The organism is Roseinatronobacter domitianus (assembly GCF_023336755.1).
Lineage (GTDB): Bacteria > Pseudomonadota > Alphaproteobacteria > Rhodobacterales > Rhodobacteraceae > Roseinatronobacter > Roseinatronobacter domitianus.
In genome coordinates, this window is record NZ_JALZWP010000016.1 from 1 (window position 1) to 57,671 (window position 57,671).

The 57,671-nt window shown below is 61.2% G+C and carries 46 protein-coding genes (1 of these 46 running past the window's edge); 17 read left to right on the forward strand and 29 right to left on the reverse strand.

The features are described 5' to 3' along the window. Window positions 1–150 precede the first annotated feature (150 nt). Together M3N55_RS13545 and M3N55_RS13550 are read right to left on the reverse strand one after the other, a co-directional pair. On the reverse strand, window positions 151–924 hold the full coding sequence (locus tag M3N55_RS13545) for an SMODS domain-containing nucleotidyltransferase (protein WP_249059980.1): 774 nt from the start codon (window positions 922–924) through the stop codon (window positions 151–153). Between the two features lie 108 nt (window positions 925–1,032). Next, window positions 1,033–4,677 carry a vitamin B12-dependent ribonucleotide reductase gene (locus M3N55_RS13550; RefSeq protein WP_249059982.1) on the reverse strand — a complete coding sequence of 1,215 codons (3,645 nt, stop codon included), beginning with the start codon at window positions 4,675–4,677 and terminating at the stop codon, window positions 1,033–1,035. Window positions 4,678–5,118: 441 nt separating this feature from the next. On the opposite strand from M3N55_RS13550, the gene M3N55_RS13555 reads away from it, so the two are divergent. Together M3N55_RS13555 and M3N55_RS13560 are read left to right on the forward strand one after the other, a co-directional pair. Beyond that, a complete protein-coding gene (locus tag M3N55_RS13555) occupies window positions 5,119–6,120 on the forward strand; it encodes a ligase-associated DNA damage response exonuclease (protein WP_249059984.1) in 1,002 nt (333 codons plus the stop codon). Continuing rightward, a complete protein-coding gene (locus M3N55_RS13560) occupies window positions 6,120–7,682 on the forward strand; it encodes a cisplatin damage response ATP-dependent DNA ligase (protein ID WP_249060061.1) in 1,563 nt (520 codons plus the stop codon). Before M3N55_RS13555 ends, M3N55_RS13560 begins: the two co-directional genes overlap by 1 nt. Window positions 7,683–7,722: 40 nt before the next feature. Here M3N55_RS13560 and pdeM read toward each other — a convergent pair whose 3' ends face one another. Both pdeM and M3N55_RS13570 read right to left on the reverse strand, forming a co-directional pair. Next, a complete protein-coding gene (gene pdeM, locus M3N55_RS13565) occupies window positions 7,723–8,415 on the reverse strand; it encodes a ligase-associated DNA damage response endonuclease PdeM (protein WP_249059986.1) in 693 nt (230 codons plus the stop codon). Beyond that, on the reverse strand, window positions 8,412–10,832 hold the full coding sequence (locus tag M3N55_RS13570) for a ligase-associated DNA damage response DEXH box helicase (protein WP_249059987.1): 2,421 nt from the start codon (window positions 10,830–10,832) through the stop codon (window positions 8,412–8,414). Before M3N55_RS13570 ends, pdeM begins: the two co-directional genes overlap by 4 nt. Before the next feature lie 124 nt (window positions 10,833–10,956). On the opposite strand from M3N55_RS13570, the gene M3N55_RS13575 reads away from it, so the two are divergent. The 5 genes from M3N55_RS13575 to M3N55_RS13595 all read left to right on the forward strand — a co-directional run bounded on the left by M3N55_RS13575 (window position 10,957) and on the right by M3N55_RS13595 (window position 15,582). Further along, entirely contained in the window at window positions 10,957–11,907 is a 951-nt protein-coding gene (locus tag M3N55_RS13575) for a tripartite tricarboxylate transporter substrate binding protein (RefSeq protein ID WP_249059989.1), read from the forward strand. A 64-nt stretch (window positions 11,908–11,971) separates the two neighbouring features. Further along, window positions 11,972–13,471 carry a tripartite tricarboxylate transporter permease gene (locus tag M3N55_RS13580; RefSeq protein WP_249059991.1) on the forward strand — a complete coding sequence of 500 codons (1,500 nt, stop codon included), beginning with the start codon at window positions 11,972–11,974 and terminating at the stop codon, window positions 13,469–13,471. A gap of 3 nt (window positions 13,472–13,474) precedes the next feature. Continuing rightward, complete coding sequence (locus tag M3N55_RS13585) at window positions 13,475–13,927, forward strand: tripartite tricarboxylate transporter TctB family protein (RefSeq protein ID WP_249059992.1); 453 nt, start codon at window positions 13,475–13,477, stop codon at window positions 13,925–13,927. A 20-nt stretch (window positions 13,928–13,947) separates the two neighbouring features. Then, complete coding sequence (locus tag M3N55_RS13590) at window positions 13,948–14,871, forward strand: hydroxyacid dehydrogenase (protein ID WP_249059993.1); 924 nt, start codon at window positions 13,948–13,950, stop codon at window positions 14,869–14,871. A gap of 66 nt (window positions 14,872–14,937) precedes the next feature. After that, complete coding sequence (locus M3N55_RS13595) at window positions 14,938–15,582, forward strand: hypothetical protein (protein WP_249059994.1); 645 nt, start codon at window positions 14,938–14,940, stop codon at window positions 15,580–15,582. Window positions 15,583–15,615: 33 nt separating this feature from the next. Here the strand turns inward: M3N55_RS13595 and M3N55_RS13600 are convergent, their stop codons facing one another. Then, window positions 15,616–16,026, reverse strand: coding sequence for a PaaI family thioesterase (locus tag M3N55_RS13600; RefSeq protein ID WP_428982666.1), 411 nt, complete (start codon window positions 16,024–16,026; stop codon window positions 15,616–15,618). Window positions 16,027–16,099: 73 nt separating this feature from the next. Here M3N55_RS13600 and M3N55_RS13605 point away from each other — a divergent pair, with 73 nt between their 5' ends. From M3N55_RS13605 to M3N55_RS13615, 3 genes are all read left to right on the forward strand, one after another. Then, window positions 16,100–16,888, forward strand: a complete 789-nt coding sequence (locus tag M3N55_RS13605; protein ID WP_249059996.1) for an enoyl-CoA hydratase — start codon at window positions 16,100–16,102, stop codon at window positions 16,886–16,888. Between the two features lie 107 nt (window positions 16,889–16,995). Further along, a complete protein-coding gene (locus M3N55_RS13610) occupies window positions 16,996–17,757 on the forward strand; it encodes an electron transfer flavoprotein subunit beta/FixA family protein (RefSeq protein WP_249059997.1) in 762 nt (253 codons plus the stop codon). After that, the gene (locus M3N55_RS13615) at window positions 17,757–18,683 is read left to right on the forward strand and encodes an electron transfer flavoprotein subunit alpha/FixB family protein (RefSeq protein ID WP_249059998.1); all 927 of its coding nucleotides are present in this window, start codon (window positions 17,757–17,759) and stop codon (window positions 18,681–18,683) included. The genes M3N55_RS13610 and M3N55_RS13615 overlap by 1 nt, the downstream gene beginning before the upstream one ends. A gap of 67 nt (window positions 18,684–18,750) precedes the next feature. Here the strand turns inward: M3N55_RS13615 and M3N55_RS13620 are convergent, their stop codons facing one another. The 14 genes from M3N55_RS13620 to M3N55_RS13685 all read right to left on the reverse strand — a co-directional run bounded on the left by M3N55_RS13620 (window position 18,751) and on the right by M3N55_RS13685 (window position 36,180). After that, window positions 18,751–20,847, reverse strand: a complete 2,097-nt coding sequence (locus M3N55_RS13620; protein ID WP_249059999.1) for a 3'-5' exonuclease — start codon at window positions 20,845–20,847, stop codon at window positions 18,751–18,753. Then, window positions 20,840–21,268, reverse strand: coding sequence for a response regulator transcription factor (locus M3N55_RS13625; protein ID WP_249060000.1), 429 nt, complete (start codon window positions 21,266–21,268; stop codon window positions 20,840–20,842). The genes M3N55_RS13620 and M3N55_RS13625 overlap by 8 nt, the downstream gene beginning before the upstream one ends. Continuing rightward, a complete protein-coding gene (locus M3N55_RS13630) occupies window positions 21,243–21,794 on the reverse strand; it encodes a hypothetical protein (RefSeq protein WP_249060001.1) in 552 nt (183 codons plus the stop codon). The genes M3N55_RS13625 and M3N55_RS13630 overlap by 26 nt, the downstream gene beginning before the upstream one ends. Before the next feature lie 13 nt (window positions 21,795–21,807). Beyond that, window positions 21,808–23,637, reverse strand: coding sequence for a DUF294 nucleotidyltransferase-like domain-containing protein (locus M3N55_RS13635; protein WP_249060002.1), 1,830 nt, complete (start codon window positions 23,635–23,637; stop codon window positions 21,808–21,810). Window positions 23,638–23,706: 69 nt separating this feature from the next. Next, entirely contained in the window at window positions 23,707–25,473 is a 1,767-nt protein-coding gene (locus tag M3N55_RS13640) for a sodium:solute symporter family protein (RefSeq protein WP_249060004.1), read from the reverse strand. A gap of 14 nt (window positions 25,474–25,487) precedes the next feature. Next, window positions 25,488–25,742 (reverse strand): DUF4212 domain-containing protein, encoded by a 255-nt coding sequence (locus tag M3N55_RS13645; protein WP_249060007.1) that lies wholly within the window; start codon window positions 25,740–25,742, stop codon window positions 25,488–25,490. Between the two features lie 173 nt (window positions 25,743–25,915). After that, entirely contained in the window at window positions 25,916–26,530 is a 615-nt protein-coding gene (locus M3N55_RS13650) for an adenylate kinase (RefSeq protein ID WP_283163980.1), read from the reverse strand. A gap of 4 nt (window positions 26,531–26,534) precedes the next feature. Further along, window positions 26,535–28,481: an acetate--CoA ligase gene (gene acs / locus M3N55_RS13655; RefSeq protein ID WP_249060008.1), complete on the reverse strand. Its 1,947-nt coding sequence runs from the start codon at window positions 28,479–28,481 to the stop codon at window positions 26,535–26,537. A gap of 384 nt (window positions 28,482–28,865) precedes the next feature. Further along, the gene (locus M3N55_RS13660) at window positions 28,866–29,459 is read right to left on the reverse strand and encodes a carboxymuconolactone decarboxylase family protein (protein WP_249060010.1); all 594 of its coding nucleotides are present in this window, start codon (window positions 29,457–29,459) and stop codon (window positions 28,866–28,868) included. A 62-nt stretch (window positions 29,460–29,521) separates the two neighbouring features. Further along, window positions 29,522–31,810, reverse strand: coding sequence for a glycoside hydrolase family 55 protein (locus M3N55_RS13665; protein ID WP_249060012.1), 2,289 nt, complete (start codon window positions 31,808–31,810; stop codon window positions 29,522–29,524). Window positions 31,811–31,938: 128 nt separating this feature from the next. After that, window positions 31,939–32,532, reverse strand: a complete 594-nt coding sequence (locus M3N55_RS13670) for a LysE family translocator (protein WP_249060014.1) — start codon at window positions 32,530–32,532, stop codon at window positions 31,939–31,941. A 76-nt stretch (window positions 32,533–32,608) separates the two neighbouring features. Next, window positions 32,609–33,997, reverse strand: coding sequence for a TRAP transporter large permease (locus M3N55_RS13675; protein WP_249060016.1), 1,389 nt, complete (start codon window positions 33,995–33,997; stop codon window positions 32,609–32,611). A 17-nt stretch (window positions 33,998–34,014) separates the two neighbouring features. Then, window positions 34,015–35,061, reverse strand: a complete 1,047-nt coding sequence (locus tag M3N55_RS13680) for a TRAP transporter small permease subunit (RefSeq protein WP_249060018.1) — start codon at window positions 35,059–35,061, stop codon at window positions 34,015–34,017. A 93-nt stretch (window positions 35,062–35,154) separates the two neighbouring features. Next, complete coding sequence (locus tag M3N55_RS13685; RefSeq protein ID WP_249060020.1) at window positions 35,155–36,180, reverse strand: TRAP transporter substrate-binding protein; 1,026 nt, start codon at window positions 36,178–36,180, stop codon at window positions 35,155–35,157. A 295-nt stretch (window positions 36,181–36,475) separates the two neighbouring features. Between M3N55_RS13685 and glnE the strand changes: the two genes are divergently transcribed. Together glnE and M3N55_RS13695 are read left to right on the forward strand one after the other, a co-directional pair. Next, on the forward strand, window positions 36,476–39,265 hold the full coding sequence (gene glnE, locus M3N55_RS13690; RefSeq protein WP_249060063.1) for a bifunctional [glutamate--ammonia ligase]-adenylyl-L-tyrosine phosphorylase/[glutamate--ammonia-ligase] adenylyltransferase: 2,790 nt from the start codon (window positions 36,476–36,478) through the stop codon (window positions 39,263–39,265). Beyond that, a complete protein-coding gene (locus M3N55_RS13695) occupies window positions 39,262–39,504 on the forward strand; it encodes a hypothetical protein (protein WP_249060022.1) in 243 nt (80 codons plus the stop codon). The genes glnE and M3N55_RS13695 overlap by 4 nt, the downstream gene beginning before the upstream one ends. A gap of 69 nt (window positions 39,505–39,573) precedes the next feature. Here the strand turns inward: M3N55_RS13695 and M3N55_RS13700 are convergent, their stop codons facing one another. From M3N55_RS13700 to gltX, 5 genes are all read right to left on the reverse strand, one after another. Beyond that, a complete protein-coding gene (locus tag M3N55_RS13700; RefSeq protein ID WP_249060025.1) occupies window positions 39,574–40,209 on the reverse strand; it encodes a DUF1638 domain-containing protein in 636 nt (211 codons plus the stop codon). Then, window positions 40,196–41,023 carry a nucleoside triphosphate pyrophosphohydrolase gene (gene mazG / locus M3N55_RS13705; protein ID WP_249060026.1) on the reverse strand — a complete coding sequence of 276 codons (828 nt, stop codon included), beginning with the start codon at window positions 41,021–41,023 and terminating at the stop codon, window positions 40,196–40,198. The genes M3N55_RS13700 and mazG overlap by 14 nt, the downstream gene beginning before the upstream one ends. Further along, window positions 41,013–41,726 (reverse strand): hypothetical protein, encoded by a 714-nt coding sequence (locus tag M3N55_RS13710; protein WP_249060027.1) that lies wholly within the window; start codon window positions 41,724–41,726, stop codon window positions 41,013–41,015. Before M3N55_RS13710 ends, mazG begins: the two co-directional genes overlap by 11 nt. 102 nt (window positions 41,727–41,828) lie before the next feature. Further along, window positions 41,829–43,121 (reverse strand): citrate synthase, encoded by a 1,293-nt coding sequence (gene gltA / locus M3N55_RS13715; RefSeq protein ID WP_249060029.1) that lies wholly within the window; start codon window positions 43,119–43,121, stop codon window positions 41,829–41,831. 75 nt (window positions 43,122–43,196) lie between these two features. Beyond that, window positions 43,197–44,600 (reverse strand): glutamate--tRNA ligase, encoded by a 1,404-nt coding sequence (gltX, locus tag M3N55_RS13720; RefSeq protein ID WP_249060031.1) that lies wholly within the window; start codon window positions 44,598–44,600, stop codon window positions 43,197–43,199. An 85-nt stretch (window positions 44,601–44,685) separates the two neighbouring features. On the opposite strand from gltX, the gene M3N55_RS13725 reads away from it, so the two are divergent. Next, on the forward strand, window positions 44,686–46,755 hold the full coding sequence (locus tag M3N55_RS13725; RefSeq protein ID WP_249060032.1) for a ComEC/Rec2 family competence protein: 2,070 nt from the start codon (window positions 44,686–44,688) through the stop codon (window positions 46,753–46,755). A 5-nt stretch (window positions 46,756–46,760) separates the two neighbouring features. Here the strand turns inward: M3N55_RS13725 and grxD are convergent, their stop codons facing one another. From grxD to M3N55_RS13750, 5 genes are all read right to left on the reverse strand, one after another. Further along, window positions 46,761–47,120 (reverse strand): Grx4 family monothiol glutaredoxin, encoded by a 360-nt coding sequence (gene grxD / locus M3N55_RS13730; protein ID WP_249060034.1) that lies wholly within the window; start codon window positions 47,118–47,120, stop codon window positions 46,761–46,763. A gap of 43 nt (window positions 47,121–47,163) precedes the next feature. After that, window positions 47,164–47,406, reverse strand: a complete 243-nt coding sequence (locus tag M3N55_RS13735; protein ID WP_249060036.1) for a BolA/IbaG family iron-sulfur metabolism protein — start codon at window positions 47,404–47,406, stop codon at window positions 47,164–47,166. Between the two features lie 52 nt (window positions 47,407–47,458). After that, a complete protein-coding gene (purL, locus tag M3N55_RS13740) occupies window positions 47,459–49,624 on the reverse strand; it encodes a phosphoribosylformylglycinamidine synthase subunit PurL (RefSeq protein WP_249060038.1) in 2,166 nt (721 codons plus the stop codon). A gap of 84 nt (window positions 49,625–49,708) precedes the next feature. After that, entirely contained in the window at window positions 49,709–50,332 is a 624-nt protein-coding gene (locus M3N55_RS13745) for a class I SAM-dependent methyltransferase (protein ID WP_249060040.1), read from the reverse strand. Window positions 50,333–50,656: 324 nt separating this feature from the next. Then, on the reverse strand, window positions 50,657–51,556 hold the full coding sequence (locus tag M3N55_RS13750) for a LysR family transcriptional regulator (protein WP_249060042.1): 900 nt from the start codon (window positions 51,554–51,556) through the stop codon (window positions 50,657–50,659). Between the two features lie 244 nt (window positions 51,557–51,800). Here M3N55_RS13750 and M3N55_RS13755 point away from each other — a divergent pair, with 244 nt between their 5' ends. The 4 genes from M3N55_RS13755 to smc form a co-directional block, all read left to right on the forward strand. Then, entirely contained in the window at window positions 51,801–52,613 is an 813-nt protein-coding gene (locus M3N55_RS13755) for a glutamate racemase (protein WP_249060044.1), read from the forward strand. Window positions 52,614–52,683: 70 nt separating this feature from the next. Next, window positions 52,684–53,712 (forward strand): N-acetyl-gamma-glutamyl-phosphate reductase, encoded by a 1,029-nt coding sequence (argC, locus tag M3N55_RS13760; RefSeq protein ID WP_249060046.1) that lies wholly within the window; start codon window positions 52,684–52,686, stop codon window positions 53,710–53,712. A 12-nt stretch (window positions 53,713–53,724) separates the two neighbouring features. Then, window positions 53,725–54,186 (forward strand): cytochrome c maturation protein CcmE, encoded by a 462-nt coding sequence (gene ccmE / locus M3N55_RS13765; protein ID WP_249060048.1) that lies wholly within the window; start codon window positions 53,725–53,727, stop codon window positions 54,184–54,186. A 128-nt stretch (window positions 54,187–54,314) separates the two neighbouring features. Beyond that, window positions 54,315–57,671, forward strand: partial view of a chromosome segregation protein SMC gene (gene smc / locus M3N55_RS13770; RefSeq protein WP_249060049.1) — the 5' portion only. 93 nt of this gene lie beyond the right edge of the window; the window shows 3,357 of its 3,450 coding nt (coding positions 1–3,357); it begins with the start codon at window positions 54,315–54,317; its stop codon lies beyond the right edge, outside the window.

Below are 57,671 nucleotides of genomic sequence, written 5' to 3' on the forward strand. Positions count from 1 at the left end.
CAACGCCCACTTCCGAATAATCCTCAAAAATCCCATGTCTATCACTCCTGACGCCCCCGACTGCTTTGCGCAGGGGCAAGGTTGCACATGGGTCAATTCTCAATGACAATTTCTGCTGTTGCCGGGTCAGTTCTCAGTGACAATCAACAATCAAGGCATCAAGAAGCCGCCGCACGCACGCGCGACAATGTGCGCGAAGACGTCCCGAACGATCCAGTCGAACCAGAACTCGTCATGGCTGCCCCAGCTCAGAGAGGGCAGGGCTTCGCCGATCAATTGTTCAAGGTGGAAGGACTTAATCGACACGTTGCAGTGTCGTTTCCACTGCTTGAAGATCCTCACCAGCTTGCGGTGGTTTCCCCGCAACTTGCTGTCCGACTGATCGAGAAGGTTGATCTCGGCCAGTGGATCGACCTGCTTCCAACGACCGCCGTTGTTCGTATCGCATATTATGAGGCCGCGGTCCGCTGCCAAGAACGAAGGGACGACCTCGAGCGTGATACTGTTGAAGCCCACTATCACGACCTGTCCATCCTGTCGAATGGCGGTCTGCGAATAAGTCGTCCCCGGAACATCTTTAACATGATTCAGAAGCTGCGACTGTTTGTTGCCGCTGTATTCGTTGAAGCGGTGATAGACATCGACGGGAAGGATGAAACACAGATCGATGTCTGTTGGAGGATTAATGGCCGTGTTCTTACCCCACGACCCCGCCACGACATAATGGTCAAGAATACTCTCATCCCTGAAGTAACGGTTCAACGATTTGATGACTCCCCGCGCCTTGGTGTTCGCATCCTCAATAGTTCCCGCCTGAAGGGCGAGATTGGTCTGAAGCTCCTTGAAGCGTCGCGTGACATACTGCCATCGCAGCGGCTCAGCGCTGTTGCTTATGAGCGAGGGGGCGAAGCCAAGAGCGTTCATCTGATCCTTTTCTGATTTATACCCCGGAGAAATTTTGCCCCGAATGGGAGGATTTATCCCCCCATTCGGGAGAAACTATCCCCCCAGGGACACATGAGGCTCTCACCCTCAGCTACACCCGCTCGTCCCGCCGCAGGTGTTGCATTTCATGCAGGTGCCGTTGCGGACCAGCGTGTAATTGCCGCACTCGCCGCAGGGGTCGCCCTCGTAGCCTTGCATCTTGGCCTTGGTGCGGGCGTCCAGCGGTGCGACCGACACGCTTTCCACCGAACGTGTCTGGTAAGCCACGGCGGCAGACCCATCAGAGGCAAACCCCGTCGCCTGACCGCCTTGCAGCACTGTCAGTTCCTGCGGCAGGCGCTTGCGCAGATACCCGGTCGAGGAAATCTGGCGCAGCACTTCCAACGACCGCGAGGCGGCATCATCCGACGGTTCTGCCACGTTGCGCTGGCCTTCTTTCTCGCCCGCGCCCAGATCGTCAAAGGCGGTGCCCGACGGCTTCACATGCGCCAGATCGGTGCGGTCCAGATAGCTGACCGCCAGTTCGCGGAAGATGTAGTCCAGAATGGAGGTCGCGTTCTTGATGCTGTCATTGCCCTGCACCATGCCCGCCGGTTCAAACCGGGTGAAGGTGAAGGCATCGACGAACTCTTCCAGCGGCACACCGTATTGCAGGCCGACCGACACGGCGATGGCGAAATTGTTCATCATTGCGCGGAAGCCAGCGCCTTCCTTGTGCATGTCGATGAAGATTTCGCCCAGCTTTCCGTCCTGGTATTCGCCGGTGCGCAGGTAAACCTTGTGCCCGCCGACAACCGCTTTCTGGGTATACCCCTTGCGGCGCTCCGGCAGCTTTTCACGGTTCGAGCGGACGATCTCTTTGACGATGATCTTCTCGACGATCTTTTCTGCCAGCACCTTGGCTTTTTCGTGCTGTGTGCCGGATTCAAGGATTTCTTCGGCTTCTTCGTCATCCTCGATCAGCGCGGCGGCCAGAGGCTGCGACAGTTTGGACCCGTCACGATAGAGCGCGTTGGCCTTGATACCCAGCGACCATGACAACTCATAGGCCGCCAGCGTTTCCTCGATGCTCGCCGAATTCGGCATGTTGATCGTCTTGGAAATCGCGCCAGAGATGAAGCTCTGCGCTGCCGCCATCATATGGATGTGGCTGTCCACCGACAGGTAGCGCTTGCCGGTCTTGCCGCAGGGGTTCGCGCAGTCGAACACGCCGTAATGCTCAGTTTTCAGATGCGGTGCATTTTCCAGCGTCATCGTGCCGCAGACATGGTCATTGGCGGCCTCAACCTGCGCCTTGGTAAAGCCCAAGTGCCGCAGCAGGTCGAAGCTGGGGTTGTTCAGCTCTGCCGCCGGAATGCCGAGTGTTTCGCGGCAGAATTCTTCGCCCAGCGTCCACTGGTTGAACACGAAGCGGATATCGAAGGCAGAGGGCAGGGCCGCTTCGACCTTCTTGATCTCTTCGGGGCCAAAGCCGTGGCCGATCAGGCTGGTGTGGTTGATGCCGGGCGCCTGACCAAGGCTACCGTGACCGACTGCATGGGCGATGATCTCACCAATCTGCGCTTCCCCATAGCCCAACTTGCGCAGAGCGGCGGGAACCGACTGGTTGATGATCTTGAAATACCCGCCACCGGCCAGCTTCTTGAACTTCACCAGCGCGAAGTCCGGTTCAATGCCGGTGGTGTCGCAATCCATGACCAGACCGATCGTGCCGGTGGGCGCGATGACGGTGGCTTGGGCGTTGCGGTAGCCATGGGCCTCGCCCAGTTGCAGCGCCTCATCCCACGCCGCGCGGGCCAGATCGACCAAGCGGCTGTCGGGGCAACCAGCGGCATCCAGCGCCACCGGGGCGACATTCACGCCCTCATAGTCGGTGGCGGCATAGGCGGCGCGGCGGTGGTTGCGGATCACGCGCAGCATGTGGTCGGCGTTCTTCTTGTAGCCGGGGAAAGCGCCCAGTTCGGCGGCCATTTCGGCGGATGTCGCGTAGCTGACACCGGTCATGATCGCGGTCAGTGCGCCAGCCAAGGCGCGGCCCTCAACGCTGTCATAGCCGTAGCCCATGTTCATCAGCAAGCCGCCAATGTTGGCATAGCCCAGCCCCAAAGTGCGGAACTCGTAGGACCGCTGCGCGATTTCCTTGGACGGGAACTGCGCCATCATCACGCTGATTTCCAGCGTGATCGTCCACAAACGAGAGGCGTGCATATAGGCTTCGGCATCGAACCGAGTGCCGTCGTAGAATTTCAGCAGGTTCATGGAGGCCAAGTTACAGGCCGTGTCATCCAGGAACATGTATTCCGAGCAGGGGTTGGACCCACGGATCGCGCCATCTGCGGGGCAGGTGTGCCATGCGTTCACGGTGTCATGGAACTGGATGCCGGGATCGGCGCAGGCCCAGGCCGCATGCCCGACTTGGTCCCAAAGTTCGCGTGCGCGGACGGTCTTGGCAACCGTGCCATCGGTGCGGCGCAGCAATTCCCAATCGGAATCGTCCTTCACGGCCTTCAGGAAAGCATCTGTCACGCGGACCGAGTTGTTCGAATTCTGGCCCGACACGGAAATATACGCTTCCGAATCCCAGTCCGTATCATAGGTCGGGAACTCGATGCTGTCATACCCCTGCTTTGCATATTGCAAAATGCGGGCGGTGTAGGTTTCCGGGATCATCGCCTGTTTCGCGGCCTTGATCGCGGCTTTCAGGCTGGGGTTTTTTGCCGGGTCAACGGCATCCTCTGTGCTGCCATCCCATGCCCGGATCGCGCCGAAAATATCGTTCAGGCGCGCTGAGTGCAGTTTGGAGCCGGCAACAAGAGAGGCGACCTTCTGTTCTTCGATCACCTTCCAGTTGATGAATTCCTCGACATCGGGATGGTCCATGTCGCAGATGACCATCTTGGCCGCGCGGCGCGTGGTCCCGCCCGACTTGATCGCGCCAGCGGCCCGATCACCAATTTTCAAGAAACCCATCAACCCAGAGGATTTACCGCCGCCCGACAGTTTCTCGCCTTCTCCACGCAGCGAGCTGAAATTGGTCCCGGTGCCGGAACCATATTTGAACAGGCGCGCTTCGCGCACCCAAAGATCCATAATGCCGCCATCGTTGACCAGGTCATCCGAGACAGACTGGATGAAACAGGCATGCGGCTGCGGGTGTTCGTAGCTGGATTTTGACTTCACCAGCTTGTGGGTGAACGGGTCGACGTAGAAGTGACCTTGGCTTGGCCCGTCGATGCCGTAAGCCCAATGCAGCCCGGTGTTGAACCATTGGGGGCTGTTCGGCGCGGCCATCTGTGCGGCCAGCATGAAGCGCATTTCGTCGAAATAGGCGCGGGCGTCTTCCTCGGTGGCGAAATACTGACCTTTCCAGCCCCAGTAGCACCATGCACCGGCCAGACGGTCAAACACCTGCTTCGCGCTCGATTCGCCGATGTAGCGCTCATCCTCTGGCAGGTCCTTCAGCGCATCCAGATCTGCGGTCGAGCGCCACAGAAATTCCGGCACGCCCTTTTCGGCCACAGGCTTCAAGCGCGCGGGAACGCCTGCCTTGCGAAAGTATTTCTGGGCGATCACGTCAGATGCGACCTGGCTCCAGCTTTTGGGCACTTCGACCGCGTCATTGCGGAACACAACCGTGCCATCCGGGTTGCGAATCTCGGAAACCGTGGTCGTGAACTCCAGCGCCGCATAAGCGTCTGCGGATGCCGTGGTGAAATGCCGTTCGATTTTCATGTGCCTGTTGCCCCTGACTGCGTTGGTTGTGCGCCGGTGTGGCGCGGTCGGTCATCTGCTGAACAGGGCATGCATCATCGGCTGCGCAATGCAGGCGTCCGGCGTTTTCACACCGGGCGTTTTCCAATATGCTGTTTCCCCTGTCCCAACGCCCACCCGCGCTTCATGTCGCTTACTAGATGTAGTGGGCATCGTGCTGACTGAACACAAAGTGACGTATTTTGCCGGGTCGCGTCAACGGAAAAATTACGCTTTTGTGAGTGTATTTTTGCTTGACTGTCCCAAGCCGTTGCAGGGCTTTGGAAAGACTCGGAAAAACCCCAAATCGCGCTGTTGCACGGGTGCAACCAATGCTGATCCGTTCGGTGTATTGCGCAACATCTGGGCGTGGCGGTCATCTGTGCTACACTCCGTGGTGCAACCACGACTCGCGCAACACACATGACCGTCACACCGCTTATCACCCGCCCAGAGGGGCTGTATTGCCCGGCGGGCGACTTCCACATCGACCCCGTGCGCCCGGTGGCGCGGGCGCTGATTACGCATGGCCACGCTGACCATGCCCGTGCGGGGCATGGCGCGGTGCTGGCCACCGCGCAGACACTGGATATCATGGCGCTGCGCTATGGAGAGGGGTTCACGCAATCGCGGCAGGTGGCTGATGGACAGGTCCGAATCGGGGATGTGACGGTCAGTTTCCATCCGGCGGGGCATGTGCTGGGGTCCGCCCAGATCAAAGTCGCAGGCGTGGGGCCAAGCGTGGTTGTGACCGGCGACTACGCGCGCCAGCCGAATGCCGCCTGTGCGCCTTGGGAACCCGTGCCTTGCGACATCTTCGTGACCGAGGCGACCTTCGCGCTGCCGGTCTTTCGCCACCCTGATCCGTTGGCGGAAATCGGAAAATTGCTGGCCTCTGTCGCAGCCTTTCCCGACCGCGCGCATCTGGTGGGCGCCTATGCCTTGGGCAAGGCGCAGCGGGTCATCATGCTATTGCGTCAGGCGGGCTATGACGCGCCGATCTACATTCATGGCGCGCTGCAAAAGCTGTGCGACTACCACCTGTCCCAAGGCGTGCCCTTGGGCGATTTGCGCCCCGCCACCGTCGCACGCGGCAAAAAAGGCGATTTCGCGGGCGCGATCATTATTGCCCCGCCCTCTGCCTTTGCCGCGACATGGGCGCAGCGATTCCCCGACCCGGTGATCTGCTTTGCCAGTGGCTGGATGATGGTGCGGGCGCGTGCGCGCCAACGCGGCGTGGAACTGCCGCTGGTCATCTCGGACCATGTGGACTGGCCGGAACTGACCGCGACAATCACCGAATTGAACCCGTCGGAAACATGGGTCACGCATGGCCGCGAGGATGCGATCCTGCGTTGGTGCGCGCTCCAAGGTCGGGTTGCCCGGCCCTTGCGGCTGGTCGGATACGAGGATGAACCCGAATGATCGGCGCGTTTGCAGAGCTGTTGGAACGGCTGGCCTTTACCCCGCAGCGCAACCGCAAGCTGGACCACCTGCGCCAGTTTTTCGCGGCACAGCCTGACCCTGAACGCGGGCTGGCACTGGCCGCGCTGACCGGTGATCTGGGGTTGCGCGCGGTCACGCCATCACTGTTGCGCGGGTTGGCGAGCGACCGGTTGGACCCAGAGCTATTCGCCATCAGCTACGATTTTGTGGGCGATCTGGCGGAAACCATCGCGCTCGCGTGGCCCGATGCCGTGCCGGGGCCGGAGGTGCCCTTGTCCGAACTGGTGGCGGAATTGCAAGACACGCCAAAGGCGCGCTTGCCCGGCGCGATCGCCGGGCGGTTGGACGCGCTTGGCCCCTCGCAGCGCTACGCCTATTTGAAGCTGGCCACGGGCGGCTTGCGTGTGGGTGTCTCGGCGCGTCTAGCGCGGCAGGCGGTGGCCGATTTCGGCGCGCTGGCCTTGGCCGAGGTCGAAGAGCTTTGGCACGGGCTGACCCCGCCTTATGCCGCGTTATTCGCATGGGCTGAAGGTGCGCCAAAACCAATCTCCGCCGCGCGCGCACCGTTCCGGCCTGTCATGCTGTCGACGGCGATTGATTTGGAGGGTTTGCAGGCGCTGGACCCCGCCGATCACGTCGCCGAATGGAAATGGGACGGTATCCGCGTGCAGGCGGTGGCGGATCAAGGCGCGCGCAGGCTTTATTCCCGCACGGGTGATGATATCTCGGGCGCGTTCCCCGACTTGCTGGCGGCGCTGGATTTCGAGGGCGTCATCGACGGTGAATTGCTGGTGCGCCGCGGCGATGTGGTCGCACCCTTCAACGAATTGCAAACCCGGCTGGGCCGCAAATCCCCCAGCGCCAAGCTGCAAGCCAGCCATCCGGCCGCCTTGCGCGCCTATGACCTGCTGTTATGGGGCGAGCGCGATTTGCGGGGCGAAAGCTTCGCCACCCGCCGCGCGGCACTGGAACAGGCTGTGGTGGGACTGGACACGGCGCGCGTGGACCTGTCGGCGCTGCTGCCCTTCAGCACATGGGATGACTTGGCGCAGTTGCGCGCCGACCCGCCTGACGCGGTCATTGAAGGGGTGATGATTAAGCACCGTGCCAGCCCCTATCTAGGCGGGCGGATCAAGGGCCATTGGTTCAAATGGAAGCGCGACCCGATGCGGGTGGATGCAGTGTTGCTTTATGCGCAAAGGGGCCATGGCAAACGGTCGGGGTATTATTCCGATTTCACCTTCGGGGTATGGGATGGGGGCGCCCTGGTGCCGGTGGGCAAGGCCTATTTCGGCTTTACCGATGCCGAGTTGAAAGAGCTGGACCGCTTCGTGCGCAATAACACGGTGGAGCGTTTCGGGCCTGTGCGCGCGGTTGCGCCCAAGATGGTGGTGGAAGTCGCGTTCGAGGGGCTGAATCGCTCGCCGCGCCACAAATCCGGGGTGGCGATGCGGTTCCCGCGTATCGCGCGCATACGGGCGGACAAGCCTGCGGGTGAGGCGGATACGCTTGAGAGTTTGCGCGCGTTTTTGTCCAACTGATCCAGCGGAGCGCGCGTTCCGCGCGCACGTCATGTTCTGGTTATTGGGGGGCGTTGCCCCCCGAGCGCTGGCGCGCTCTCCCCCCAGGATATTTGTGCAAGGATGAACCCAGCGGCAGTGGAACCATTCGTGTTCGTTTGCCGGTGGTGATAGCGCAGCCGTCGGGGATGAGGGTTGCCAGCGCCGGATGATCGGCATCGAGCCCGCCGGTATAAGCGCCGTAAGCAGGCAGAATCAGATGTGCTGTCCCAATCAGGAAAGCGGGCAGGCGGCGACCAGCCAGTGTTATCTTGGGGTGGTAGTGGCCCGAGATGTCGGGGCCGTTGCCTGCGATGTGGCGCAGGGTCAGGCCGTTTAGGGTCAGGGCGGTTTGGCCCGGTGCCTGCGGGTCGTGGTTGCCGGTGATCCAGATGCAGTCATGCCGGGCCGTGATCTGGTCGAGCGTCGCGCGTGCCAAAGGGCCAAGCGCGTCTTGGGCAGCGTCATCATCGAACGTGTCGCCCAAGGCGATAAGGCGGCGCGTGCTGGTGATGCGCAGGTCGGTGGTCAGTCGGGCAAGCGTGGCTTGCGATTCGTAGGGCGGCAGTAGCGCACCGCCGCGCCGGGCCATACGCTCGGATTTGCCCAAGTGCAGATCGGCCACAAGAAGGGCGTCTTGCGCGGGCCAGTGCAGCGCACCGGTGGGAAGTGCGACGAGATGCTGGCCGTGGAAGGTGAAGCTGGTGGCGGTCATGCGCCGGTTTTGGCGCGGCTGTCATCAAGCTGCAAGCCCGCTTCGGCCATCATACGCGCGGCCTCTTCATCCAGAAGGCGTTCCGTGCCTGCGCCGCGAATGGGGATGCGGCCCGCTTCCAGCATAAGAGGTGCTGCGAAAGGTGTGACATGCGGGGGCAGGGAATGCACGATATGGGGCCGGGCGCGGAGCATTTCCTCTATCCGGCCGAAATCGGCCAGCCCGCGCAGCGATTCCTGCTTGGTGATACGCAGCAGCAGGTGATCGGGGTCGAATTTGCGCAGCGTATCATACAGGATATCGCTGGAGAACGTGGCCTGTTTGCCGGATTTGCGTTGCCCCGGCAGGTTGCGTTGCAACAGGCCCGAAATGGTGGCGACGGCGCGAAAGGTGCGTTTCATCACGGCGTTCTCGGCCAGCCATGTTTCAATTCCATCGCGCAGGCCGTGTGGGTCCAGCAGGGGGGCTGGGTCGCGCACCGGGTCAAGCGACCAGATCAGCAGCGCGTAATCCGTGGCGACAAAGCCCAGCGGCGCGAGGTTTGATTGTTCCATCCGGTGCGTCAGCAGCAGGCCGAGCGTCTGGTTGGCGTTGCGCCCTGCGAAAGAATAGAGTGCGAAATACCACCGCCCGCCGCGCAGGAATGACTCGCAGGTCATCGTGCCGGGGGTGGGCAGGGTCGCGACCTCTGCCTGAAGCGCCAGCCATTCGGCGGTGTGGTCGGGGAGGTTTGTCCATGCGCTGCGGTCGCCGATCAGGGCCAGAACGCGGGCCGAGAGTTCGGTCGAGGTCGCCATCTTCAGCCCGTTGAACACGGCGATCTTTGGCTCGCGCGTGGGCTGGGGGGTCACTTCGACCACCATGTCGCGCAACCTGTCATAGCGCACGGTCTGGCCGCCGATCAGGAAGGTGTCGCCGGGCGACAGGCTTGCGGCGAAGCTTTCTTCGATTTCGCCCAACGGGGCGCCGCCGCGCGGGCCACGGCGCACGGACAGCAGTTCAGGCGCAACGATGGTGCCGATATTCATGCGGATGTCGCGCGCGGCGCGTGGGTCGCGAAGCTGCCACATGCCGTTTCGCTGCATCAGTCTTTGCCAGCGGTCATAGGCGCGCAAAGCATAACCGCCGGTGGCGACGAAATCCAGACAATCGTCAAATTGCGCGCGGGTCAGCGCCGCATAGGGACCGGCGCGGCGGATTTCAGGGAACAGCGCCTCGGCGTCGAACGGCCCGGCACAGGCAAGTGTCAGGATATGTTGGCAGAGCACATCCAGCCCCCCAACCGGCGGAAGGCCGTCGCCGTCCAACTCGCCCGCTTGCACGGCTTGCAGGGCGGCGGTGCATTCCAGCACCTCGAACCGGTTGGCGGGCACGATGCGCGCGCGTGAGGGCGTGTCGAAGCGGTGGTTGGCGCGGCCAATGCGCTGCACCAGCCGTTTGATGTTCTTGGGCGCGCCGATCTGGATAACCAGATCGACATCGCCCCAGTCGAGACCCAGATCGAGCGACCCGGTCGCCACCACGGCGCGGAGCGCGCCTTGCGCCATCGCGCTTTCGACCTTGTGGCGCGCATCGCGCGACAGGCTGCCATGGTGCAGGCCGATGGGCAGGTTTTCGTCATTGACCGCCCAGAGCGCTTGGAAAAAGAGTTCAGCCTGCGCGCGGGTATTGATGAACACAAGCGTCAGGCGGGCATCGCGGATTGCCGCCAGCACATCGCGCGCGGCATAGGCCCCACCTGCGCCCGACCAAGGTGGGGTCGCGGTCGTGGGCAGGATGGCAATGTCGGGGGGCGGTCCGGGATCGGCCAGAACCACGTCGGCCTCGCCCATGAATTGCGCAAGCGCGCTTGGATTTTCCACCGTGGCAGACAGCCCCGCCATACGCAAACCGGGGGCGAGGGTCATCAGCCGCGACAGGCCAAGCGCCAACTGGTCGCCGCGCTTGCTATCGGCCAGTGCGTGGATTTCGTCGATCACCACGCGCTTCAAGCCCGCGAAGATGCGTGGCGCTTCGGGGTAGGACAGCATCAGCGCAAGACTTTCGGGCGTCGTCAGCAGCACATGTGGCGGGTCCACACGTTGGCGGGCGCGCTTCGCAGCAGAGGTGTCGCCGGTGCGGTCCTCTATCCGCAGCGCCAGCCCCAGATCGGCTACGGGCCGCGACAGGTTGCGCGCAATGTCGTGTGTCAGGGCCTTCAGCGGCGAGACATAGAGCGTATGCATACCCTCGCCCAGTGCCCCGGTGCAGGCATCGGCCAGCGTGGGCAGAAACCCGGCAAGCGTTTTGCCGCCGCCCGTGGGTGCGATCAGCAGAGCATGACCTGGGGCATGCAGCATTTGTATCTGGTGCCGATGAGGCTGCCAGCCTTGCGCGGTGAACCAGTTCGCCAATGGGATAGGTAGGGGATGTGTCATGTCGAAGCGAAAGCTAGGGCGCGCGGTGGGCAGGGGAAGTGGCCGAATTTATGTATAAACTTTATAGTATACATGTGTAATTGGCCCTGCTAGGCTTTGCCCACATCACTAGGGAGGATGGACTATGACAAAGACAAAGAACACAAGTTTTGCCACTTTGCTGGGTGCCGTTGCCGGGTTGGCTCTTGCCGCGCCGGCCTACGCGCAAGATTTCCCCGAACGTGCGATAGAGTATATCATTCCGTTCAATCCGGGCGGTGAATCTGACATCACCGCACGGATGCAGGAACCCATGATGGAAGAGGCGCTGGGCGTTGGTGTCAATGTGCGCCACCAGCCCGGCGGTGGCGGCGCGGTCGCTTGGGCAGAATTTCAGGGCAATGCCGAACCTGACGGGCATGAGATAATCGGCATCAACCTGCCGCATATCGTGGGTCAGCCCATTCAGCGGGCCGATTCCGGGTATACGACCGAAGGTTTCGACGTCATCACATGGTTCCACTTCACGCCGCATGTTCTGGTGGTGCGCGCCGACAGTCCGTTCCAGACGCTGGATGACCTGGTGAATTTCGCCAAGGAAAACCCGCAATCGCTGACCGTGGGCGGGTCGGGCACCTTTTCCGGCAACCATCTGGAAACCCTGCGGATGGAGCAGCTGACCGAAGCGGATGTGACCTACATTCCCTTTACCGGGACCGGGCCTTTGCCCGCGGCTATTCTTGGCGGGCATGTCGGTGCTGTGATCTCGAATTCCACGCTGGCGGTGCAGATGGTCGACGATGTGCGCACGCTTGCCGTCGCGTCGGAAGAACGGCTGGATGTGCTGCCCGATACGCCCACGTTCCGAGAACTGGGCTATGACATTGTCGGCGGCACCTATCGCGGTGTGGCCGCGCCCAAGGGCACGCCTGCCGACCGGGTCGAGATGCTGGCCAACCTGTTCACCGAGATGAACACCACCATGGCAGAACGTCAGGTGCCGATGGGCTTCCAGATGACCGATATTCGCGGCCAGGCTGCGGTCGATCTGCTGGTGCGGATGCGTGAACAGTATGGCGATTTCCTGACGCAATAATCGTTGCTGCCCCGGCGGGATTACCCGCCGGGGTTATCATTTCTCGAACTTGTAAAGGCCGATCATGGAAGTCCTGATCGCGGCGGCTCTGGCTGTCTTGCAACCACATATGCTGCTGATCGTATTGCTGGGGGTCACGGCGGGTCTGTTCGTTGGTGCATTGCCGGGTCTGACGGCGACAATGGCGCTGGCCCTGATGCTGCCCTTCACCTTCGCCATGGAGGCTTTGGAAGGGCTGGTCGCGCTGGGCGCGGTCTATATGGGCACGATCTATGGCGGGGCGTTCACGGCCATTTTGATAAACACGCCGGGCACGCCGTCATCCATTGCGACCACGTTTGACGGGCACCCTATGGCCAAGCAAGGCCGCGCTTTGGAGGCGATCAGCATTGCCACAATCGCGTCTGTCGTGGGCGGCGTGGTGGGCGTGGTCTTCTTGCTTCTGGCCGCTCCGCCGCTGGCGCAGCTGGCGCTGAAATTCGGCCCGTCCGAAATGTTCTGGGTCGCCATTCTGGGGCTGACGCTGATCGGTTCACTGGCCACCGGGTCGGTGCTGAAAGGGCTGCTGGGTGGCGCGATCGGCTTGATAATTGGCACGATTGGCATTTCGCCCATTGGCGGCGAGTCGCGATTCACCTTTGGCTGGCCACCGCTACAGGCCGGTGTTTCGCTGATCGTGGCGCTGATCGGCCTGTTCGTGATCCCCGAACTGCTCAGCATGATGCGGCAGGGCCGCGCCGCTATCGATTCTGCGGCGGGCTTGGGCGATGGCGGCTTTCGCTTTGGCTCTGCGATGACCACGGTGTTTAGTAAGCCGGTGAACCTGATCCGCTCTTGTGTGATCGGGCAGATCATTGCGATCATTCCGGGCGCGGGCGGGTCTATCACCTCGCTTGTTGCCTATAACGAGGCCAAGCGCGGGTCCGACGACCCCGACAGCTTCGGCAAGGGCAACCCGGAAGGGCTTGTCGCGTCGGAATCCAGTAATAACGTGATGGTCGCAGGTTCCATGGTGCCGCTGCTGACGCTGGGCATTCCCGGCGCGCCGCCCGATGCGGTTATTCTTGGCGTGATGCTGCTGCACGGGCTGCGACCGGGGCTGGAGCTGTTTTCCGAAACCGGCGTTCTGGCAAATGGCTTTATTATCTCTATGGGTCTGGCCGCGCTGATGCTGATCCCCGTGGGCCTGCTGGGGGGGCGGCTGATTTATCAGGTCATCCGGCGCACTCCGCATTACTTCCTTGTGCCGACAATCCTTGTCATCACCATTCTGGGCACCTACGCGCTGCGCAACAATCTGGTCGATGTGGCGCTGATGCTGGGCCTTGGCATCGTGGGTTTCGCTATCCGCGGGCTGGGTCTGGATGCAGCACCCATCGTGTTGGGGCTGATCCTGGGCACGATTGCCGAACAAGGCTATGTGCAGACCATTCTTGGTGGTATGGCGATGGATATTCCACAACTGCGGCTTTTGGAAAACACCCTCAGCCAGATTCTGATTGTGCTGACTGTCGCGGTCATTGGCTGGACGGCATGGCCCAGAAAACGCAGGCAAAAGGACTAGGTCATGCGTATAAGACTTAACACCGAACTGCTAAGCGGCCTGTTCGGGCTGGCGCTTGCGGCGCTGTTCTTCTTCAACCGGGGCAATGTCGGCTTTCTAAGCTCGGTGTTCCCCGATACGGTGCTGGTTATCCTTGCAGTTCTGTCGGTGGTGTTGGTGCTGCGCGGGGCAATCGCGGGGGAACCAACCACGCTGGCGCTTGACGGTGCGGGGTCGGTCCTGGTCGGAATTGGGGTTATGGTCGCGTGGTGGCTGGGCATCAAATATGTTGGCTTTGTTACCACATCGGTGCCACTCTTCGCGGGCTTGGCATTGGTGATGAAACGTCGCGCCGGTCCGCTTGCGCCGCGTGATTACCTGATCGCGCTGGCCATAGCTTTGGTCGTGGTCGGGGGATTTTTCTGGGTGTTTTCCGAGGTTCTGGGCATTCGCCCCTTCCGCGCACCCTTGCTGTGATAACCAAAAAAGGACCCTGAATGGCCCGCGTCGTCATATCCGAATTCATGGACGAACCCGCTATCGACTGGCTGCGCGCGCGCCATGACGTGACCTATGACCCTGCGTTGGTCGATGACCCCGCCGCCCTGCGTGCGGCCTGTGCCAAGGCCAGCGCACTTATCGTGCGCAACCGCACGCAGGTTGATGCTGCGCTTATGGACGCGGCCCCGGGCCTGCGCGCGATCGGCCGCCTGGGCGTGGGGCTGGATAATATCGACACCGCTACGGCCAAGGCGCGCTGCGTTGCTGTGTTCCCGGCCACGGGCGGGAATGTCACCTCGGTTGCGGAATATGTCATCACGGCCCTTATGGTGCTGCGCCGGGGCGCGTGGCTGGGCAGCGCCGACGTGCTGTCGGGCGCATGGCCGCGCCAGCGCATGATGGGGCTGGAGGTGGCGGGCGCGACCTTGGGCCTTGTGGGCTTTGGCGCGATTGCGCAGGCCACGGCAGAGCGCGCGCGCGCCCTTGGCATGTCGGTCGCGGCCTATGACCCGTTTTTGCCCGCCGATGCCCCGGCTTGGGACAGTGCCGCCCGGTTCGATGATCTGGATGCACTGGTCGGTCATGCCGATGCGCTCAGCCTGCATGTGCCGCTGACCGACGCCACGCGCGGGCTGTTCGGGGCAGACCGGCTGGCGGCGATGAGACCGGGGGCCGTGCTGATCAACACCGCGCGCGGGCAGATCGTGGATGAAAGCGCTTTGGCGGACGCCCTGCGCGCGGGCCATCTGGGCGGCGCGGCAATGGATGTGTTCGCGTCTGAGCCCTTGGGCGCGGGCAGCCCGCTTGCAGGCGCGCCCAACCTGATCGCCACCCCACATATCGCGGGCGTCACGGTCGAATCCAACACGCGGATAAGCTGGATCACGGCGCGCAACGTGGACGGGGTTTTGGGCAAGTAGTCGAGCCCCATATACAAAAGTGCGGCGGGTGCAGAAGCTTTTCGAACCTTGCGGAAGACGAGAGAAGTGTTGGGATTAGATTTTGCTTCCAAGCAACATCAAACAACCGTAAAAATCCAATGGATGAACAGAAGAAAAAATCGATCTTTTTTCCCTGGATTTGTAATGATCCCGCTGGCATGGCTCGGTTTGGCTGGCATGAGCGATGCGATTGTGACTTGGCAGGCTTGGTTTGATCAGGGAGTAATGCAGCATTGGCGCTCGGTGAAGGAATGGTTGATCGCTATTTTGCTTTGGTGGGTGCCTTTTCAAATTCCATCTTGGATACTTGATTATTTTGTAATCGGAGCAATAGTGCTAAGGACTTCTAATGCGCCAAGGTGGAACGAAAACTGGCGTGTTGGACCGGAGCAAGTGCAGAAGATGTATGGCTACATTCCTCTTACGTGGAAGCTTGAGTGGATCATGAGTCACACAGTTACGCTTCACCGATTGCCAGCCATTGTCCTCAATTTCATTTTTTGGCCAATTACCATTCTTGGGCTGTCCATAGAGGCTATTAGAGGGGAAGCTTTTGCGCAGGAAATTAAAGTACCTGCTAGCGTTAGAAGACGAGAAATGATTGCTTGGCAATCCCGCATAGCGTGGTGCTTCCTCAGCTTTATTCCCTTTTTGTTCCTATTTTCCACTGTCCTGTATGAGCATGGGTAGGGAGGCAGTCCTCTAACCGCTCATTCCTACCCCTCACCCCTCCGGCGGAATCGAATAGGTCATCGACGCCCGCGCCACGGGGCGCTGGTTTCCCTCGGCGTAGATCAAGGCATCCCCCACCGCCAGCACCCGGCCCAGTTTCAGCAGCCGCGTTTCGCACAGCAAATCCACCCCCGCAGGCGGTTTGCGCATGAAATCCATGCCTGCATTGGTGGTCACGGTCAGCGCCTTGGGGCCGATCATGCTTAAGATCGTCAGATAGACCGCCACATCGGCCAGCGCGAATAGCGTTGGGCCAGACACCGTGCCACCGGGGCGCAAATGCGCGGGGCTGGGCAGCAGACGCAGGGTCAGGGCGTTGTCCTGCGCGGCATCCACCCGGAACATCTGTGCTACCTCGGCAAAATCGCTGTCCAGAAAGGCGTTCAGCGCATTGCGGTCCATTATCATCGCAGCTCCTTTGCGGGGTGTTGCCCGCATGCTAGTCAAGGCCAGTTACACGCCAAAGGGGGACAGAATGGAAGACGAAATCCTGACATGTGACGTAAGCGAGGGCGTGGCCCGGCTGGTGATGAACCGGCCCGGCAAGCTGAATGCGCTGTCGGATGCCATGCTGGCCGCCTTGACCGACCGGCTGACCGCCTTGGGTGCCGATCCCGATATTCGCGTCATCATTCTGGCCGGTGCCGGAAAGGCGTTTTGCGCGGGCCATGACCTAAAGGAAATGCAGGCCGGTCGTGCCACGCTTGATGGGGGTGCGGCCTATTTCAACGACCTGTTTGCGCGCTGTGGCGCGCTGATGCAGCTTATCCCGTCTTTGCCGCAGCCGGTGATCGCCGAAGTTCACGGCATTGCCACCGCCGCCGGGTGCCAGTTGGTCGCGACCTGCGACATGGCCGTTGCCGCAGAGGGCACACGCTTTGGCGTGAATGGTGTCAATATCGGGTTGTTCTGTTCGACCCCCATGGTCGCGCTGACCCGCAACATCGGGCGCAAAGCCGCCTTCGAATTGCTGACCACAGGGCAGTTCGTCGATGCTGCGCGCGCAACGGAGCTGGGGCTGATAAACCGTGCGGTGCCGCATGACAGGCTGCAAGCCGAAACCCGCGCGCTTGCCCAGACCATCGCCGGCAAACTGACCGCCGCCGTGCGGATCGGCAAGGCCGCGTTCTACGAGCAGGCGCAGATGGACCTCGCCGAAGCCTATTCCCACACGGGCCGTGTCATGGCAGACAACATGCTGCTGCGCGACACGGATGAAGGGATTACCGCTTTCCTGGAAAAACGCAGCCCCGATTGGGCCTGAACCGTGGGCGTGCCGTCCGTGGCTGGGGATGCGTCGATTTTACACTATGTCTCATGCGACGATGCCGCTAAACCTGTCGCGGTAATAGATGAGGGAGAGATACGCTTATGAAGGTTCTTGTGCCTGTAAAGCGCGTGATCGACTATAACGTGAAGGTCCGCGTCAAGGCGGATGGCAGCGGTGTCGATCTGGCAAACGTCAAGATGTCGATGAACCCGTTTGACGAAATCGCTGTCGAAGAGGCGATTCGCTTGAAGGAAAAAGGCGTTGTGACCGAAGTTGTCGCTGTGTCCATCGGCGTTAAACAGTCGCAGGAAACGCTGCGCACGGCGCTGGCGATGGGCGCGGATCGCGCGATCCTGATCGTCGCCGCCGACGATGTTCACACAGATATCGAGCCGCTGGCCGTGGCCAAACTGCTCAAGGGCGTGATCGACGCGGAAGAACCGGGCCTTGTTCTGTGTGGCAAGCAGGCGATCGACAATGACATGAACGCCACCGGGCAGATGCTGGGCGCGTTGACCGGCTGGGCACAGGCGACCTTCGCGTCGGAAGTGGCTGTTGATGGCGATCATGCCACTGTCACCCGCGAGGTTGATGGCGGCTTGCAGACCATCAAGGTCAAGCTGCCCGCGATCATCAGCGTTGATCTGCGCCTGAACGAGCCGCGCTACGCGTCGCTTCCGAACATCATGAAGGCCAAGAAAAAGCCTTTGGACGAAAAGACGCCCGCAGATTACGGCGTCGATGTCAGCCCGCGCCTGAGCGTGGTCAAGACCTCGGAACCCGCCGCGCGGGCTGCGGGCGTGAAGGTCGGCTCTGTTGATGAGCTGATGGCGAAACTCAAGGATGAAGCGGGGGTTATCTGATGGCTGTTCTACTTCTTGCCGAAATCACCGATGGCGCGCTGAACATGGACGCCACGTCCAAGGCCGCGACCGCCGCCAAGAAACTGGGCGATGTGACGGTGCTCTGCGCCGGTGCGCAAGCTGCTGATGCTGGCGCGCAAGCGGCAACCATCGACGGCGTGGCAAAAGTGCTGGTTGCAGAGGATGCCAGCCTTGGTCATCGACTGGCCGAACCCACCGCAGCGCTGATCGTCTCTTTGGCCGGTGACTACAGCCATATCGTGGCACCCTCGACCACCGATGCCAAGAACATCCTTCCGCGCGTCGCCGCGCTGTTGGACGTGATGGTGCTGTCGGATGTGACCGCCGTGGTCGATGCCGACACGTTCGAGCGCCCGATCTACGCGGGCAACGCGATCCAGACCGTCAAATCTTCCGATGCGACCAAGGTCATGACCATCCGCACCTCGACCTTCGAGGCGGCAGGGCAGGGCGGGTCCGCCCCGGTGGAAACTATCGGCGCCGCTGCAAACCCCGGCCTGTCAGAATGGGTCGAGGATAAGGTCGCAGAATCTGACCGTCCCGAACTGACCAGCGCCAAGGTGGTTGTGTCCGGTGGGCGCGGTGTCGGCTCTGAAGATGATTTCAAGATCATCGAAGGGCTGGCCGACAAACTGGGTGCCGCCGTAGGTGCGTCGCGCGCGGCTGTCGATTCGGGCTATGCGCCGAACGATTGGCAAGTGGGCCAGACCGGCAAAGTGGTGGCACCGGACCTGTATATCGCGGTCGGTATTTCGGGGGCAATCCAGCACCTTGCAGGCATGAAAGACAGCAAGATCATCGTTGCCATCAACAAGGATGAAGAAGCGCCGATTTTCCAGGTCGCCGATTACGGGCTGGTGGGCGATTTGTTCACGCTGGTGCCGGAATTGACTGGGAAGCTTTGACAGCTTTGCGTAGCACATGCGAAAGGGCGCCCGTTTTGGCGCCCTTTTTCGTGGCCCAACACGCCCGCTACATCTGCGTGTTCAGGTCTTTCAACAACCGACCATGCCGCCGCACTTCGGCCAACACATCGCCAAACGTGTCCAACCCCTTGGCCTGCAACATTGGCAGCAGTTTCAGGAATGCATCCGCCGTGGCCACCGTGTCACCAATGGCGGTGTGGCGGGCCTCTTCGGGGATGGTGATGCCCAGCCGCGCGGTCAGCGCATCCAGTGAATGCTGGTCCAACTGGCCATAAATCACCGCCGACAACAGCACCGTATCCAGCACCGGATGGTCGAACTGCACGCCGATATCTTTTTCGTGGCGGCGCAGAAATTCCATATCAAACGGCGCGTTATGTGCGATCAGCACCGCGCCACGGGCGAAGTCGTGGAACCGCTTGCCGGCCTCTGCCATGGAAGGCGCGCCTTTTACCATGTCTTCGGTTATGCCGTGCACATCGGTAGAGCTTTGCGGGATCGGCCTGCCCGGATCAACCAAAGTGTCGAACACCTCGCGCTGGACGCGGCGGCCATTGACCACGCGCACGGCGGCGATCTGCACGATCTCGTCAACCGATGGGGTGAGGCCCGTGGTTTCGGTGTCAAAAACCACATAGGTCAGGTCTACCAGCCGGCTTTCCAGCACGCCCGCATTGCGTTCTTTCGACAACAGGTCAAAATCATACACCACCTGACGTTCCAGCGGTGGCGGGCGGCGTGTGGCGCGGCGCGCTTGCGGGATGGGCAGGCGCACGGCGGCATGGCCATTCTGGCGCAGTTCTGTCCAGGCTTCGGTCATATGCGCCGACAGGACGGAGCGTGCGGTGACATCCGGCAAATCGGGGTCTATGCTGTCGGTCAGCCAACTGTCGAATTCACCGACCGGCAGGGGCGGGCCTTGCCAGATCAGATCCAGGATCGCGCCGGGGCCGTCCTCTTCACTCAGGACCAGACGGAAGGTCTTGGCGCGCTTGGTCTTGGCCAGCTTGTGCCCCAACCAGCGGAAGAACAGGGCCAGTTCGAACCCGTCACAGGTCAGCACAAGTTCCGGGCCTTCCGTGCTCAGGAACAAACCTTCGGCGGTGAATTGCGCTTCGATCCCGTCCAGCAGGTCGTTCGAGAGGGTGCGGGTCTGCGGGGACCACTCGCCGCGCGTGGCGTCATGGCGCGCACCCAGTTCGGTGATTGCGCTGGTCAGAGTTTGCACTTCGGCTTGCATCGCGTCTGTCAGGTCGGTTTCATGCGCCAGATCGGGGCTTTCGCTTAGAACGCCGATCACGGTTTGCAGGTTCGCGGCGGGGCGACGCACGCGGTCGAACACCTCTTGCAGCAGCGCTTCGCGCGCGGCATGTGCGGACAGGTCGGCGGTCACATCCCGCAAGGTCAGCACGAAACCGGGGCGGCGCGTGTTGTCGGTGCGGCGCAGCACGCGCATACGGCCCGACAACAGCCGCCCACTGGCGGTGGTGGCGCACATCAGGTCCGATACGGCGTCGGGGTCGTCCAGCTGCGACAGCCGGTCATAGGCGTGGCGCACTGGCCCTTCGCGCAGATAATCCAGCAGATTGCGGTCCAGACCGGGGGCCGCGCCGGCTTCCAGAATGGTCACCGCCTGCCCGTTGTAAAACGCGACCTGGTAATCGGCATTGCACAGCAACACGGCGACCGGCACATCGGCCAGCAGCTTTTCCAGCCGCGACTTTTCTGCCGAGAGACGCGCGGTTTCACGCGCAACGGATTCGGCCAGCGCCGAGCGTGTCTGTGCCAACGATGCGGTAATCGCCTCTGCCGCCGGGGCAAGGTCGCCCAGATAGCGCGCCTGCGCCGCTTCGCGTGCGAGGGGGCTTGCCACATCGGCATGGGCACGGCTGCGGATTGCAGTGGACAGACCGTCAATGGCGCGGGCCACGTTGGCATCGAACAGATACCAGATTCCGGTCACGATAAATAGGATCAGAAACCCTGCGATCAGACCTGCCTGCACCAACGGCTCTTCCAGACCGGGTTGCGGATTTCGTGACAAGGTCAGCCAACCACCCGCCACGATCGCGGCAATTCCGCCAATGGCGATCAGCGCGAAAAACAGCAGGACTCGCAACCGCAGCGACATCCGATCAAGCATCTTGCGCGCCCGCCGCGCCGGGTGCCATGGCCATCCGGTCGCTGCCGAGCATCCGCCGCACCTCGTCGCGCAGCACTTTCAACTCAAACGGTTTAGAGATGAACCCATCCGCGCCCATCGCCAGTCCCTTGCGCCGTTCCACAGCAGAGCCGCGTGCGGTCATCATCAGAATACGGACCCCATCGCAATCGGGGCGTGCCCGCACCCTCTGGCAGATTTCGTAGCCAGAGACCTCTGGAAGCATGACATCCAACAACACAAGGTCTGGTCTGCGTTTGCAGATCATGTCCACCGCGCCTGCGCCGGTGGCAAGGCGTGTTTGCGAATAGCCTTCGCGGGTCAGCAGGTAGTCAAGAGCAATGGCGATATTGTCCTCATCCTCGATCACCAATATCTCAGCCCTGCGCGCTTGATCCTCCATTGTCCTCTCCTCCTCCACAAGCGGTCGTCAGAAACGGGTCATCAGGCGCCATTCTGAACCAGTCCACGTCTTGCGGGATGCCCTCTTCATCCAGCACCGTGTTTTGGGTCAGGTCTGCGCGGCGCCCTCCCGCACAATCGAACATGGACTGGAACCCGAAGGTCAGCGCCCAGCGTTCTTTCAGGATAACCCCGGTCACGATGTAATCGGGGGTATTCGCGTTGGTCTGGCGAATGCGGTTATCAATCGCGATAATCCGCGTGGTCAAGGGCACAGCAAAGGTCCAAGGCCGATACCAGACGCGGTGTTCGTTGCGGCTGACGACTGTTACATCTTCGGGCAGCCCGGCCTCGAACCGGCCCGCCCAGCTATATTCCAGATAGATCACCATCAGCACCATGGCCGCGGCCGCGCCGAATGGCGCGGTCCAGTCGGGCAGGCGGCGCAGGGTCAGACGGTGCGCGATCAGGGCAATGCCAAAGCCTGCCACCCCCGCTACGACCACCGCGAAAAATTCTATAAACATGGATTGCGCCCTTTCAGCCCAATGTGCCTGCAAGCTGCCCCGCGGCAGATTGCATGGTGCGCACGACGACGAAGGCGTCGCGCAGGTGGCTGCGCTCGAAATCGGACAGGTCCGATGGCGCGAGGAAGTTGTCGGGTTTGCGACCCATACGCACCAGCGTAGCCTGGTTTTCCAGTCGCAGGTCGGCGATCAGATCGTAAGCCTCGATCAGATCACGCGCGCCAGAGACGGATATGATCCCGAGCTCTTCGGCGGCCAGCAGCCGCGCGCGGGTGTTTACCGCCGGGATTCGCCCGCGCAGCGCATAGACGCGCGCAAGATCGGTGATCGGCACAACGCCGCCCAGTTTCATATCGACATGGTTCTTGTGTTCGCCAGAGCGGATGGTGGCAAAGCCGCGCAGCAGCCCAAGGGGCGGCGCGTGCTTGATGGAGTTCGACACCATATGCGCCACGAAAATCGAGTTCTTGCTGGCGGCTTCCAGCGTTTCCGCCTGCAAGTCACGAAACAGGCTGACTTGCCCGCCGATAGGGCGCAGGTCGAACATGACAGAGGCCAGCATCTGCGCTTCGGTCGAGGGCGTGTTGATCCAGCCTTGGAAATAGCGCCGCCAGACAGAGACGGGTTGGCACCAGCGCGGGTTCGTGGCCATCATATCGCCGGGGCAATAGAAATAACCCGCCGCATCCAGCCCGTCGCTGACATAGCGCGCCAGCTTGGTGAAATAGGCCATATCCTCGGGCGTGGCGCTATCGTCGATAATCAGGCAGTTATCCTGATCGCTGACGCCGGTTTGTTCTTGCCGTCCCTGACTGCCGCATGCGGCCCACAGATAGGGCACGGGCGCGGGGCCGAATTCGTCTTCGGCCATGCGCAACAGGCGGCGGGTGACGGTGTCGGCAATATCGGTAATCAGCCGTGTCACCACATCATGTGCATTATGCGCGCCGACAAGCTGCGTCAGCAGTTGCGGTATACGGGCGGTTACGTCGGCAAGGCCCGCGTAGTCTTTCGCATTTGCCGCGTCGCGCACCAGTTGGGCCGAGCTGATCGCCTGAAAGCGTGTCAGGTCGGTTTGGGTAATCATGCCCACCAGCTTGCCGCCGCGCGTGACCGGCACATGGCCGATGCGGTGTTCCAGCATCATGTGCAGAATGTCGGACCCCAGCGCGCTGGGGTCGAGCGCCATGGGATCGCGGGTCATGAATTCGGACAGTGGTGTGTCGGGGCTACGCCCTTCGGCCAGAACTTTGCCCGACAGGTCGCGCGTGGTGACAATACCCACCAACCGCTCGCCCTCGACCACAGGAAGGCAGGAAATGCGATACTCGCGCAACAGCTTGGCGGCGTCTTGCGCGGTGGTGTCGGGGCTGGCGCTGCGCGGGTTACGCACCATCAGATCGGCCACTTTCAACGTGGCAAGGTCATTCTGGCGGCCCAGTTTGTTTTGGCCCTGACCGCGGCTGAAAAACCGTTCAAACGCCGGGAAATTGGCGATCAGGTGGCGCAATTCGCCGCCGGGCAGTTGCAGCAAAACCGTGTCGGATGTGGTGGTTGCGGTGGTGGCCGCGCGCCCGTCGCGCAGCAGCCCGCGCTCGCCAAAGGAATTGCGCGGGTTCAGGATGGACACAAGCGCGCCATGGGTGTCCGTCACTTCCACAGTGCCAGACTTGACCAGCCAGACGCCGCCAATGGGTTCACCTTCGGTATAGATGACGGTGCCGGTGGGGTATTCGATGCGGCTGAAGGAATTGGCGACGCGCGTCAATTCGTCAAGCGGCAACGTGTCATACGGGTGCACCGATTGCAGGAAGTCCAGAACCTTGGGGCTGAGATCGGGCATATGATGTTTCCGGGGTTTGGGGTGGCCTGCCCCCGTAACACGGGGACAGGCCGGTGTCTTTGCGCCAGATCAGTGAGCGACAGCGCCGCCAGCACCTTTCGGAACGCGGATGCCTTCGACCATTTCCTGAATCTCTGCCGGTGCATCGCCCGTCATCTTGTTGACGATGAAAGCAGCGGTGAAGTTCAGGGCAGCGCCTACAGCACCGAAGCTCAGCGGCGAGATGCCGAAGATCCAGTTGTCAGGCGTGTTGGCCAGCATGTTGGTGCCGGGGATGAAGAACCAGCCCAGGTAGGTGAAGATGTAGAGCACGGTCGAGCCGAGACCCACGATCATCCCTGCAACAGCGCCCGCCGAGTTCATCTTCTTGCTGAAGATACCCATCATGATGGCCGGGAACAGCGAGCTTGCTGCCAGACCGAAGGCCAGTGCCACGGTTTGCGCCGCAAACCCCGGAGGATTCAAGCCCAGATAGGTTGCCAGCGCAATGGCGAAGGCCATCGAGATGCGGGCGGCCATCAGCTCTCCCTTTTCCGAGATGGAGGGGTTGAGCATGGACTTGATCAGGTCATGGCTGATGGCGGACGAGATTGCCAGCAACAGACCTGCTGCCGTGGACAATGCCGCTGCCAGACCGCCAGCCGCGATCAGACCAATCACCCAGCCCGGAAGCTGTGCAATTTCCGGGTTGGCAAGCACCAGGATGTCACGGTTGAAGGTGACCATCTCGTTGCCGGCCCAGCCCAGACCTTCAGCGAAGGCAGGTGCGTTGGCGTCGTTGTAATACTGGATGAAGCCGTCGCCGTTCTTGTCTTCGAACGCCAGAAGACCAGTGTTCTCCCAGTTTATCATCCAGTCCGGCTTGTCAGCATAGGCCAGCGGCTGTTCCTGCACACCGTTCGGGAAGATGGTGGTGATGATGTTCAGGCGTGCCATGGCACCAACAGCAGGTGCAACGGTATACAGCAGCGCGATGAAAACCAGCGCCCAACCTGCCGATTTACGCGCATCCGACACTTTCGGAACGGTAAAGAAGCGGATGATGACGTGCGGCAGACCCGCGGTGCCGATCATCAGCGACAGGGTGAACAGCACCATGTTGAAGGTCGAGCCATGGTTGCCGGTGTAGTCGTTGAAGCCCAGTTCGACGAGAACCTCGTTCAAGGTTGTCAACAGCGGCTGGCCCGACCCGGTATGGGTTGCGAACAGGCCCAACTGCGGCAGAGGGTTGCCGGTCAGTTGCAGCGAGATGAAGATCGCCGGGATGGTGTAGGCGATAATCAGCACGACATACTGCGCAAGCTGCGTGTAGGTGATGCCCTTCATGCCGCCCAGAACCGAATAGGCAAACACAACTGCGGCTGCGATCAGCAGGCCGGTCGTGTTGTCCACTTCCAGAAAGCGCGAGAAGGCCACGCCTGCACCGGTCATCTGGCCGATAACATAGGTGATCGAGGCGACCAGAAGCGAGATGATGGCCAGCGTGCGTGCGGTTTGGCTGTAGTAGCGGTCGCCGATGAAATCAGGCACGGTGAAACGGCCGAACTTGCGCAGATAAGGCGCCAGCAGCATGGCCAGAAGCACATAACCGCCCGTCCAACCCATCAGGAAGGTCGAGTTGCCGTAGCCCACGAAGGCGATCAGGCCCGCCATCGAGATGAACGAAGCCGCCGACATCCAGTCAGCGGCCGTGGCAGCCCCGTTGACGATGGGATTTACCCCACGCGAAGCGGCATAGAAGTCAGAGGTCGACCCGGCGCGCGCCCAGATCGCGATCCCGATATAGAGCGCGAATGACGCGCCCACGAAGATAAGGTTGATTAGAAATTGATCCATTGCTCAGGTATCCCTTATTCTTCCACGTCAAACTCTTTATCGAGCTTGTTCATGTAAGAGGTGTAGTAAAAAATGAGCACGATAAAGGTCAGGATCGAGCCTTGCTGCGCGAACCAGAACCCAAGATCGGTGCCCCCGACCGGAATACCCGACAGAAGCGGGCGTAGAATGATAGCGAACCCAAAGGACACCAACGCCCAGATTACCAAGCTGATGCTGATAATTCTGAGGTTGGCGGACCAATAGGCGCCTCTCGACTTGTCTGACATTGTGACGTCTCCCAGTTTCCTCCTGCGCCTGCCCCATGATTGAGGCAAGCATCCTCACTTTGTCCGGCTCTGCCGCGCAGTGGCGGCAGGGGACCGGCGGCAAGTCCGACCTCTCCTTGATCGTCTTGCACTTTTCGGCACCCGAAAGTGCCAAGCCCGGTTGCCCGGAACCCTTAATCCGCGACCGATGACACGATGGCGGACATTTCTTTCGCGATCCCGTCGATCTCGCCCATGGCGTCGACATGGCGCAGAGCGCCTTTCGCGTGGTAATACCCAATCAACGGCGAGGTTTTCTTGTAATATTCCATCAAGCGCAGCTTGAGGCTGTCTTCGTTATCGTCGGCGCGCACGGGCTGGCCTGCGGCTTTCGCTTCTTCGGCGCGGTTCAGGATGCGCTTGACCAGAACCTCGTCATCCACCTCCATCGCGACGACGGCATCAAGGCGCTGACCCGACTTTTCCAACAATGCGCCCAGCGCATCGGCCTGCGCCAAGGTGCGTGGGAACCCGTCGAAAATGAACCCATCGGCCTTGACGGTGGTCAGTTGTTCTTCGATCAGGCCGATTACGATGTCATCGGTGACAAGCTCACCCTTGTCCATGACATCTGCCACGCGCTTGCCCATTTCGGTCCCAGAGGTCCGGGCCGCGCGCAGCATGTCGCCAGTCGACAGTTGAACCATGTTGCGCGACGTCGCCAGACGTTGCGCTTGCGTGCCTTTGCCAGCCCCCGGAGGGCCAAGCAAAATGACGTTCACGGGACGGGTTTGTGTTTCAGTCGTCATAGACTCAGCCTCGGTTCATGCGGTTTTCGATCAGGTCATCGACCACCGACGGGTCGGCCAGTGTCGAGGTGTCACCCAAAGCGCCATAGTCGTTCTCTGCGATTTTGCGCAGAATGCGGCGCATAATCTTACCCGAACGGGTTTTCGGCAGGCCGGGCGCCCATTGAATCAGATCAGGGCTGGCGATAGGGCCGATTTCGGTGCGGACCCATTTGACCAGCTCTTTGCGCAGCTCATCCGTGGGCTCTACATTGTTCATCAGGGTGACATAGGCGTAGATGCCCTGACCCTTGATGTCATGCGGGTAGCCCACCACAGCGGCTTCGGCCACGGTTTCATGCGCCACCAGCGCCGATTCCACTTCTGCCGTGCCCATGCGGTGCCCGGACACGTTGATTACGTCATCGACGCGGCCTGTGATCCAGTAATCACCATCGGCATCACGGCGGCAGCCGTCGCCGGTGAAATAGTAACCCCTATACTGGCTGAAATAGGTTTCCATGAAGCGTTCATGGTCGCCCCAGACGGTGCGCATCTGCCCCGGCCAGCTATCTTTCACGCACAGAACACCTTCGGCGGCGGTGTCGGTCTGCACCTCGGCGGTGGCCGGGTCCAGCACTTCCAGTTGCACGCCAAAGAACGGCTTGGTGGCAGCCCCTGGCTTGGCGGGTGTCGCGCCGGGCAGGGCGGTGACCATGTGGCCGCCGGTTTCGGTCTGCCAGAACGTATCGACAATCGGGCATTTGCCCTTGCCGACATGAGTGTTGTACCAGTTCCACGCTTCGGGGTTAATGGGTTCGCCCACCGACCCTAGCAGCTTGAGCGACGACAGATCGTGCTTTTCAACCCATTCCGGCCCTTGCCCCATCAGCGCGCGGATGGCGGTGGGGGCGGTGTAGAATTGGTTGACCTTGTGCTTGGCGCAAACTTCCCAGAACCGGCCCGCATCGGGGTAGGTCGGCACCCCCTCGAACATGATCGTGGTCGCGCCATTGGCCAGCGGACCATACACGATGTAGCTATGGCCCGTGACCCAACCCACATCGGCGGTGCACCAGAAGATGTCGCCATCGTGGTAATCGAAGGTCAGTTCCTGCGTCATCGCGGCATAAACCAAGTAGCCGCCCGATGTATGCACCACACCTTTGGGCCGCCCGGTGGAGCCGGAAGTGTATAGGATGAACAGCGGATCTTCTGCGCCAACCTCTTCGGGCGGGCAATCGGTGCTGGCGTCGGCCATCATGGCTTTCACGTCCAGATCGCGCCCCTCGATCCATGTGGTCTGGTCGCCCGTGTGCTTGACGACAAAACACTTCACCTTGTCCGAGCAATCGAACAGCGCCTTGTCGGTGTTCGACTTCAGCGCGGTGCGACGCCCGCCGCGTGGGGCGGTGTCGGCGGTGATGACGGCCACTGCGCCACAATCGTTGATGCGGTTGGCCAATGCGTCGGGCGAGAACCCGGCGAAAACGATGGAATGGATCGCGCCAATGCGCGCGCAAGCCAGCATGGCATAGGCCGCTTCGGGGATCATCGGCAGGTAGATGATGACGCGGTCGCCTTTGCCGATACCCTGCGCCTTGAAGACGTTGGCCATACGGCTGACTTCGTCTTTCAGTTCCGCGTAGCTGATATGGCGGGCAGGCGTCTTGGGATCATCGGGCTCCCAGATGATCGCGGTCTGGTCGCCGCGCGTGGCAACGTGGCGGTCAACGCAATTGGCAGCAACATTCAGCGTGCCATCTTCAAACCATTTAATGTCTACCTTGCCGAACTCGAAATTGGTGTTCTTCACTTTGGTGAACGGCTTGATCCAGTCGATGCGTTTGCCATGCTCGGCCCAGAATGCGTCCGGGTCGGATACGGATGCGGCATACATTTCTTCGTATTGCGCCGCGTTCACATGCGCATTGGCAATGAATTCGTCGGATGCCGGGTAGGTCTGTGACATGAATGCTCCTCCAGTCGTGGGGAGCATGGTTGCGCATCATCGCGCCTGTGCCCCCCTGTCGTGGTGATGCGACGCAAAGCTGCGGCACCACCTTTCCCCGTGGCTGGTATAACGCATTCGTCAACAAAAGTGTAACTTTTTTTGAAATAAGGATTTTTTTGTAAAAAAATTCACAAATTATCGGTCAAAAATGTAAATAAATTTGCGCTGCGGTGCAGAGACCTCAAGAAAACAAGGCTTTTTCAAGGCAGCGTTAAATGGCACGATCCCGGTGATTGCGCTACCGGAAAACGATCTGCCCGGTAGATGCGCCCGGCAGGGTGAGCGAAATAATCGTAAAGCCAGCGGGTAAATTGCGCAGGAAACTGATTCGCGCGTTTCGAATCAGACGTGCTTGCCGACGGTCCAGCCGGTTTCGCCCAGCCGTTCCTCGCCCTTTGCGCGGGGTAGGTCTTCCAGCGCAGAGCCCATCGAGTCGTTCCACCGGTTCAGGAACCCGAACAGGGCGATAACGCCCATGATCTCGACAAGCTCTCCTTCGGGCCAATGCGCGCGCAAGGCGGCATGGTGGTCGTCAGTGACGGCATTGGGCACCTGCGTCGCGGCATGGGCAAAGGCCAGCGCGGCTTTTTCAGCGTCGGAAAAATGCGGGCTGTCGGCAAAGTTCCACACATCGTTCAACCTTGCCTCGGATGCGCCGAAGCGTTCGGACGCCAAGATCATATGTGCCTGACAATACATGCAGCCCGATGCGAACGAACTGACATAGCCCAGAAGCCGCTTGAATTCCGGGGTAACGCCCGCGTTGCTGGTCATCACCGCCATGTTCAAAGCGGTAAAGGCACGGGCGATGTCGGGGCGGTGCGCCATGGTGCGCACCGAATTGGGGATCACGCCCAGCGGCCCTTTGAAGAACTGCACTTCGGCGCGCAGAGCAGGGTCCATCTGGTCTTCGGTCAGCGGCGGAACAAGTGGCATGGGCGGACTCCGGTTGTAAGTGTCCGCCCAATAGGCGCGATGCCGCCGTGCTTTTCAAGCTTTTACAGCGGGCGGTCTACCCGCACCGTGACCACAGCGCGTCCGCGCGTGGCCGCGGGCCAGCGCAGGTTCACCCTGTCACTGTTCGGGCCTTGCGTGATCTCGACATAAGGCATCTCATAGCGCGTTGCGTTGGATGCGTCTTGCGCGCGCCCCTCCATCACCACGGACGACACCGTGCGCGCCCAACCGCCGAAGGGCAGCTTGTCGCCGGTATCGACAACCCATGTCGTTGCATCGGTGTTCTGGTCATGCAGGACCACGCAGGGGCTTTCGGTTGGATAATCGACACCGTTATAGGCATTGTTGTCGAAAATCACGTTGCGGAACCGGGTATAATCCAGCGAGCCGAAGGTGGTATCCACCGCATCTACCCGGTCAATCCGGTTGCCCACGGTGCGAAACACGTTGCCCGATACATGTAGCCCTTGCACGAATTGGCCAGACCCAAGCGGGCGCAGCACGATCCAGTTGAACCAGGGCGCGACGCCGCTGGCAATGAAGATATTGCCGGTTACAGTCAGCCCGCCGAACGAAAACCCGCCGCTGAAATTCGGTTCTGGTGCGTATTCGTTCGACAGTTCGATAAAGCAGTTGTCGATATAGTTGCCGGTGATCGTGGTTTTCAGGTTCACATCGGTCAACACGAGCCCGGCTTGGCGGATGCCCTGCGCTTCGTCATCGCCCGCAAAGAAATGATTGCCGGTGATGATATGGCCGGTCCCGCCCATGACACCGAAATGCGCCCAAAGCACCGCCCGGTTGTTGCGGATCTTGGCATCGTTATTGTTGGTGTTGAACGCAATCACGGTGCGGTCCTGCGCCCGCAGGGGCATCTGCGAACTGGCGAACTGGCAGCGATCCACCGTCAAGCCCTGACACCCGCGCCCGATAGACGTGATGCCCCGGTCCTTGGGCCGGTCGAAATCGCAATCTGTGAAGCGCGTGATGCTGCCACCCTCGGGCAACATGACAGCAGAGGCACGGCCCCGGCACAGAAACTCGATATCGCGGCATTCGAAATTCGACAGGTTCGAGAAGCCTGAACAGTCCAGCAGATACTGGTAGCGTTCGAAGGTAAAATTCTGCGTGCCCGCGCCGCCATGTAAAGGCTGGGACAGGGTCAGTGTGCCCGCAGCGGTGTTGCGCGCTCGGACATAGATCTCGCGCCCCACACCCACACCGGACAGGCGAGCACCGACCGGAATGCCCGCGACATTGCTGATTCCGCTCAGCAAGAATGGGTTGGCCGGGTTATAGGTTGCGACGCGCGTGGTGGTTACAGTGTCCCAGTTGCCCACATCGGCGGCGCGCAACTGGCCGTTCTGAAGCACAAGATGCACATTGGCGTTGTCGAAGCCGACCAAGCTGCGCAGGTCGATGGGCGCGGTCAGGTTGACACGACCGCCCATCATGTCGAAGGCGATATGCTGGTTGGTGTAAAAGAGCGCCTGCAAGCCTTTGCGAAACCCGGCCACATCATTGCCAAGCGCCGCTTCATACGCGGGCAGGGTGAAGTCGTGATGCAGGATCAGCAACGCGCTGTCGGGCATGACCAATGTGCCGCGAAAGGTGACGGGGCCGGGGATGGTCAGGTCGCTGTCGATGCGGAACGTCCCTTCGGGCACCAGCAGTCGGCGCGTACCCGCCGCCGAAATGGCGGCAAGGAAGGCTGCGTGGTCATCTGTCGTGCCATCGCCCTTGGCGCCGTAATCCAGCACATCGACCACCCCCAGAAGGTCGGCGCTGTAGGCATTCGTGACATCTTCGATGATGATGTCGTCAATGCGGATAATGCCACCGGTTGGCCCCGTCAGGTTCAGCCCGAAATGCGCACGCCGCGCGTCGGTGTTCCAGACCATATCCACGCCCGCGCGTGCGCCTGTGCCGATTATGGCAGAGATCTCGACGATCTCGCCATAGCTGGTCAGCGCGGTCGCAGGGCCGGTCGCCGGCAGCGCCGTCAGTTCCGTGCCGCCCTGGTTGCCGACCCATGCGGCTACCGCCACATCCGGGAAGACCCCCGCCATGCCCTTGACCCGCGCCCGCACCCGCAGATAGGCACCTGGTGTAATGGGCAATTCCACCATCCAGCGCAGGCGGGTTGTGGCGCTGACCTTTTGCACCTCAAGGCAGCCGTCGAAATCCGGGTCGGACGGAACGAAAGCCGCGAAGGCTGCGCTGTCATAGGTCGGTGTGCCCGGCCTGCCGGTGGTCTGGGACCAGACATCCAGCCCGGCAGCGAAAGGGGAGGGCATCAGGTCCAGCCCTTGGGTAACGGCCATGTTCATGCGGACGATCCTTCTTGGTTGTTCCACGCAAGGGCACAAGCGCACGCGACGGGCGGCAACTCGGCCAGATGGAACAGGGATAATCCAAAGCCATTAAACTCGGGTCAGGGCAGCGTGCGCTGCGCGCCTTAGCGAAACACCATCAGCGCCGACAGGGCCAGCAATGCGGCCATGAACCGCATGAATATTTTCCACCGCAGCGGAGAGGACAAAAGCGTGGTCAGAAGCGCGCCCGCGCTTGTCCAGAACAGGCAGACAAAAAGGTTAACGCTGCTGAAGGCCGTTGCCAGTCGTGCCGATTCCAGCACCGGACCCATCCCCGCGCCATAGCCCGCAGAGGCCGCGAAAGCGACCGCCCAAACCTTGGGGTTGATCCATTGGAACAGCACCGCTTGCCACAAGGTCATGGGTTGCCCGTCATCCTTGGTTTCGGTGGCAGGGCGGCGGGTGGCGTTGAAATAGTTCCACGCCATATACAGGATCCATGCGGCGGCAAGTGACCGAAGCACCAGCCCCAGTGCCGGGTTGGCAAGGATCAGCGCGCCGACACCAAGGCCCGTTACCGCGCCGATCACGCCCACGCCCAATACCACGCCGAACAAATGGGGCAGACTGCGCCGGAACCCGAAGCGCGCGCCGGACGCGGTCAGCATGATGACATTCGGCCCCGGCGAGAACAGGCCAATGAACATGAAGCTATAGAGCAGCGGGTCGAAGAACATCTGTGTGCCTTGTCATAAAAAGCCCCGGCACGTTGCTGCGCCGGGGATCATAGTTAATACGTTAAGGAAGCGGCTTCTAGCCTCCGCCAAGCATGAAGCTTGGAAACCACAGCACGATGGACGGGAAGGCCACACACAGCATCAACCCGAAAGCCTGTAGGCCCACGAAGGGAACGATGCCCTTGTAGATGTCCTGAATGCGCACCTCGGGCGGGGCAACCCCCTTCATGTAGAACAGCGCAAATCCGAAGGGCGGTGTCAGGAAGCTGGTTTGCAAGTTCACCGCGACCAATATCAGGAACCAGATGATGATCGGCTGGCTGACCCCATCCCATGCGCCCACATGGTCGCCGAAATCCAGCAGACCCACGATGGGGGCGAAGATCGGCAGCACGATCAGCGTGATCTCGATCCAGTCGAAGAAGAAGCCTAGCAAGAACACCATCAGCAGCAGCACGATGAGGATGGACCATGGTCCAGCGCTGGTTGCGTTGATGAAGTCAACGATGAGCGCCTCGCCGCCGAGGGATTTGAACACAAAGGCAAAAGCCGTCGCACCGACGAAGATGCCGAACAGCATGGCCACCGTCAGGGCAGAGCGTTTGCAGACCTCGACGAAGTTTGCCCATGTCAGTTGCCGGTTGAAAGCGGCGAGCAAGATCGACCCAAACGCGCCGACGCCTGCGGCTTCGGTCGGCGTGGCGAACCCGAGGAAGATGGACCCCAGCACACACAGGATCAGGAAGATTGGCGGTAGGAAGCTGCGGAACATCATCGCCCAGAATTCGGTCCGTGTGGACGGGCCCATATCGTCATCCATAGGGGGCGCAAGCTGTGGCTTGAACCGGCACAGCACCAGAAGGTAGACGAAATATAAAGCTGCCAACAGCAGACCCGGCATCAGCGCTGCGATGAACACCGTTCCCACTGGCACCGACAACAGGTCAGACATAATGACCAGCATGATCGAGGGCGGGATCAGAATACCCAATGTGCCAGAGGATGCGATCGTCCCTGTGGCAAGCGGCATCGAATAGCCCGCTTTCATCATGACCGGCAGCGCCATCAGTGTAATCATCACCACGGACGCGCCGATGATACCGGTGGTGGCCGCCATGATCGTGCCCATCAGCGTGACCGACAAGGCCAGACCGCCGGGCACACGGCGCAGCATGACCTGCAAGGCAAACAGCAGGTCGCGCGCGGCGCCGGATTTTTCCAGCATGGTGCCCATGAAGGTAAACATGGGTATGGCCACAAGGACCAGACTTTCCATTGTCCCGCCATAGATACGCAGCGGGATCAGCGTCAGTTGTTGCAGCCGGAATGTGCCCGCCAAGTCGCCCAGAACAGCGAACAGAAGTGCGATGCCGCCAAGAATGAAGGCCACCGGGTACCCGCTGAACAGCAGCATCGCCAGTGCCGCGAACATCACAAGCGGCAAGTATTCGATCAGGAATTCCATTTTCTCTGTTTCTCCGCTCAGGCGTGTTTCGCGTCGGCAGGGGTGTCATCATCCTCTGCGGGGGCGGGGTTCTGGTGACTATGGGCATAGTAGTTGCTGCGCGCGCGCAGGCTGGGAGGGCCGAACAGGTAGACCGCACATTTCAGCGCCACGGACATGCCCGCCAGCGCGATCAACGCAAAGCCGAACGGCAGCATCCCCTTGATGATAAAGCGGTTCGGCAAACCCGTGGTCGCAGCAGAGCTTTCTCCGATAGTCCAAGACCGCATCGCGTTTTCAATGCCGAATTTCATGACCACATAGCAATATGGAACCATGAACAGGATACAGCCCAGAAATTCTATCCAGACACGGGTGCGCGGTTTCATCGTATCGCGGACCAGCTCGATGCGCACATGCCCATCCTGAATATACCCATAACCCAGCACCATCAGAAACAGCGTGGCGTGCAAGTGCCATTCCATTTCCTGCACGCGGGTAGAGCTGAAGAATTTATACCATTCAGTATTCGTCAAGCTTGAGTCGTAGCCAAGATACTGGCGCTGTGTCACGTCATACATGATTGCGAAAATCAATGCGCTGAACAGCACCACGGCAGAGGTAACGCCAACACGATTCAAGAACTTGGCCAACCCGTCGCTGGCGGCCAGCATGTTTTGGAAAAACAAAAGCCGACCGCGGGCCATACCGAATATCAAAATGGCCAGCAGCAGCGCAGTCAGGGCAAACATCAGGTAAATCGCATAGGGCGAGAACGCCTCATAATATGCGAGTAATTCTGCTGCTTCTTGATCGTCGCGTCGTGCCAGGCGGCTTAACCCGTTGAATTCGCGTGTGCTCAGCGAGAAGGGCTGCGCGAACATAACCGCAAACCAGCCTAGCACGGTCGCTCCGGCAATGGTGCCGGGGTTGCCTTGCAAAATGACTGCCCCGATGAGCGCGCCAATCAGAACCGCCAGCGTGGGTAGGATGTCAGTAGAGCTAGCGGGCAGAACGCTTAGCCAGAACGCTGCGGCAAGCGCCAGCATGGCCAACGCGGTTCCGGTCAGTTCCCTGAGTGCCATCGGACTTCTCCGTCAATAGTGTGAAAAAGCCGCGCATCCCGTGACGGGTATGCGCGGCAGTGGGCTGGCCTTTATGGCCAGCCCGAAGCTGGCTTATTTCAGGAAGCCCAAGTCACCCCAGATCGCGTAATCTTCGCGGAACTGTGAGTAGCTTTCATAGACACGGGCGAAATCCGGGTCGGCCGCAGATTCTTCTGCAACGACCTCTTCCCAAGCGGCTTCCAGAGCGGCAAGCAACTCGTCAGAGAGTGTGTTCAGGCTGACGCCGTTTTCGACCAGTTGCTGCAGGGCGCTGAACTGAAGGTATTCACCTTCCGCAAGACCATACGCAAGGTTCGCGTCGCACACGGTTTCGATCTTGAACTGCGTGCTTTCGTCCAGGCCTTCCCACAGATCGAGGTTGATGAGAAGGTCATAGAAGGTCGACTGCTGGTGCCAGCCCGGGAAGTAATACTGGCTGGCAACCTGATAGAAGCCAGAGCTGAGGTCCACGGCAGGCATAGAGAACTCTGTCGCGTCAATGGTGCCCAGTTCCAGCGCCGGGAAGATGTCGCCACCGGCCAGAAGCTGTGTGGACACGCCCATCTTTTCCATGACCTTCGCGCCCAGACCGAAGAAACGCATGGTCAAGCCTTGCAGGTCTTCGGGGCTGTTGATCGGCTCACGGAACCAGCCAGCCGCCTCTGGTGCGGTCACAGCACAGGGAAGCGATTTAATGTTGTGGCGCTCATAAAGCTCGGTGAGGAACTCCTGACCACCGCCAAACTTCATCCATGCCAGGTATTCACCAGCCTGCGGGCCGAAGGGCACTGCGGCCAGAAGCTGAAGCGCGGGCACACGGCCAGCCCAGTAGCCAGGGTTCGACCAGCCAGCCTCGACAGCGCCGGTGCCGACAGCGTCAAAGGCTTCAAAGGCGGGAACGATCGCGCCCGGCTCTTGAAACGCCACTTCGATCTCGCCATCAGTGATTTTCGTTATCTGTTCTGCGACGCGTTTGCCCATCGTCCCCAGCTGGGTCAACGAACCCGGAAAGGTCGATTGCATGTTCCAGGTTTCCGCCTGCGCAGTTCCGGCGATCAGACCAGCGCAAAGCGCGGTCGTGGTCAAAAATCTTTTCATTTATGGTTCTCCTCCACCGTTGGTTTTTTTGTGTCTCTATCCAGTCCCGGACGGCACACAAGGTCAAGCAGAGAGTGCTTTGGCGGGTAATTTTCTTGCGCAAATGACCGCAAGTCTATGCCTCACCATGTCTCCCCCACTTACTTGGTAAAATGAATTTACCAATTTAAGCAAGAAAAAAATCCCTGTCGTGGCATGTCGCGGAAATGTTAGCGCCCACGCCCGGAACATTCTGTATCTTGCGGAATGACTTGGATGAATTGACGTGACCCGCGTCGCGCGGCATGGTCAGCCCATGAATTTTGGCTCTATTACCCGTTCGCCCATCCCCTATGACCCCGAATCGGGGCGCGAAGCTGTTGCGGCCTTGCCGGGGTTGCCTGCGGATATGGCTGGCTTGATTGCGGGTGCCGCCGGGTGCAGCCCTTATCTGAAGGCACTTATGTTGCGCGAACGCGACTGGCTGAAAGGTGCGCTGACCCGCGATCCTGCGGTGGCGTGCGCAGAAGAGCTTGACAGTTTGTCGGATTGCAAATTGCCCGACCTATCGGCCCGCCTGCGCCGCGCCAAACGGCGCATAGCCCTGCTATCGGCGCTGGCCGATCTGGGCGGTGTATGGTCGCTGGAACAAGTGACCGGCGCCCTCACCGATCTGGCCGACCGTGCCACGCATACCGCGCTGATAGCCCTTGTGGCCGACGAAATTCGCCGCCGCAAATTGCCCGGAAAATCCGATGCAGATGCGGCCAGCGGCGCGGGCATGGTGGTGCTGGCCATGGGCAAGATGGGCGCGCGCGAGCTGAATTATTCCTCTGATATTGACCTGATCTGCCTGTTCGATGAAACCGGCTTTGCCCCCGATGACTATCATGACGCCCGCGCGTCTTTCATCCGCGTGACCCGCAAGATGTATGGCCTATTGTCGGACCTGACCGCCGATGGCTATGTCTTTCGCACCGATCTGCGCCTGCGACCCGATCCGTCCGTCACGCCCGTCTGCCTGTCGATGGATGCCGCCGAGCGCTATTACGAAAGCCTTGGCCGCACCTGGGAACGCGCCGCTTATATCAAGGCGCGCCCCTGCGCCGGTGATCTGGCGGCTGGCGCGCGGTTTCTGGACACGTTGCGCCCCTTCGTCTGGCGTCGTCATCTGGATTTCGCAGCGATTCAGGACGCGCATGACATGCGTTTGCGGATCAAGGCGCATAAGGGTCTTGGTGGCGCGCTGTGTCTGGATGGGCACGACCTGAAACTGGGGCAAGGCGGCATCCGCGAGATCGAGTTCTTTACCCAGACCCGCCAGCTTATTGCAGGCGGCCGTGACCCGGACTTGCGCAGCCCGCGCACGGTCGAAGGGTTGGCCGCACTTGCCGCAAAGGGGTGGATTCCGCCGGACGTGGCCGAAAAGCTGACCGCGCATTACACAGAACACCGCGAAATCGAACATCGCTTGCAAATGGTGCAGGACGCCCAGACCCAGACCCTGCCCACCCGGCCAGAGGAAATGGACCGGATCGCCCGCTTTTGCGGATTGGAAGATACCGGGGCGTTCCGCGATCGCTTGCTGACGCGGTTGCAAGATGTGTCCTCGCTGACCGAAGGCTTCTTCGCGCCAGACACCAGTGCTTGCGCTGAGCCAGAGCTGTCTGACCATGCCGCCGATATCGTTGCAGGCTGGCTGGCCTATCCGGCGTTGCGCTCTGACCGTGCCAAAGAGATATTCAAACGTATGCGGCCCAAGCTGTTGACCCAGCTTTACAAGGCCGCCGATCCCGAAGCGGCCTTGGCCCAGTTCGACCGCTTTCTGGGCGGGCTTCCGGCGGGGGTGCAGGTATTTTCCCTGTTCGACGCCAACCCTCAGCTTATCGACCTGATCGTCGATATCTGCACCACGTCGCCCCGGCTGGCCGCGTACCTGTCCCGCAATGCAGCGGTGTTCGACGCCGTCATCGGCGGTGATTTCTTCGCGCCATGGCCCGGCACAGCGGCGCTGCGCGCCGATCTTGCCACACGGCTGGATCAGAGCGACGATTACGAACGTCAGTTGGACGCTGCCCGCATCTGGGCGCGCGAATGGCATTTCCGCGTGGGTGTGCATCATCTGCGCGGGTTGATCGACGCGTTTCAGGCCGGTGCGGAATACGCCTCGCTGGCAGAGGCCGTGCTGAGCGCGCTCTGGCCAGTGGTGCAGGCCGAATTCGCCCGCAAACATGGGGTGGTTGCGGGGCGCGGCGCGGTTGTGCTGGGTATGGGGTCTCTTGGGGCGGGGCGGCTGAATGCGGCCTCTGACCTGGACCTGATCGTGATTTATGACGCCGACACCGATGCGCAATCCGATGGTCGCCGACCGCTTGATGCGCGCAGCTATTATGCCCGCCTGACCAAGGCGTTCCTGACCGCCATCAGCGCGCCCACCGCCGAAGGGCGGCTTTACGAGGTCGATATGCGGCTGCGGCCGTCGGGGCGGCAAGGCCCGGTTGCGACCAGCTTGCCAGCATTCGAAGCTTACCAGCAGACAGAGGCCTGGACATGGGAACATCTGGCCCTCACCCGCGCGCGGCATGTTGCGGGCAGTCCAGAGGTCGCCGCTGCCGTGGAACAGGTGCGCCGCATAATTCTGGCCGCGAAATCGACCGGCGCGACCCTCCAGCAGGACGTAAGCGACATGCGCGCGCGGCTGGCACAGGCCAAGCCCGCCCATGGGCTGTGGGATGCCAAATCCGGGCCGGGCAGACTGATGGATATCGAACTAGCAGCGCAATTCTGCGCGCTTGCCGCAGGTCATCACACCCGCCGGGTAGAGGCACAATTTCAGGCCGGCCAACGTGCCGGTATCATCGACAAGGCAACAGAAGCGTCTTTCCTGGACGCCTACCGCTTATGCTGGAACATGCAGGCGACCGGACGGCTGTTGGCTGACAGTATTCCGGACCTTGCGGCGATTGGCGAAACCGGTCAGAACCTGATTTTACGCGCGGCCGGGGCCCCCAGCGTCAACGAGCTGACCGAAATGCTCCACAGCCGCGCCGACGCCGCCGCCACGCAATTCGACCTCCTTCTCTCGCAACCGGAACCACAACCATGACCGACCCCAAGGGCCTGATCCGCGAAAGCTACCGCATCGACGGGATCACCGATGCCGAGTGCCGTTCCATCCTGATCGACTGGGCGCTTAGCCTGCCCGACGGGCAGGATCAGAAAACGGCGCTCTCCGACCAGCTTGCGCTGAACGCGGCACAAAATCCCGACCACCCAATGACCGCGCTCCTGCGCGAGGGGCTGGAAACCGCGCCCAAACGGTCAGGCCGTCGCAAGCGCGGCTGAAGTCATCCTTGCTAAAATATCCTGGGGTGAAACCAGCCCCGGCAGGGGGCTGGTGAGGGGCAAAGCCCCTTATGCCTGCGCCGCCAGCGCGCGCGCCAAATCGCCATACCCCGTGAAGCGCCGCTCATAGGCCAACCCCAGACGGTCTGCGCAGTCGCGGGCCTTGGCGTCCAGTCCCGCGTCCTCGGTCTGCGCTTGGTAGATCAGCTTGGTGTAATTTCCAAACATCATCCCAATCAGTTCTGGATGGCGGTCAAAGCCCATGGGGTGCCAGACAAAGGCATCAAATTGGCGCACCAGAAAATCGGTCAGGTAGAAGGCCGTAATCTCATCTTCGGCCTTGGCGGCAAAAGCATCGACCCCTTCAAAAAAAGCATAGCAATGCGGCCCTGCGACCATCTCGACACCCAGCGCGTCACACCGTGCCTGCAATAGCCCACCTGTGCCGCAATCGGCGTAAACCACGAAAATCCTGTCGTAATGCGCCTGGTTTTCCCGCACGGATTTTTCCACGGCATCGGGGATGCGGTCGGGCCACAGGTGCAGGTTGGCGGGCAGGCAGTGCAGGTCCATATGGTCCCATCCATTGGCCGCCTTCAGTGCCAGAATTTCGCGTGCCAAAGCGCCGCAGGCCAACAGCAGGATGCGCCCGTGCCCTTTGGCGCGCAGCCCGTCTTTGGTCAGAACGCTGTCATCCAGCCGCATTGCCCTTCTCCACCGCTTTTGCCGCGTTCCAAAGTACATCCATCTCAATCAGATCGCTATCCTCTGGCCGACGGTTTTCAGCCGCGAGCGCCGCCTCTATGGCGCGAAAGCGGCGGGTAAACTTGGCATTCGCGGCGCGCAGCGCCTCTTCGGGGTCGACGTTCAGATGTCGGGCAAGGTTCGCCATTACGAATAGCAGATCACCCATTTCCTCGGTGACTTGCGCTTGCGTCAGCGTGTCGCGCGCCTCGACCAGTTCGGCGCTTTCCTCTGCGATCTTGTCCAGCACCTGCGCGGTATCGGGCCAGTCGAAACCCACGCGGGCCGCGCGTTTTTGCAGCTTCACCGCGCGCATGAGCGCCGGCAAGCCCAAGGCGACATCGTCCAGCACCCCACCCTGCGCGCGCGCCGCGCGCTCTGCGGCTTTTACCTTTTCCCAGTCGTTTACCTGTTGCTCGGCCGATTTCTCGCGGCTCTCATCCCCGAATACATGCGGGTGGCGGGCCACCATCTTGTCGCTGATTGCGCGCGCAACATCGGCAAAGCTGAAATGCCCGGCCTCATCGGCCATCTGTGCGTGATAGACCACCTGCAACAGCAGGTCGCCCAATTCACCTTGAAGGGCGGGCCAGTCCTGCTGCTCGATCGCGTCGGCGACCTCGTAGGCTTCTTCGATCGTGTAGGGCGCAATGCTTGTGAAATCTTGTTCTATGTCCCATGGGCAGCCGCTGTCCGGGTCGCGCAATGCGGCCATGATTGCGCGCAAGCGGGCAACACTTCCATCCCGCGCAAAGACAATCGGGTCATGCGGCATGGCTTGGGTCTTTCAATGCGCCGCGCGTGGCAATGGCGGCGACCACGGCCAGACCGACAAGGGCAAGGGTCATTACCGTGGTATTCGCGCCTGCATTATCCACCGCAATCCCGATCAGCGCCCAGCCGACCGCGGCACCGTATTCGGGCGCCTGCGGTTTGCGCCACAGCACGACCACCGCCACGCCAAGCGCCAGCAGGATGCACAGCACCGCCGCGCCCGTGCCGCTCAGCCAGCCATAGCCGCCCAGCACCACACCCAACGAGACATGCGCCGCCGCTGTCAGCCAGCCTGCGTACAGAGCGACCGGCGCTTGCAGCCACCAACGGTCTGTCGCCGGGGCGCGCAGTAGCGCCAGAATGGCAAAGCCCATCATCCAGAAGATCAGCACAGTCGCGGTGAGTGGCGCAAATCCCGCCACCCACAGCCATGCTGCCCCCGGCCCAAGGCTTAGGGCCAGCGGAACTGCTGTGCTTTGCCATCCGGCTTCGCCCTTGCGGCGCAAGACAGCATAGGCGGCCATTACGCCCAGCCAGATGTAAATGACGCCCCATATTGCAAAGGCATAGCCCGCAGGTTGCACGGGTGGGTCAATTTGCTCCACTGGAAAGCTGCCGGGCGCGTAGCCGGTGAAGGGGTCCGTCAGCGACGGTGACAGCAGAAACGCAAGAGTGGCGGCGGCAAGAAGGTAAATTTGTATCATACGCTACAGATAACAGGCAGAGGGCGAAATCCAAGGGCCAAGAGCAGGGGCAAAGCCAGCACGGGCAAAGCAAAACGCCGCCCCTTGGGGCGGCGCTGCGGATCAACGATCCTCTATCTCTGTATATTCGCGGCGCGGCGCGCCTATGTAACGCTGGCGGGGACGGCCGATCCTTTGTTCCGGATCGGTAATCATTTCTTTCCACTGCGAAATCCAGCCCACGGTGCGCGACAGCGCGAAAATGGGCGTGAACATCGACGTGGGGAAACCCATCGCTTCCAGAATGATGCCCGAGTAGAAATCGACGTTCGGATACAGTTTCTTGTCGACGAAATACGGGTCTTCCAGAGCGATCTTTTCCAGTTCCTTGGCGACCTTCAGGGTTTCGTTATTATCGATCCCCAGCAGCCCCAGAACCTCGTCCGCCGATTGCTTCATGACCTTCGCGCGCGGGTCAAAGTTTTTGTACACGCGGTGGCCAAAGCCCATCAAGCGGAACGGATCGTCCTTGTCCTTGGCGCGTGCAATATATTCGGGAATACGGTCAACCGTGCCGATTTCCTGCAACATTTCAAGACAGGCCTGATTCGCACCGCCATGCGCAGGGCCCCAGAGGCAAGCAATCCCGGCGGCAATCGAGGCGAACGGGTTCGCACCAGAGGACGACGCCAGACGCACCGTCGAGGTTGAGGCGTTCTGTTCGTGATCCGCATGCAGCATCATGATGCGGTCCATCGCGCGGCTCAGGATCGGGTCGACGACATAATCTTCTGCGGGAACCGAGAAGCACATGTGCAGGAAATTACCCGAGTAATCCAAGCTGTTTTTCGGATATACGAACGGCTGGCCGATGGAATATTTGAACGCCCAAGCGGCAATCGTCGGCATCTTCGCGATCATGCGGATCGACGCAACCTCACGCTGCCACGGATCGCCAATATCGGTCGAATCGTGGTAGAATGCCGACATTGCGCCAACCACACCAACCATGATCGCCATCGGGTGCGCGTCACGCCGGAACCCGCGGAAGAAATACTGCATCTGTTCGTGCAGCATGGTGTGACGCGTGACGCGCGCCTCGAAATCTTCCAATTCTGCGGCGCTGGGCAGTTCGCCGTAAAGCAGAAGGTAGCAGCACTCCAGGAAGTGCGACTTGTCGGCCAGTTCTTCGATAGGGTAGCCGCGATACAGCAATTCGCCCTTGTCACCGTCAATATAGGTGATGGTCGAAGAACATGACGCGGTAGAGGTGAAACCGGGATCATAGGTGAACACGTCACCCTGTGCATAGAGCTTGCGAATGTCGATCACATCCGGCCCCACTGAAGGTTTCATGATCGGCAGATCGATAACCTTGTCGCCGAATGTCAGCTTTGCCGTTTCTATGTCCGCCATTGCGCTTCCTTCATGTCTGCCTGCCGGCACATTGGCCGGGCAGATGGGCTACGGTCACGGCACAGATGCGCCGGATTATTCTGTCGCGTCCAGTATCCGCGCAAGTGTTTCTGCGCGGCCAAGGACAAGCATCATATCGAATACGCTGGGGCTTGCCATTCTGCCGGCAAGGGCGGCGCGCAAAGGTTGCGCCAGCTTGCCAAGACCAAGGCCATGCTCTTGTGCCAACGCGCCGACACTCTCCTCCAGTTCAGGTCGGGTCCACGTAGCAGTTTGCAAGCGCGGCGTCAATTCTCTCAGTATACCGCGGGATACATCATCTAGGGCCTTGGCCGCTTTCTCGTCCGGCTGAATGGGCCTTTCTGTTAGAATAAAATAAGCCTTTTCAAGTATTTGATCGAAGCTCTTGGCCTTTTCCTTTACAGTTGGCATAGCTGCCAAAAGCCCTTCTGTTTTGTCATTATCAAAGCCGGGCAGTCCTTTTGCACTCCGATATTGTTCCAATTCATGCAGCAGTGCAGCATCGTTGGCAACGCTCATGTGCTGGCCGGTCAAATGATCCAGTTTCTTGAAATCCAGCCGAGCGGGCGATTTGCCGATTCCTTTAAGGTCGAACCACTCTTGTGCCTGCAAATCAGTGAAGAATTCGTCATCGCCATGGCTCCAGCCCAAGCGGGCCAGATAGTTGCGCATCGCGGCGGCCGGGTAGCCCATAAGCTGGTATTCCTCGACCCCCAGCGCACCGTGGCGCTTGGACAGCTTTTTGCCATCCGGCCCGTGAATCAGCGGGATATGCGCCCAGATTGGCACGCCCCACCCCATGGCCGTATAAACCAGCATTTGCCTTGCGGCGTTGTTCAGATGGTCATCACCGCGAATGACATGTGTTATGCCCATGTCATGGTCATCGACCACCACCGCGAGCATATAGGTGGGCGTGCCGTCTGAGCGTAGCAACACCATATCGTCCAACTGGTCGTTGCGAATGCGCACATCGCCTTGCACCTGGTCGCGGATCGTCATCTCGCCCTCCAGCGGAGCTTTCACGCGCACCACATAGGGCGCATCGGGATGGCTGGCCGCATCCGCGTCACGCCAAGGCGAGCGGTAGAGCGTCGAGCGCCCGTCGGCGCGTGCGGCCTCGCGAAAGGTTTCGATCTCATCTTGGGTGGCAAAGCACTTATAGGCTTTGCCTTCTGACAAAAGCTGATGCGCCACCTCTGCATGACGGTCGGCGCGGGCGGCTTGGCTGACGGGGTCGCCATCCCAATCCAGCCCCAGCCACGTCAGGCCTTTCAGAATCGCCTCTGTCGCCTCTGGGGTAGAGCGTTCGCGGTCGGTATCCTCTATTCGAAGCAGGAATTTGCCGCCACGCCCCCGCGCATATAGCCAGTTGAACAGCGCCGTCCGCGCGCCCCCGATATGCAGGAACCCGGTGGGCGAGGGCGCGAAACGGGTAACGACAGGCGTATCGGACATGGGTTTATTAACCTTTTGGAAACCATCGAAGGGGCATTCTTTGTCAGGGTTCTAGGCAAGCACAAGGGATAGGGCAAGGGTGGCTGTGACCGGCAGGGAAGGTGGCTTGGCCGGTATCGGGGAAGGCCCGGTCGCGCTGGCACTGGCCGCGCAACGCGGGCGGTTGTTCCTGTTCGTGCCGGTCGGCCTTGGGATCGGGATTGGGCTTTATTTTGGCCTGCCCGCGGAACCCGCGCCAGAAAATTGGGCTTGGCTTGGCGCGGCGATGGCCTGTCTGGGCGCTTTGGCGGTGGCATTGCCTGTTAATCTGCGGCCGCTGGCTACAGCGTGCCTGATAATCGGACTGGGCGTCGCGCTAGCGGGGTGGCGCACGCATATGGTGGCCGCCCCGGTGCTGGACTATCGCTATTACGGCCCGATCGAAGGACGCATTGTCAAGGTTGACCGCTCTGCCAGCGGCGCGTTGCGGCTGACATTGGACCGCCCCCGCCTTGAGCGCCTGTCGCCCAGCCGCACCCCGGCGCTTGTGCGGATTTCGTTGCATGGGGAGCAAGGGTTCATCACCCCTCGGCCCGGTCTGAGGGTGATGACAACGGGGCATCTGTCGCCGCCGCCGGGGCCGTCGGAACCCGGCGGGTTCGACTTTCGCCGCCACGCATGGTTCGAAAGTCTGGGGGCGGTTGGGTATACGCGCCTGCCGGTGCTAAAGCTGCGTGACGAAGGTGGCGCGCCTTTGGGAGCGCTGCGTGCGCGCCTGTCGAAAGCCATTCAGGACCAAATGCCGGGGGCAGCGGGCGGTTTTGCTGCCGCCATCCTGACCGGCGACCGCTCTGGCGTGGATGTCGCGCATCTGGAGGATTTGCGCAATTCCAACCTTGCGCATCTGCTGGCGATATCGGGTCTGCATATGGGGTTGCTGACCGGCTTTGTCTTTGCGGCGCTACGCTTGGTGATGGCGCTATGGCCCGGCTTTGCTTTGCGCATGCCCACCCGGAAACTGGCCGCTCTGGGCGCTCTGGCGGCCGGTGCGCTCTATTTGGCGCTGTCGGGCGGGAACGTGGCCACGCAGCGCGCCTATATCATGGTGGCGGTCATGTTTGTGGCGGTGCTGCTGGATCGTCGCGCCATTTCATTGCGCAGCGTGGCGATGGCTGCCGTGATCGTTCTTCTTTTGCGGCCAGAGGCGCTGGTGCAGGCTGGCTTCCAGATGAGCTTTGCTGCCACAGTGGCCCTTGTCGCCATTTTCCGCGCGCTGAATGATGACGGCACATGGCGGGGCCGCGTGCCGCGCTGGGCCATGCCGGTGGTGTCGATTGTGCTGTGCTCGGTCGTCGCAGGCGTGGCGACCGCGCCAATCGCGGCGGCAAGTTTCAACCGTCTGGTGGAATACGGGCTGCTGGCCAATCTGGCTGCTGTGCCGCTGATGGGGCTGGTCATCATGCCCGCAGGCGTGGTCGCGGCGGTGCTTGCCCCCTTCGGGCTGGAGGGGCTGGCGCTGGCTGTCATGGCCCCGGCGATTGACTGGATATTGCTGGTCGCAAGATTTGTCGCAGGGTTGGATGGCGCGGTCACAGGCGTTGTGCAACCGCCCGGTTGGGTGATTCCGACCATGGCGCTGGGGGCACTGTGGTTGATTATCTGGGCTGCGCCCGCGCGCTGGTTGGGCGTGCCGGTTGTGGCTGTTGCGGTGCTGGGCTGGGCGCTGGCCGAACGGCCTGTGTTGTTTATCGCGGATGACGGCGCAGTCGTGGGGCTGATGGGGCCAGAGGGCCGCATCCTCAGCCGTGCACGGTCCGGTGCTTTTGCCGCCGAAAGCTGGTTGCAGGGCGATGGTGATCTGGCCAGCCAAGAACAAGCGCAAATGCGTGGCACGCATGGCCCAAGCGATGCTGTGGTGCTGCTGAAAGGGCGTGGGCTGGATGTCGTCCACTTGTCAGGCAAAGGCGCGCTGATGGGCGTGGATGCGCTATGCCTGCCGGGGCGCATACTGGTCACAAATACCGAGCCAGCGGCCGCAATCGCGGGGCCATGCCGCGTCCTGACCCCACGTAATCTGGGCGCTTCAGGGGCGGTTGCCTTTGTGGCAGGGCCAAATGGCCCAATCCAGCGAAGCGCGCGCGACGCCGAGGGCGCGCGGCCATGGACCGCGCGCTGATTGTCTCAGGCGTTGGCTTCGCGGATCTTCTCGGCGGCATCCTTGTCGAAGCCGACATTCTTTGCCGTGAAAAGCTGGTCCAACTCGCCCGACAGCGTCATCTCGGTCACGATATCACAACCGCCGACGAACTCACCCTTGACGTAAAGCTGCGGGATGGTCGGCCAGTCGGAATATTCCTTGATGCCCTGGCGCACATCTTCATCTGCCAGCACGTTCACATCGGCATATTCGACACCCATGAAATTCAGCACCCCGGCCACACGGCTGGAGAAGCCGCATTGTGGCATGGTCTTGGTGCCTTTCATGAACAGCACCACGTCATTGTCGGTGACGGTTTTCTTGATCGTCTCTTGGGCGCTCATGGCAATCCTCTTTCGGTTCAGTCGGGCGGTTCAGTCGGGCTATTCAGTCTGGGGCTTTGGTGGTCAGGGCCAGCGCGTGCAATTCGCCATGGCTGCCGTCCATCTTGCCTTTCAGCGCGGCATAGACGGCGCGTTGCTGCTGCACGCGGTTCAACCCGCGAAAACTCTCATCGATCACTTCCGCCGCGTAGTGGTTTCCGTCACCAGCAAGGTCGGTGATGGTAACAGTCCCCTTGGGAAAGCTCTCTTTCAGAAGTGTCTCTAGCTCTTCAGCGGAAATGGCCATGTTATGGTCCCTGTCTGGTCTTGGGGTTAGGTAATCCCCGAGTTTTACTGAATCAAGCCGCAGCGACAGCTTTCGCGAAACTGGTACGATAAAGCGCGGACAACTCTGCCAAGGCTGCGCTGTCGCGCCCAAGCTGAACTGAATCGCCCCCGAACCGGCCCACCATTGCAATTGTGACACCGGCTTGCCCGGCGGCGACCATCAGCGCCTCTGCCTGATCGAAGCTGGCGGCGATCAGATAGCGCGCTTGGTCCTCGCCAAAAAGCTGGCCTATGTCACCACTGTCGAGGGTTACGCCAAGACCTGCGGCCTCCGCCATCTCGAACGCGGCCAGTGCCAGCCCGCCATCCGACAGGTCCGTCGCGGCGTTGAACCACGTGCGGTTGGCGCGGATGAACTCGCCATTGCGGCGCTCTGCGTCCAGATCGACATAGGGGGCGTCGCCCAGCTCCAGCCCTGCGGCCTCTGCCAGAAGCGCAGATTGGCCAAGATGGCCCGTCGTCTCGCCAATAACGATTGCCAGATCGCCCGCAACGGGCAGGCCAGCGATCATATCGGCCATGTCAGCAATCAGCCCAACTGCGCCAATGGTCGGCGTGGGCAGAATAGGCTGGCCATCTGTTTCATTATACAGGCTGACATTGCCCGACACGATGGGCATGTCGAGCGCGGTGCAGGCCGCACCAATGCCCTGAATGGCCCCAACGAACTGGCCCATGATTTCCGGTTTTTCGGGGTTGCCGAAATTCAGGTTGTCGGTGCTGGCCAAGGGGGTTGCGCCCACGGCGGTCAGGTTGCGGTAGGCTTCGGCCACGGCTTGTTTGCCACCTTCGAACGGGTTGGCGCGCACATAGCGCGGCGTCACGTCGCTGGTGAAGGCCAGCGCCTTGTTGGTGCCGTGCACGCGCACCACACCCGCGCCAAGGCCGGGGGTGCGTATCGTATCGCCCATCACCTGGCTGTCATATTGCTCCCAGACCCACCCTTTATGGGCATAGCTGGGCGATGCGATCAGCGCGCGCAGCCCGTCCAGCGGTGCAATCGCGGGCAGTTCGGGCAGGTCGTCGGCCACGGGCGTTTCAACCCATGGGCGGTCATATTCGGGCGCGCTGGAGGACAGTTTCGACAGCGGCAAATCCGCCACCACGTTATTGCCATGCAGAATCAGGAAGCGGTCCTCGGCGATGGTTTCACCCACGATGGCGAAATCCAGATCCCATTTCTCGAAGATCGCGCGGGCCTCGGCTTCCATTTCCGGCTTCAGAACCATGAGCATGCGCTCCTGAGATTCCGACAGCATCATCTCATAGGCGGTCATCGCCGCTTCGCGTTGTGGCACGTCATTAAGTTGCAGCTTCACGCCCAAGCCGCCCTTGTCGCCCATTTCCACCGCAGAGCAGGTCAGGCCCGCGGCCCCCATGTCCTGAATGGAAATCACCGCGCCGGAGGCCATCAGTTCCAGACACGCTTCCAACAGCCGCTTTTCGGTGAACGGGTCGCCCACCTGCACGGTGGGGCGCTTTTCTTCGATCGTGTCGTCGAATTCGGCGCTGGCCATCGTGGCACCACCAACACCGTCGCGGCCCGTCTTGGCGCCCAGATAGACCACGGGCATTCCGACACCGCTGGCCGCCGAATAGAAAATCTTGTCGCTGTCGGCCAGCCCGGCGGCAAACGCATTCACAAGGCAGTTGCCGTTATAGGCGGGATGAAAGCGCACCTCTCCGCCCACGGTTGGCACGCCGAAACAATTGCCGTAGCCGCCCACACCCTGAACCACGCCCGACACCAGATGCGGGGTTTTCGGGTGGCCGGGTGCGCCAAAGCTAAGCGCGTTCATCGCCGCGATGGGCCGCGCGCCCATGGTGAACACGTCGCGCAGAATACCGCCCACGCCGGTCGCCGCCCCCTGATAGGGTTCGATATAGGAGGGGTGGTTGTGGCTCTCCATCTTGAAGATCACGGCCTGCCCGTCGCCAATATCGACCACGCCCGCATTTTCGCCAGGGCCGCAAATGACCTGCGGGCCAGAGGTCGGAAGTGTGCGCAGCCATTTCTTGGATGACTTGTAGGAACAATGCTCGTTCCACATGGCCGAGAAGATGCCAAGCTCGGTAAAGCTCGGCTCGCGCCCGATGATGTCTAGGATGCTGTCGTATTCCTCTGACGACAGGCCATGCGCTGCGATCAGGTCAGGTGTCAGGGCTGGGTCGGTCATCGGGCGCATCCTTTCAGGCAAGCTTGCTGCCTCTTAGGGTATCATCCGCACAAGAAAAAGGGGGCAAACGCCGGTCTTGGGCCATCAGCGACGCGCCAGCGCCCATTGACCACCCGGTCCGGCCGCCACGATCTGCCATGGCTCATGGCGGGTATAGTCCTGCACTGCATGGAACACACCGTGATGTTGATGGGCTGGGTTGATCTGCCAGTCATCCCCAAGAATGATCCCGTCCGGTGCCATCTGCGGCGAGAGCGCGGAAAGTTCCTTTAGCGTCGCTGCGTAATCATGCGATGCGTCAAGATACGCGAAATCCAGCTTTTCTGCCAGACTGCCCCGACAGGCGGGGAAGTGGTCTTCTACCAGAACCGTCTCGACATTTTCAAAAGTCGCAACCCGCGCCTGCGCCTCATCGCGCGCCTGTGCAGTGGGCAAGGTATCATTGGCGGTATAGGCTTTACCCCATCCGAATCTTTCGCCAAGCTTGGTCCATGGGTCAATCAAATAGAGTTTTCGAGGGGAAACCGTCTGGCAAATGATTTCGCTGAAATGCCCCCGAAACACTCCGATTTCCGCACCGACACTGCCGTTGCGCGCATAGCGCAATATCCAGCGGCGCTGTGCAAGGCGATCCAGTTCTCGCTGCGGCATGGGAAAGGCGGCATCGGCGCGTTTCAGGAAATCTGCATTGGAATCGTCATGAGGCATTCGCACCTCCATAAAAGAAATTCCTTTGTGCAAAAACGCTATCGCGCGCGGCGGCCAGGGTAAAGCAGAGCTTGGGAGTCGTAATCGGTTTGCCGCACCGGTCGCCCGCATCCGGAACATGCCAACCAAGCCAGCAAATTGCGCAAAAAAAGGCCGAGCAAAAAAGCTCGGCCGAAGTCCAACAGGGAGGTTAAGACATGAATGGATTACACTCACGCCTTAGCTGCCTATTAAATGACCAAACACTTGCTGCGCAAGTTAAATGCCTCTGCAGCGCGAACAACTCGGCTATGCGTTGCATACATGCCTCAGAAAACTTGCTCGCTAGGGTTGAATTTGACGGGCCCGCCGATAGGCCTGAATTTCCTGCACCACGAAATCCCGAAATGCTGCGATCCGCCGTGAATGCCGCAGTTCTTCGGGAAAGGCCAAGAAAACCGGAATGTCACCGCTCGAGACTTCGGGCAGGACATGCACCAGTTCGGGGAAATCCTCTGCCACGTAATCCGGCAGCACGCCAATGCCCAGATGGTTCAGCACCGCCTGCAAGACCCCGAAATAGTTGTTCACGGTGAAGGTGGATCGCAGGGTGCGCGCATTTAGTTCGCGAATAAGTTGCGCGCCAACGCTGACCTGCGCAGAGGTTACGTTCTGCGAGATCAGTCGGTAATCCGACAAGTCCTCTACAATCGCTGGTGTGCCATTGGCGCGCAAATATTCAGACGTTGCGAACAGCCGCATATTCACATTCATCAGCCGTTTGCGGATCAGGTCGGCTTGGCTGGGTTCCTTCATCCGAATCGCGACATCAGCCTCGCGCATGGGCAGGTCGAGAACGCGCTCTTCCAGCATAAGGTCGATTTTCAATTCCGGGTATTGGGCGTAAAGCGCGGGCAGGCGGGGGGCCAGAAAAAGCGTGCCGAACCCCGTTGTCGTGGTCACGCGCAATTCGCCGAAAACCTCGTCCTCGCTGTCGCGGATGCGCGCCGAGGCGGTTTCCAACTCACGCGACATGGCCTTGGTGGCGTTGAACAGCAACTCGCCCTGCTCGGTCAGGATAAGCCCACGCGCATGGCGGTGGAACAGGCTTGCGTCCAGGGTTTCTTCCAACGCGCGGATCTGTCGGCTGACTGCCGATTGCGATAATTGCAGCACGTCGCCCGCATGCGTCAGGCTGCCTGCATCGGCAACTGCGTGAAATATGCGCAATTTGTCCCAGTCCATCGCTTCTTTTACTTCATTGTTTCCGCAACCATTCCCCGCGTAATATGCTGAAAACGGCGCTGTGCAAAGCATGACCTGCGGAATACAGGGCATTCCTTAATTTCTCATGACAGATGTCCGTTTGCTGAGCAGGCATGCCCGATCAAAGAACAGGATGGATTTTCGCGCCCGCGCGGCCTAATCATGCAGCGATTGCCCAAGGCGGATTTGCCGCGTTCGGGCGTTGTGACCAAGGATAAGGCAAATGGCAGTCGGCGTGTTCGATTCTGGCTTGGGTGGTTTGACGGTGCTGGGCGCATTGGCGGATAAGCTGCCGGATGTGCCCTTCGTCTATTTCGGCGACAATGCGCACACCCCTTACGGCACGCGCAACGCCGATGAAATCTTCGATCTGACCTGCGCCGGGGTCGAACGGCTTTGGGCCGAAGGGTGCGACCTGGTGATTCTGGCCTGCAACACGGCGTCAGCCGCCGCGCTGAAACGCATGCAGGAAACATGGGTGCCCGAAAACAAGCGCGTGCTGGGCGTGTTCGTACCTCTGATAGAGGCGATGACCGAACGCCAGTGGGGCGACAACTCGCCGCCGCGCGAAGTTGAGGTCAAGCATGTGGCGCTGTTCGCCACGCCTGCCACCGTGTCCAGCCGAGCGTTCCAGCGCGAACTGGCTTTCCGCGCCATTGGGGTCGATGTCGAGGCGCAGCCCTGCGGCGGCGTGGTCGATGCGATCGAACTGGGCGACATGATCCTTGCCGAAGCCCTCGTGCATAGCCATGTCGAATCGCTCAAGCGCCGTATGCCGCACCCGCAAGCTGCCGTTCTGGGCTGCACGCATTACCCGCTGCTGGAAGACGCGTTTCGCGCCGCCCTTGGTCCCGATGTGGCGGTCTATTCGCAACCGAACCTTGTCGCCGACAGCTTGTCTGACTATCTCAAACGCCGTCCAGACATGATCGGGTCGGGCCACCAGTCGCTGTTTCTGACCACGGGCGACCCGGCCAATGTCTCTCGCAAGGCCACGCAATTTTTGCGCCGCCAGATCAGCTTTCAACCGGCTTGATCTTCATCTTGCCAAAAATACTCACGGCACGCGGTTTGCCACTCCGCGCTGTCGCAAGGGGAACGTCACCATGACCAAACGTATCGCAATCCTCGGCGCCTCTGGCTATACCGGCGCGGAACTTGTGCGCCTGATCGCCACACATCCGGAGTTCCGGATCGTGGCGCTCACCGGCGAACGCAAGGCGGGTCAGCCCATGGGCGCGGTCTTTCCCTTTCTGCGGCATCTGGACCTGCCGGACCTGTGCCGCATAGAGGAGGTGGATTTCGCCCAAGTCGATCTGGCCTTTTGCGCGCTGCCGCACGCGACCAGTCAGGCGGTCATCAAGGATTTGCCGCGCGACTTGAAAATCGTGGACCTGTCCGCCGATTTCCGCCTGCGCGATCCGGCAGCTTATGCGCATTGGTATGGCCAACCCCATGCCGCGCCAGAGTTGCAGGCAGAGGCCGTCTATGGCCTGACCGAGTTTTACCGCGATGATATCCGCACCGCGCGTCTGGTTGCAGGGACCGGCTGCAATGCGGCGACCGGGCAATATATCCTGCGTCCGTTGATCGAAGCCGGGTGCATCGACCTTGACCGCATCATCCTTGACCTGAAATGCGGGGTCTCCGGGGCAGGGCGGTCGCTGAAAGAAAACCTCCTCCATGCCGAACTGTCCGAGGGCACGCAGGCCTATGCGGTTGGCGGCACGCATCGCCACCTGGGCGAGTTCGACCAGGAATTTTCGGCCATTGCGGGGCGTGACGTGCATATCCAGTTCACGCCGCATTTGTTGCCAATGAACCGCGGTATTCTGGCGACCGCGTGGCTTGATGGCGACGCGCGGCGCATTCATGCGGTCTTGAAGGACCGATATTGCGCTGAATCATTTCTTCATGTGCTACCTTTTGGCACAACACCGTCGACTCATGATGTGCGTGGATCGAATTTCGTGCATATTGGGGTTGTGGGCGACCGTATACCGGGGCGCGCGCTGGTCGTGGGCGTGCTGGACAACCTTTGCAAAGGCTCCAGCGGGCAGGCGGTCCAGAACGCGAACCTTATGCTTGGTTTGCCTGAAACGACCGGTCTGATGGGCGCACCCGTCTTTCCATAAGGTGAGGATGACATGAAGAGTTTGAAGAAAACCCGCCGTATCCAAGTCATTGCCGTTGCGGCGGTGGCGCTGACGCTATCGACCGCGCTGATCGGCTATGCCATGCGCGACGGGATCAATTTCTTCCGTTCGCCCAGCCAGGTGGTCGAATCGCCACCACCTGCAACAGAAGTGTTCCGCATCGGTGGCTTGGTGGAAGCAGGCTCCATCGTGCGCGGCCAATCCGACACGGTGCGCTTTCGGGTCACAGATGGCCCGGCCTCGGTAGAAGTCACCTATCGCGGTATTCTGCCTGACCTGTTCACGGAAAACGAGGGTATGGTCGGCACCGGTCGGCTGGTCAATGGCGTGTTTGAAGCAAGTGAAATTCTTGCCAAGCATGATGAGACTTACATGCCGCGAGAGGTGATGGAAGCGCTGAAAGAGCAGGGCGAATGGCACGGGCCGGACCCGCAGACAGAGCCGCAGACCTAACGTCCCATCATCGGGTAAGCTGCCCATATCTTGTAGGCGGGGCACATTTTGCCACTGTATGCTGTCTGGCCGCTTGACTCTGTGCCAGACTCATTGCCAGTCTGGAAGGGTTCAACCAGCGGACCCAGATGCAGTTCACACGCCTGCGCCTTAATGGCTTCAAAAGCTTTGTTGACCCGACGGATCTGATAATCCATCGGGGGCTGACCGGCGTGGTTGGCCCGAATGGCTGCGGCAAGTCGAACCTGCTGGAAGCCCTGCGCTGGGTCATGGGCGAGCACCGCGCCAGCGCCATGCGCGGATCGGGCATGGAAGACGTGATCTTTGCAGGCACCGACAGCCGCAGCGCGCGCCATTTTGCTGAAGTTACCTTGCAGGTGGACAATTCCGACCGTCTTGCGCCTGCCTCGTTCAACGACAGTGACACGCTGGAAATCGTGCGGCGCATCACCCGCGATGCTGGCAGCGCCTACCGGATCAACGGCAAGGATGTGCGCGCGCGCGATGTCCAGATGCTGTTCGCCGATGCGTCGACCGGTGCGCATAGCCCGGCTTTGGTGCGGCAGGGCCAAATTTCAGAGCTGATATCGGCCAAGCCGAAGGCACGCCGCCGCATCCTGGAGGAAGCGGCGGGGATTTCCGGCCTATATGCCCGCCGTCATGATGCCGAATTGCGCCTGCGGGCGACAGAAACCAATCTGGAACGCTTGTCCGATGTGATAGAGCAGCTTGCGGCGCAGCTTGCCAGCCTTGCGCGACAGGCGCGGCAGGCGGAACGCTACCGCAAGATCGGGGCAGAGCTGCGCCGGACCGAAGGGATGTTGCTGTTCGCCCGCTGGCGCGAGGCGGATGTGGCGCGCGCAGATGCCGAAAGCGCCCTGCGTGCGGCTTTGAGCGGCGTGGCTCAGGCCGAGAGCGCGGCGCATCAGGCAGGCCGCGCGCGCGAGGATGCCGAAGCCAAACTCGACCCGCTGCGCGAAGAATCGGCGGTGGCGGGCGCGGTGTTGCAGCGTCTTGCGGTTCAGCGCCAAAGCCTTGATGCTGATATGGACCGCGCACAGGCGCAGTTGCGCAGCCTGCGTGCGCGGATCGCGCAATTGGATCAGGATATCGCCCGCGAAGATGCCCTGAATACCGATGCCGATGACACGATCGCCCAGTTGGAGACCGAGCAGGCAGAGTTGATCGCCGCAGGCGAGGGCGCGGATGATCGCCAGCACGAGGCCGACCAGCGCACGGAAGCTTTGGCCGAAGAACTGACAAAGCTTGAAGCCTTGTATAGTGCTGCTACGCAAGAAACGGCGCGCCTATCTGCCGAAGCCGAAAGCGCAGCCGCCGCCATTGCAGAGGGCACGCGCAAGCTGGAAACGGCGCAAGCGGCGGCAGAGCAGGCCGAGGCCGCACAGTCTGCCGCAATCGCCGATCTGGATCGCTTGGCGCAGGTTATGGCGCAAGCCAAGACCGAAACGCAACATGCCGAGGAACTGACCGCAAACGCCGAAGACACGCTTGCCCAGACCGAAGCCGCCCGCGCCGAGGCGCAGGCCGCCGAGGTCGCTGCACGCGCCGAGCGGTCAGATGCAGAAGGCACATTGCGCAGCCTGCGGTCGGAACATGCCGCGCTTGCGAAACTGGTCGCGCGCGATGCCGGACCTGCGGCGCAGCTTCTGGACAGCCTGACCGTGGCCCCCGGATATGAGCAGGCGCTGGGCGCGGCTCTTGCCGATGATCTGCGCGCGCCTCTGGCAGATGGCGGGTCTGGCTGGGTCGGTTTGCCTGACTATGCCGCGCCTGCTGCGTTGCCGGAGCAGGCAGCCCCTTTGGCCCCGCATGTCACCGGAAGCGCTGTGCTGGCGCGTAGGTTGTCGCAGGTCGGGATTGTCTTGCCCGAAGACGGTGCTGCCTTGCAAACACGGCTTGCCGTCGGTCAACGTCTGGTCAGCCTTACGGGCGATTTATGGCGCTGGGACGGGCTGCACCTTGCCGCACGCGATGCCACCAGCACCACCGCGCTGCGGCTGGAACAGCGGAATCGGCTGGCGGCCCTGCGCCACGATCTGGCACAAGCCGAACAGCTCGAGCAGGCGTGCATAACGGCGCATGAGTCGCGTAAAGCCCGGCTCGACGCGCTGGCAGGTGCCGAAGCGCAAGCCCGAAGCGCGCGCAAATCCGCCGAAGCGCAACTGAGCGATGCGGCGCGCGCCATGTCACGCGCCCAAGCCGCGTATGACTCGGCGCAATCCAACCGCGATGCGGCACAAGACCGGTCTGCCCGCGCGCGCGCCGAGTTGGCAGAGTTGAAAGCGCACAGGGATGCGTTGCTTTTGGCACAAGCCGACTTGCCCGACCTGACACAGGTCCGCACAAAAGCAGATGCGCTTGCAGCGCAAGTGACAGACCTTCGCAACGACTGGCTGAGCGCGCGCACGCAGGCCGACGGATTGCGCCGCGATAGCACCGCCCGCACGCGCCGTGCCCAAGAGGTTGCCAAATCGCTGGACGGGTGGCGCGTGCGCCTCAGCACCGCGTCAGCGCGTGTGGCCGACCTGACCGACCGCCGCGACGAGGCCGAAAGACGCTTGGCGAATGCGAAAGATGCGCCCTCGTTGCTGGCCGAGAAGCGCACGGCGTTGCAACACGAGATCAGCCGCGCCGAGGCCCGCGCCGCCGCTGCCGAAGACGCCTTGAAGGCCAGTGAAGCTGCCGCCCGCGCTGCCGCCGATGCAGATCGCGCGGCCGAGCGCGCGCGCGCCGATGCGCGCGAGGCCCGCGCCCGTGCCGAGGCACAGCGCGAGGCTGCGCAGGGTGTGGCCGACAGCGCGACAGCGCGCATTTCAGAGGCGCTCGACTGCACGCCGCAAGCCCTGTTGGCAGAGCTTGCGCTGGACCCCGCCGATGTAGCCGAGCCCGCGCGGCTTGATGCGGACCTGACACGCTTGCGCCGCGCGCGCGACGCTTTGGGCGCGGTCAATCTGCGCGCCGAGGAAGATGCCCGCGCGGTGCAGACCGAACATGATACCCTTGTGCAGGAAAAGGCCGATCTGGAAGCGGCTATCGCCAAGCTGCGCTCTGGAATTGCGGCGCTCAACCGCGAAGGGCGCGAACGCTTGCTGGCTGCTTTTGACAAGGTGAATGCAAGTTTTTCAAACCTGTTCAAACACTTGTTCGCCGGTGGCGAGGCGCGGCTGGTGCTGGTGGAAAGCGACGACCCGCTGGATGCCGGGCTGGAGATTATGTGCCAGCCACCGGGCAAAAAGCTGTCCACGCTGTCGCTGCTGTCGGGGGGCGAGCAGACGCTGACGGCGCTGGCGCTGATCTTCGCGGTGTTCCTTGCAAACCCCGCCCCGATTTGCGTGCTGGACGAGGTGGACGCGCCGCTGGATGATGCCAATGTTGCCCGGTTCTGTGACCTGCTGGACGAGATGACGCGCCGCGCCGACACGCGTTATCTGGTCATCACGCATAACGCGCTGTCCATGGCGCGT

Coding starts and splice junctions, on each gene's coding strand:
- M3N55_RS13545 (WP_249059980.1), bottom strand. CDS start 924: ATGAACGCTCTTGGCTTCGCCCCCTCGCTCATAAGCAACAGCGCTGAG.
- M3N55_RS13550 (WP_249059982.1), bottom strand. CDS start 4,677: ATGAAAATCGAACGGCATTTCACCACGGCATCCGCAGACGCTTATGCG.
- M3N55_RS13555 (WP_249059984.1), top strand. CDS start 5,119: ATGACCGTCACACCGCTTATCACCCGCCCAGAGGGGCTGTATTGCCCG.
- pdeM (WP_249059986.1), bottom strand. CDS start 8,415: ATGACCGCCACCAGCTTCACCTTCCACGGCCAGCATCTCGTCGCACTT.
- M3N55_RS13570 (WP_249059987.1), bottom strand. CDS start 10,832: ATGACACATCCCCTACCTATCCCATTGGCGAACTGGTTCACCGCGCAA.
- M3N55_RS13575 (WP_249059989.1), top strand. CDS start 10,957: ATGACAAAGACAAAGAACACAAGTTTTGCCACTTTGCTGGGTGCCGTT.
- M3N55_RS13580 (WP_249059991.1), top strand. CDS start 11,972: ATGGAAGTCCTGATCGCGGCGGCTCTGGCTGTCTTGCAACCACATATG.
- M3N55_RS13585 (WP_249059992.1), top strand. CDS start 13,475: ATGCGTATAAGACTTAACACCGAACTGCTAAGCGGCCTGTTCGGGCTG.
- M3N55_RS13590 (WP_249059993.1), top strand. CDS start 13,948: ATGGCCCGCGTCGTCATATCCGAATTCATGGACGAACCCGCTATCGAC.
- M3N55_RS13600 (WP_428982666.1), bottom strand. CDS start 16,026: ATGGACCGCAATGCGCTGAACGCCTTTCTGGACAGCGATTTTGCCGAG.
- M3N55_RS13605 (WP_249059996.1), top strand. CDS start 16,100: ATGGAAGACGAAATCCTGACATGTGACGTAAGCGAGGGCGTGGCCCGG.
- M3N55_RS13610 (WP_249059997.1), top strand. CDS start 16,996: ATGAAGGTTCTTGTGCCTGTAAAGCGCGTGATCGACTATAACGTGAAG.
- M3N55_RS13615 (WP_249059998.1), top strand. CDS start 17,757: ATGGCTGTTCTACTTCTTGCCGAAATCACCGATGGCGCGCTGAACATG.
- M3N55_RS13620 (WP_249059999.1), bottom strand. CDS start 20,847: ATGCTTGATCGGATGTCGCTGCGGTTGCGAGTCCTGCTGTTTTTCGCG.
- M3N55_RS13625 (WP_249060000.1), bottom strand. CDS start 21,268: ATGGAGGATCAAGCGCGCAGGGCTGAGATATTGGTGATCGAGGATGAG.
- M3N55_RS13630 (WP_249060001.1), bottom strand. CDS start 21,794: ATGTTTATAGAATTTTTCGCGGTGGTCGTAGCGGGGGTGGCAGGCTTT.
- M3N55_RS13635 (WP_249060002.1), bottom strand. CDS start 23,637: ATGCCCGATCTCAGCCCCAAGGTTCTGGACTTCCTGCAATCGGTGCAC.
- M3N55_RS13640 (WP_249060004.1), bottom strand. CDS start 25,473: ATGGATCAATTTCTAATCAACCTTATCTTCGTGGGCGCGTCATTCGCG.
- M3N55_RS13645 (WP_249060007.1), bottom strand. CDS start 25,742: ATGTCAGACAAGTCGAGAGGCGCCTATTGGTCCGCCAACCTCAGAATT.
- M3N55_RS13650 (WP_283163980.1), bottom strand. CDS start 26,530: ATGACGACTGAAACACAAACCCGTCCCGTGAACGTCATTTTGCTTGGC.
- acs (WP_249060008.1), bottom strand. CDS start 28,481: ATGTCACAGACCTACCCGGCATCCGACGAATTCATTGCCAATGCGCAT.
- M3N55_RS13660 (WP_249060010.1), bottom strand. CDS start 29,459: ATGCCACTTGTTCCGCCGCTGACCGAAGACCAGATGGACCCTGCTCTG.
- M3N55_RS13665 (WP_249060012.1), bottom strand. CDS start 31,810: ATGAACATGGCCGTTACCCAAGGGCTGGACCTGATGCCCTCCCCTTTC.
- M3N55_RS13670 (WP_249060014.1), bottom strand. CDS start 32,532: ATGTTCTTCGACCCGCTGCTCTATAGCTTCATGTTCATTGGCCTGTTC.
- M3N55_RS13675 (WP_249060016.1), bottom strand. CDS start 33,997: ATGGAATTCCTGATCGAATACTTGCCGCTTGTGATGTTCGCGGCACTG.
- M3N55_RS13680 (WP_249060018.1), bottom strand. CDS start 35,061: ATGGCACTCAGGGAACTGACCGGAACCGCGTTGGCCATGCTGGCGCTT.
- M3N55_RS13685 (WP_249060020.1), bottom strand. CDS start 36,180: ATGAAAAGATTTTTGACCACGACCGCGCTTTGCGCTGGTCTGATCGCC.
- glnE (WP_249060063.1), top strand. CDS start 36,476: ATGAATTTTGGCTCTATTACCCGTTCGCCCATCCCCTATGACCCCGAA.
- M3N55_RS13695 (WP_249060022.1), top strand. CDS start 39,262: ATGACCGACCCCAAGGGCCTGATCCGCGAAAGCTACCGCATCGACGGG.
- M3N55_RS13700 (WP_249060025.1), bottom strand. CDS start 40,209: ATGCGGCTGGATGACAGCGTTCTGACCAAAGACGGGCTGCGCGCCAAA.
- mazG (WP_249060026.1), bottom strand. CDS start 41,023: ATGCCGCATGACCCGATTGTCTTTGCGCGGGATGGAAGTGTTGCCCGC.
- M3N55_RS13710 (WP_249060027.1), bottom strand. CDS start 41,726: ATGATACAAATTTACCTTCTTGCCGCCGCCACTCTTGCGTTTCTGCTG.
- gltA (WP_249060029.1), bottom strand. CDS start 43,121: ATGGCGGACATAGAAACGGCAAAGCTGACATTCGGCGACAAGGTTATC.
- gltX (WP_249060031.1), bottom strand. CDS start 44,600: ATGTCCGATACGCCTGTCGTTACCCGTTTCGCGCCCTCGCCCACCGGG.
- grxD (WP_249060034.1), bottom strand. CDS start 47,120: ATGAGCGCCCAAGAGACGATCAAGAAAACCGTCACCGACAATGACGTG.
- M3N55_RS13735 (WP_249060036.1), bottom strand. CDS start 47,406: ATGGCCATTTCCGCTGAAGAGCTAGAGACACTTCTGAAAGAGAGCTTT.
- purL (WP_249060038.1), bottom strand. CDS start 49,624: ATGACCGACCCAGCCCTGACACCTGACCTGATCGCAGCGCATGGCCTG.
- M3N55_RS13745 (WP_249060040.1), bottom strand. CDS start 50,332: ATGCCTCATGACGATTCCAATGCAGATTTCCTGAAACGCGCCGATGCC.
- M3N55_RS13750 (WP_249060042.1), bottom strand. CDS start 51,556: ATGGACTGGGACAAATTGCGCATATTTCACGCAGTTGCCGATGCAGGC.
- M3N55_RS13755 (WP_249060044.1), top strand. CDS start 51,801: ATGGCAGTCGGCGTGTTCGATTCTGGCTTGGGTGGTTTGACGGTGCTG.
- argC (WP_249060046.1), top strand. CDS start 52,684: ATGACCAAACGTATCGCAATCCTCGGCGCCTCTGGCTATACCGGCGCG.
- ccmE (WP_249060048.1), top strand. CDS start 53,725: ATGAAGAGTTTGAAGAAAACCCGCCGTATCCAAGTCATTGCCGTTGCG.